At 63.9% G+C, this 49,220-nt stretch carries 46 protein-coding genes and 1 tRNA gene; 32 read left to right on the top strand and 15 right to left on the bottom strand.

The genetic code is table 11. The features are described 5' to 3' along the window. The coding region (gene purM, locus RT424_RS13265; RefSeq protein ID WP_313438883.1) for a phosphoribosylformylglycinamidine cyclo-ligase at nt 1–900 on the bottom strand (900 nt) is incomplete at its 3' end. A gap of 61 nt (nt 901–961) precedes the next feature. Between purM and RT424_RS13260 the strand changes: the two genes are divergently transcribed. Genes RT424_RS13260 through RT424_RS13240 form a run of 5 tightly spaced genes read left to right on the top strand, consistent with a single transcriptional unit; the run spans nt 962 to nt 4,152 of the window. Further along, nucleotides 962–1,102, top strand: coding sequence for a hypothetical protein (locus RT424_RS13260; protein ID WP_313438880.1), 141 nt, complete (start codon nt 962–964; stop codon nt 1,100–1,102). A 2-nt stretch (nt 1,103–1,104) separates the two neighbouring features. Beyond that, entirely contained in the window at nt 1,105–2,388 is a 1,284-nt protein-coding gene (locus RT424_RS13255; RefSeq protein WP_409521492.1) for a heavy-metal-associated domain-containing protein, read from the top strand. 12 nt (nt 2,389–2,400) lie between these two features. After that, on the top strand, nt 2,401–3,024 hold the full coding sequence (locus RT424_RS13250) for an ATPase (RefSeq protein WP_313438874.1): 624 nt from the start codon (nt 2,401–2,403) through the stop codon (nt 3,022–3,024). 44 nt (nt 3,025–3,068) lie between these two features. Continuing rightward, nucleotides 3,069–3,770 carry a serine O-acetyltransferase EpsC gene (gene epsC / locus RT424_RS13245; protein ID WP_313438871.1) on the top strand — a complete coding sequence of 234 codons (702 nt, stop codon included), beginning with the start codon at nt 3,069–3,071 and terminating at the stop codon, nt 3,768–3,770. 7 nt (nt 3,771–3,777) lie between these two features. Continuing rightward, nucleotides 3,778–4,152 carry a DUF2794 domain-containing protein gene (locus RT424_RS13240; protein ID WP_313438868.1) on the top strand — a complete coding sequence of 125 codons (375 nt, stop codon included), beginning with the start codon at nt 3,778–3,780 and terminating at the stop codon, nt 4,150–4,152. 40 nt (nt 4,153–4,192) lie between these two features. Here the strand turns inward: RT424_RS13240 and RT424_RS13235 are convergent, their stop codons facing one another. After that, a complete protein-coding gene (locus RT424_RS13235) occupies nt 4,193–5,104 on the bottom strand; it encodes an SDR family NAD(P)-dependent oxidoreductase (RefSeq protein WP_313438865.1) in 912 nt (303 codons plus the stop codon). A gap of 148 nt (nt 5,105–5,252) precedes the next feature. On the opposite strand from RT424_RS13235, the gene purS reads away from it, so the two are divergent. Both purS and purQ read left to right on the top strand, forming a co-directional pair. Then, the gene (gene purS / locus RT424_RS13230; RefSeq protein WP_021235007.1) at nt 5,253–5,486 is read left to right on the top strand and encodes a phosphoribosylformylglycinamidine synthase subunit PurS; all 234 of its coding nucleotides are present in this window, start codon (nt 5,253–5,255) and stop codon (nt 5,484–5,486) included. Continuing rightward, on the top strand, nt 5,486–6,163 hold the full coding sequence (gene purQ, locus RT424_RS13225) for a phosphoribosylformylglycinamidine synthase subunit PurQ (protein WP_313438857.1): 678 nt from the start codon (nt 5,486–5,488) through the stop codon (nt 6,161–6,163). The genes purS and purQ overlap by 1 nt, the downstream gene beginning before the upstream one ends. 54 nt (nt 6,164–6,217) lie before the next feature. Here purQ and RT424_RS13220 read toward each other — a convergent pair whose 3' ends face one another. After that, nucleotides 6,218–7,039, bottom strand: coding sequence for an enoyl-CoA hydratase/isomerase family protein (locus tag RT424_RS13220; protein WP_313438854.1), 822 nt, complete (start codon nt 7,037–7,039; stop codon nt 6,218–6,220). Nucleotides 7,040–7,050: 11 nt separating this feature from the next. After that, nucleotides 7,051–9,261, bottom strand: coding sequence for an acyl-CoA dehydrogenase (locus RT424_RS13215; protein ID WP_313438852.1), 2,211 nt, complete (start codon nt 9,259–9,261; stop codon nt 7,051–7,053). Nucleotides 9,262–9,522: 261 nt separating this feature from the next. Between RT424_RS13215 and RT424_RS13210 the strand changes: the two genes are divergently transcribed. Further along, complete coding sequence (locus tag RT424_RS13210) at nt 9,523–10,848, top strand: amidohydrolase family protein (RefSeq protein WP_313438849.1); 1,326 nt, start codon at nt 9,523–9,525, stop codon at nt 10,846–10,848. Nucleotides 10,849–10,903: 55 nt separating this feature from the next. Here the strand turns inward: RT424_RS13210 and RT424_RS13205 are convergent, their stop codons facing one another. Next, nucleotides 10,904–11,959 carry an AraC family transcriptional regulator ligand-binding domain-containing protein gene (locus RT424_RS13205; protein WP_313438846.1) on the bottom strand — a complete coding sequence of 352 codons (1,056 nt, stop codon included), beginning with the start codon at nt 11,957–11,959 and terminating at the stop codon, nt 10,904–10,906. A gap of 174 nt (nt 11,960–12,133) precedes the next feature. On the opposite strand from RT424_RS13205, the gene RT424_RS13200 reads away from it, so the two are divergent. The 3 genes from RT424_RS13200 to RT424_RS13190 all read left to right on the top strand — a co-directional run bounded on the left by RT424_RS13200 (nt 12,134) and on the right by RT424_RS13190 (nt 14,847). Next, on the top strand, nt 12,134–13,114 hold the full coding sequence (locus tag RT424_RS13200) for an enoyl-CoA hydratase/isomerase family protein (protein ID WP_313438843.1): 981 nt from the start codon (nt 12,134–12,136) through the stop codon (nt 13,112–13,114). A 197-nt stretch (nt 13,115–13,311) separates the two neighbouring features. Then, nucleotides 13,312–14,379, top strand: a complete 1,068-nt coding sequence (locus tag RT424_RS13195) for an AraC family transcriptional regulator (protein WP_313438841.1) — start codon at nt 13,312–13,314, stop codon at nt 14,377–14,379. Between the two features lie 129 nt (nt 14,380–14,508). Then, nucleotides 14,509–14,847 carry a DUF4286 family protein gene (locus tag RT424_RS13190; protein ID WP_313438839.1) on the top strand — a complete coding sequence of 113 codons (339 nt, stop codon included), beginning with the start codon at nt 14,509–14,511 and terminating at the stop codon, nt 14,845–14,847. Between the two features lie 27 nt (nt 14,848–14,874). Here RT424_RS13190 and RT424_RS13185 read toward each other — a convergent pair whose 3' ends face one another. Continuing rightward, the gene (locus RT424_RS13185) at nt 14,875–15,681 is read right to left on the bottom strand and encodes an enoyl-CoA hydratase-related protein (protein WP_313438836.1); all 807 of its coding nucleotides are present in this window, start codon (nt 15,679–15,681) and stop codon (nt 14,875–14,877) included. Nucleotides 15,682–15,960: 279 nt separating this feature from the next. On the opposite strand from RT424_RS13185, the gene RT424_RS13180 reads away from it, so the two are divergent. Continuing rightward, nucleotides 15,961–17,655 (top strand): FAD-binding protein, encoded by a 1,695-nt coding sequence (locus tag RT424_RS13180; protein ID WP_313438833.1) that lies wholly within the window; start codon nt 15,961–15,963, stop codon nt 17,653–17,655. A gap of 24 nt (nt 17,656–17,679) precedes the next feature. Here RT424_RS13180 and RT424_RS13175 read toward each other — a convergent pair whose 3' ends face one another. After that, nucleotides 17,680–18,684: an NAD(P)-dependent alcohol dehydrogenase gene (locus RT424_RS13175; protein WP_313438830.1), complete on the bottom strand. Its 1,005-nt coding sequence runs from the start codon at nt 18,682–18,684 to the stop codon at nt 17,680–17,682. Nucleotides 18,685–18,900: 216 nt separating this feature from the next. Here RT424_RS13175 and RT424_RS13170 point away from each other — a divergent pair, with 216 nt between their 5' ends. The 3 genes from RT424_RS13170 to RT424_RS13160 all read left to right on the top strand — a co-directional run bounded on the left by RT424_RS13170 (nt 18,901) and on the right by RT424_RS13160 (nt 22,742). Further along, nucleotides 18,901–20,631 (top strand): class I adenylate-forming enzyme family protein, encoded by a 1,731-nt coding sequence (locus tag RT424_RS13170; RefSeq protein ID WP_313438827.1) that lies wholly within the window; start codon nt 18,901–18,903, stop codon nt 20,629–20,631. A 78-nt stretch (nt 20,632–20,709) separates the two neighbouring features. Further along, nucleotides 20,710–21,723 (top strand): thiamine pyrophosphate-dependent dehydrogenase E1 component subunit alpha, encoded by a 1,014-nt coding sequence (locus RT424_RS13165; protein ID WP_313438824.1) that lies wholly within the window; start codon nt 20,710–20,712, stop codon nt 21,721–21,723. Beyond that, nucleotides 21,720–22,742, top strand: a complete 1,023-nt coding sequence (locus tag RT424_RS13160) for a transketolase C-terminal domain-containing protein (protein ID WP_313438821.1) — start codon at nt 21,720–21,722, stop codon at nt 22,740–22,742. Before RT424_RS13165 ends, RT424_RS13160 begins: the two co-directional genes overlap by 4 nt. A 79-nt stretch (nt 22,743–22,821) precedes the next feature. Here the strand turns inward: RT424_RS13160 and RT424_RS13155 are convergent, their stop codons facing one another. The 4 genes from RT424_RS13155 to RT424_RS13140 all read right to left on the bottom strand — a co-directional run bounded on the left by RT424_RS13155 (nt 22,822) and on the right by RT424_RS13140 (nt 26,544). Beyond that, entirely contained in the window at nt 22,822–23,766 is a 945-nt protein-coding gene (locus tag RT424_RS13155) for a cation diffusion facilitator family transporter (protein WP_313438819.1), read from the bottom strand. Between the two features lie 77 nt (nt 23,767–23,843). Continuing rightward, nucleotides 23,844–24,845: an acyl-CoA dehydrogenase family protein gene (locus RT424_RS13150; RefSeq protein WP_313438816.1), complete on the bottom strand. Its 1,002-nt coding sequence runs from the start codon at nt 24,843–24,845 to the stop codon at nt 23,844–23,846. Beyond that, nucleotides 24,842–26,023, bottom strand: coding sequence for an acyl-CoA dehydrogenase family protein (locus RT424_RS13145; RefSeq protein WP_313438813.1), 1,182 nt, complete (start codon nt 26,021–26,023; stop codon nt 24,842–24,844). The genes RT424_RS13150 and RT424_RS13145 overlap by 4 nt, the downstream gene beginning before the upstream one ends. A 206-nt stretch (nt 26,024–26,229) precedes the next feature. Then, complete coding sequence (locus RT424_RS13140; protein ID WP_313438886.1) at nt 26,230–26,544, bottom strand: Rieske 2Fe-2S domain-containing protein; 315 nt, start codon at nt 26,542–26,544, stop codon at nt 26,230–26,232. A 179-nt stretch (nt 26,545–26,723) separates the two neighbouring features. Between RT424_RS13140 and RT424_RS13135 the strand changes: the two genes are divergently transcribed. From RT424_RS13135 to RT424_RS13115, 5 genes are all read left to right on the top strand, one after another. Next, nucleotides 26,724–28,502, top strand: coding sequence for an FAD-dependent oxidoreductase (locus RT424_RS13135; protein WP_313438810.1), 1,779 nt, complete (start codon nt 26,724–26,726; stop codon nt 28,500–28,502). Next, nucleotides 28,487–29,260, top strand: a complete 774-nt coding sequence (locus RT424_RS13130; RefSeq protein WP_313438808.1) for an SDR family oxidoreductase — start codon at nt 28,487–28,489, stop codon at nt 29,258–29,260. The genes RT424_RS13135 and RT424_RS13130 overlap by 16 nt, the downstream gene beginning before the upstream one ends. Nucleotides 29,261–29,390: 130 nt before the next feature. Then, entirely contained in the window at nt 29,391–30,536 is a 1,146-nt protein-coding gene (locus tag RT424_RS13125) for an acyl-CoA dehydrogenase family protein (RefSeq protein WP_313438805.1), read from the top strand. Continuing rightward, the gene (locus tag RT424_RS13120) at nt 30,536–31,456 is read left to right on the top strand and encodes an acyl-CoA dehydrogenase family protein (RefSeq protein WP_313438802.1); all 921 of its coding nucleotides are present in this window, start codon (nt 30,536–30,538) and stop codon (nt 31,454–31,456) included. The genes RT424_RS13125 and RT424_RS13120 overlap by 1 nt, the downstream gene beginning before the upstream one ends. A 107-nt stretch (nt 31,457–31,563) precedes the next feature. Beyond that, nucleotides 31,564–32,367 carry an SDR family oxidoreductase gene (locus RT424_RS13115; protein ID WP_313438799.1) on the top strand — a complete coding sequence of 268 codons (804 nt, stop codon included), beginning with the start codon at nt 31,564–31,566 and terminating at the stop codon, nt 32,365–32,367. Nucleotides 32,368–32,449: 82 nt separating this feature from the next. On the opposite strand, the gene RT424_RS13110 is transcribed toward RT424_RS13115, so the two are convergent. Genes RT424_RS13110 through RT424_RS13100 form a run of 3 tightly spaced genes read right to left on the bottom strand, consistent with a single transcriptional unit; the run spans nt 32,450 to nt 34,344 of the window. Beyond that, nucleotides 32,450–32,974: a nuclear transport factor 2 family protein gene (locus RT424_RS13110; protein ID WP_313438796.1), complete on the bottom strand. Its 525-nt coding sequence runs from the start codon at nt 32,972–32,974 to the stop codon at nt 32,450–32,452. Nucleotides 32,975–33,006: 32 nt separating this feature from the next. Next, the gene (locus RT424_RS13105; protein ID WP_313438793.1) at nt 33,007–33,831 is read right to left on the bottom strand and encodes an SDR family NAD(P)-dependent oxidoreductase; all 825 of its coding nucleotides are present in this window, start codon (nt 33,829–33,831) and stop codon (nt 33,007–33,009) included. Between the two features lie 57 nt (nt 33,832–33,888). Then, entirely contained in the window at nt 33,889–34,344 is a 456-nt protein-coding gene (locus RT424_RS13100; RefSeq protein ID WP_313438791.1) for a hypothetical protein, read from the bottom strand. A 106-nt stretch (nt 34,345–34,450) separates the two neighbouring features. Here RT424_RS13100 and efp point away from each other — a divergent pair, with 106 nt between their 5' ends. The 9 genes from efp to prsR all read left to right on the top strand — a co-directional run bounded on the left by efp (nt 34,451) and on the right by prsR (nt 45,293). After that, nucleotides 34,451–35,014: an elongation factor P gene (gene efp / locus RT424_RS13095; RefSeq protein ID WP_313438788.1), complete on the top strand. Its 564-nt coding sequence runs from the start codon at nt 34,451–34,453 to the stop codon at nt 35,012–35,014. After that, entirely contained in the window at nt 35,014–35,472 is a 459-nt protein-coding gene (locus tag RT424_RS13090) for a hypothetical protein (RefSeq protein WP_313438785.1), read from the top strand. Before efp ends, RT424_RS13090 begins: the two co-directional genes overlap by 1 nt. Nucleotides 35,473–35,515: 43 nt before the next feature. Continuing rightward, the gene (locus tag RT424_RS13085) at nt 35,516–36,331 is read left to right on the top strand and encodes an inositol monophosphatase family protein (protein WP_313438782.1); all 816 of its coding nucleotides are present in this window, start codon (nt 35,516–35,518) and stop codon (nt 36,329–36,331) included. 94 nt (nt 36,332–36,425) lie between these two features. Further along, nucleotides 36,426–36,509, top strand: a tRNA-Leu gene (locus RT424_RS13080). A gap of 524 nt (nt 36,510–37,033) precedes the next feature. Continuing rightward, nucleotides 37,034–38,761 (top strand): tetratricopeptide repeat protein, encoded by a 1,728-nt coding sequence (locus RT424_RS13075; RefSeq protein WP_313438779.1) that lies wholly within the window; start codon nt 37,034–37,036, stop codon nt 38,759–38,761. A gap of 42 nt (nt 38,762–38,803) precedes the next feature. Next, a complete protein-coding gene (locus RT424_RS13070) occupies nt 38,804–40,153 on the top strand; it encodes an amidohydrolase (protein WP_313438776.1) in 1,350 nt (449 codons plus the stop codon). Between the two features lie 209 nt (nt 40,154–40,362). After that, nucleotides 40,363–41,748, top strand: a complete 1,386-nt coding sequence (locus RT424_RS13065) for a TIGR03013 family XrtA/PEP-CTERM system glycosyltransferase (protein ID WP_313438773.1) — start codon at nt 40,363–40,365, stop codon at nt 41,746–41,748. Between the two features lie 24 nt (nt 41,749–41,772). After that, on the top strand, nt 41,773–43,926 hold the full coding sequence (prsK, locus tag RT424_RS13060; RefSeq protein ID WP_313438770.1) for an XrtA/PEP-CTERM system histidine kinase PrsK: 2,154 nt from the start codon (nt 41,773–41,775) through the stop codon (nt 43,924–43,926). 2 nt (nt 43,927–43,928) lie between these two features. Continuing rightward, on the top strand, nt 43,929–45,293 hold the full coding sequence (prsR, locus tag RT424_RS13055) for a PEP-CTERM-box response regulator transcription factor (protein WP_313438767.1): 1,365 nt from the start codon (nt 43,929–43,931) through the stop codon (nt 45,291–45,293). Nucleotides 45,294–45,367: 74 nt separating this feature from the next. On the opposite strand, the gene panB is transcribed toward prsR, so the two are convergent. Then, nucleotides 45,368–46,237: a 3-methyl-2-oxobutanoate hydroxymethyltransferase gene (gene panB / locus RT424_RS13050; protein WP_313438764.1), complete on the bottom strand. Its 870-nt coding sequence runs from the start codon at nt 46,235–46,237 to the stop codon at nt 45,368–45,370. Nucleotides 46,238–46,453: 216 nt separating this feature from the next. On the opposite strand from panB, the gene RT424_RS13045 reads away from it, so the two are divergent. The 3 genes from RT424_RS13045 (at nt 46,454) to RT424_RS13035 (ending at nt 49,138) form a co-directional block, all read left to right on the top strand. Next, on the top strand, nt 46,454–47,971 hold the full coding sequence (locus tag RT424_RS13045; protein WP_313438761.1) for an amino acid permease: 1,518 nt from the start codon (nt 46,454–46,456) through the stop codon (nt 47,969–47,971). Between the two features lie 188 nt (nt 47,972–48,159). Further along, nucleotides 48,160–48,357, top strand: a complete 198-nt coding sequence (locus tag RT424_RS13040) for a hypothetical protein (RefSeq protein ID WP_313438759.1) — start codon at nt 48,160–48,162, stop codon at nt 48,355–48,357. Nucleotides 48,358–48,418: 61 nt separating this feature from the next. Beyond that, complete coding sequence (locus tag RT424_RS13035; RefSeq protein WP_313438757.1) at nt 48,419–49,138, top strand: extensin family protein; 720 nt, start codon at nt 48,419–48,421, stop codon at nt 49,136–49,138. The last annotated feature ends 82 nt before the right edge of the window (nt 49,139–49,220 follow it).

Genomic DNA, 49,220 nt, shown 5'->3' with positions numbered 1-49,220 from the left:
CATCTCGGCCGGCTCGATGTTGCCCTGCGCCTGGAGGAAAGCCATCAGGCGCGGCTGCTCCCAGGCACCGGCGTCGATGCGGGCGTGCAGGCCGTTGGGCAGGACGCGCGGGATGTTCTCCAGCAGACCGCCGCCGGTGATGTGGGCGAGGGCGTTGATGCGACCGGAGCGGATGAACGGCAGCAGGCTCTTCACATAGATGCGCGTGGGCGCGATCAGCGCGTCGATCAGCAGCGTGTCCGAATCGAACAGGGCCGGCCGATCCAGCTTCCAGCCCTTGTCCTCGGCCAGGCGGCGGACCAGCGAGTAACCGTTCGAGTGCACGCCCGAGGAGGCGAGGCCCAGCAGAACGTCGCCATCGGCAACCTTGTCACCGGTCAGTTGCTCGCCGCGCTCTACCGCGCCGACGCAGAAGCCTGCGAGGTCGTAATCGCCGGCAGCATACATGCCCGGCATCTCTGCCGTCTCGCCGCCGATGAGAGCGCAGCCGGAAATGCGGCAACCGTCGGCAATGCCGGCGACGACGCGCTCGGCAACGCCGTTCTCCAGCTTTCCGGTGGCGAAATAGTCGAGGAAGAAGAGGGGCTCCGCGCCCTGGACGATAAGGTCGTTCACGCACATAGCCACGAGGTCGATGCCGATATGGTCATGGCGGTCATGATCGATCGCCAGCTTCACCTTCGTGCCCACGCCGTCGTTGGCGGCCACCAGTAGCGGATCCTTGTAGCCAGCCGCGCGCGGGTCGAAGAAACCGCCGAAGCCTCCCAGTTCTGCATCGGCGCCGGGGCGCGCGGTGGATTTCGCGAGCGGTGCGATGGCCTTCACCAGCGCGTTGCCGGCGGCGATGGAGACGCCGGCCTGCTCGTAGGAATAGCTCTTCGGGGTGTTATCGTCGGACATTGCGCGCGCATAATGCGCAAACGCCCGGCTGTCACGCCCGAGCATTGCCGGCGGTGAATAAATGACGCGCGAATTCGCTCATCACGCGGCTCCTGCAAGGCATTTCTGCGGTTTTGCGATGCGGGCGAGCGGGCAATTCCATCGGCTGTCGGATTACAGCTTGGATTTCCAGATCGGTTTGGGCAAAAGGCCGGTCGATTGACGATGGCGATGACGTTCTCCCATAAATTCCGGCGCGTGGCCGACATGAGCTTGGGCTCGGCGCGGCGCGTCGTGCTTCTGGCTGGAGCGGCCGCGATTCTTGCGCTCGGCGCGGCGGGTGGCTACCGGCTCGTGGCGCAAGTGGAGGGCGATCGTGGCATCGCCCCGCTCGCCAATTCGGAAGACATCCAGGTCAACGGTATCAAGGTCGACGTGATCGCCAAGACCGGTGCCGAGGCGCGGCTGGAAGGCTGGAAGCAGGCCGAAAAGGAAGCCTGGAAGAAGCTTGGCGGACCGGACATGCCGGTCGAATCGATCGATGCCATGGTTTCGTCGGTGGTGATCGGCCAGGAACAGGTCGGGCCCCGCCGCTATATCGCGACGCTGGGCGTGATCTTCAACAAGGCGCGCGCCGGGCAATACGTGGGCGCTGGCGGCGCGACGATCCGTTCGGCGCCGATGCTGGTCCTGCCAGTGCTCTATTCGGGCGGCGTCCAGCAGGTTTTCGAAGTGCGTGGGCCCTGGCAGCGCGCCTGGGCGGAGTTCCAGGCGTCGCAGAGCCCGATCGACTACGTGCGGCCGGTAGGCGCGGGTGGCGAATCGCTGATCCTCACGGCCGGGCAGGCCTCGCGGCGCAGCCGGCTCTGGTGGCGCAACGTGCTGAACCAGTTCGATGCCGCCTCGGTTCTGATTCCCTATGCCCGCCTCGAACGGCAATGGCCCGGCGGGCCGGTCCACGGCACTTTCACCGCGCGCTACGGGCCGGACAACACGTTCCTCGGTACGTTCGAGATGGACGCCGGCAGTGAGCAGGAACTGCCCGCGATGCTGGAAAAAGCCGTGCAGCGCATGGACGGGCTCTATCGCGACGCCCTTTCCACCGGGGAATTGCGTCCGGATCCTACATTGACGACGAGCGGCCAGGTTCTGGACCGCGCATTTGCGGAACTTCGCACCAAATTGATGCCGAAGGGCGGCGCGCCGATCGTGGACCTGCCGCCTGAAACGGTGACGCCCAGCTCCGCGCCTCCTCCGGTTGCGCTGGCGCCGGTGGAAACGGTTTCCGTTCAGTTCGCGTCTCCCGATGCAGCGGCCGTGGATGCCGCTCTGGCTGCGGTACGCGGCGTTCCCGGCGTGCGCGGCGCGGCTACCATGAGCCTTGCCGTCGGCGGGACATCGGTGATGCGCGTAAGCGTCGAGGGGGGCAGCGAAAGGCTCGCCTCGGCACTGCGGGGGCAGGGCTGGAAAGTGACGACAGCGGGTGGCGCGCTGAGGATCACGCGCTAGGCTTTCCCGGTGATGAAGCAGATCGCCCTTCCGCTGTCCGCCGCGAGCGACAGCCCGCCGCGCATTGTCGTCGGCAATGCCAACGCGGCGGCGATCGATGCGCTGCTGGAGCCCGATGCATGGCCTTTCCACAGCGCCATTCTTTCCGGGCCGCCCCGTTCGGGAAAGTCGCTGCTGGCCCGTTGGTTCGTCGAGTCGGGGCGCGGCGATGCCCTGGACGATGCCGACCGCATGGACGAGGATGTCGTGTTCCATAGCTGGAACCGCGCGCAGGAAAGCGGCCGTCCCCTGCTGATCGTGGCAAGCCGTCGACGGGGCGAGGGTGAGGGACGCTGGCAAGTGATGTTGCCGGACCTCCGCTCCCGGCTTGGCGCTGCCCTTGAACTTGAGATCGGCGAGCCCGATGAGGAGATGCTGGGCGAACTCATCGACGTTCATGCCCAGATGCGTGGCCTGCCGCTGGACGTTTCGGCAACCGACTACCTTGTACAGCGTTGTGAACGTAGCCATGTGGGCGTCGAAAATCTGGTCGCCGCCATCGATCGACTCAGTCTGGAGCGCAAGCAACCTCCAACGCTGGCGATCTGGCGCGATGCGCTTGAGGAAGCCGGTCGCGGCCTTCCGAAGGCTTCATGACCTCTTGGCTTGCCAGTCGGGCCATTTGATGGGAGATTCGCGCGATGCTGGGTAATCTGGTTCGCTATCTGGATTCTGTGGTTGCGCGCGATCCCGCGCCGCGCTCGCGTTGGGAAGTTCTGCTCTATCCCGGCGTCTGGGCGCTGTTCTTCCACAAGATCGCGCACCGGCTGTTCCGTGCGGACTTCTTCTTTCTGGCCCGCGTCGTGAATCATGTGTCGCGGTTCCTCACCGCGATCGACATTCATCCCGGAGCCACGATCGGCCGCAATTTCTTCATCGATCACGGCTTCACCGTCATCGGGGAAACGGCGCATATCGGCGACAATGTCACGATCTATCAGTGCGTTACGCTCGGCGGTTCCAATCCCACCAATGGGAAAGGCGGCAAACGGCATCCGACGCTGCTGGACAATGTGATCGTGGGGTCGGGAGCGCAGATCATCGGTCCGGTGACGGTTGGCAAGCGTGCCCGCGTCGGTGCGAGCGCCGTCGTGACCGAAGACGTGCCGGAGGGGGCGACGATGATCGGCGTCAAGGCGCGATCGACGCTGGTCAAGGCTGAGACTTACGCCAAGGAATTCATGCCTTATGGCACGCCTTGCAAGGAGCCTTGCGAGCCGGTCGGCAGCCAGCGGGTGGATGAACTGGAAGAGCAGGTCGCGGCTCTGCGCGGTCAGGTCGATTCGCTGATGCGCAAGCTTGAGGAAGAAAAGCAGATCGAGCCGGTCGTGAAGGGCATCTGACAGGCGGATGTCCGCAGGATCCCATCCCCTTGCAGGCCCACTTGCCGGCAGTGTCGTCGCTTTCCCAGGGCGTACGCCGCTTCAGGTCGGCTTCGACAAGCTTGAACTCCAGCGTATCCTCGATCTCTATGGACGCATGGTGGCTGCCGGGATGTGGCGCGACTATGCCATGGATTTCGGCAAGGAAGCGGCCAATTTCTCGGCATTCCGCCGAGCCGCCGAACGCCCTCAGGCCCGGATCGAGAAGCGACCTTCCCTGCGCGGCAAACAGGGCATGTGGACCCTGTTCGGAGAAGTCGGCCAGGTGCTCAAGCGCGGCCACGAACTCGCCGGGGTGTTGAGCCCGCTCGAACGCAAGCTGCTCAAGATCGTCGAGAACTGAGAGCCCGGGGCGCCTTCACATCGGAGCGAAGTGGCTGTTCCTAGCCTTGGTTTTTCAGCAGCATCGACAAGGCGCGATGCGCCTGTTCCATGCCGGTTGCCAGGATACGATCGCTTTCCCGGCTGGAGATCTTGCTCCAGGCTCTCGCAAAGCCTTCCACGGTCAGGTCGTCTTCCTCCAGAAGTACGCCGTCGTTCATCGTGATGAAGGCGCTCTGGCAGACGCCGCCGCCCGCACCGACGATGGCATCGTTGGGCGAGTCCTTCGATACCAGGAACAAGGCAGCCGGGACGACGGCTTCGGGGCTGAACACGTTATAGGCTTCGTCCGGGAATATGTCGGCCGTCATGCGGGTGCCGGCGGTGGGCGCCAGGGAGTTGACGCGAATGCCGTATTTGGCCCCTTCCATGCGCAAGGTGCGGGCCAGACCGAGAACGCCCAGCTTGGCCGCGCCGTAATTGGCTTGCCCGAAGTTGCCGCCGAGGCCGCTGGAACTGGTGGTCATCAGCACCCGACCGTAGTTCTGTTCGCGCATCGTTTCCCACACGGCCTTCGTCGCGTAGGCGCTGCCGAGCAGGTTGACGCGCACGACTTGCTCGAAATCGGCCATGTCCATCTTCGCGAAAGTGCGATCGCGCAGGATTCCGGCATTGTTGATGAGGACGTGGATGCCGCCCCATGCCTCGCGCGCGCGGGCAGCCATGGCTTCCATCTGCGCGAAGTCGGAGACGTCGCCATTGTCGGACAGCGCCTCGCCGCCCGCCTTGCGGATTTCCTCGACGACGGAAAGCGCAGCGTCCGAATGTCCCGATCCGGCGCGATCGGTGCCGAGGTCGTTGACCAGGACTTTCGCCCCGCGCCGAGCCAGTTCGAGCGCGTAGGCACGGCCAAGGCCATGCCCGGCGCCGGTGACGATGGCAACCTGGCCGGCGAACGAGATCACATCCTGCATTTTCGAGGAAATGGCAGGTTGCGCCGGGCGCTTCAATCGCCAGTTTGAGGCAGGCCGTATTTGCGGACTCTCAAACCTTGCCCCCGGGCCTGTCCGGGGCCATAGGCGCTCTGAAACGAATCTGCGCCGTTAAGCGAAAGGCCCTGCGATGAAAGTCCGCGTCCACGTCAGCCTCAAGCCTGGTGTCCTCGACCCGCAGGGGCGGGCGATCCACCACTCGCTCGAAGGCCTGGGCTTCTCCGGCGTCAACGACGTGCGTGCCGGCCGTCTCTTCGAACTGGACGTTGCGGATTCGGTCAGCGACGAAGCGCTGGACGACATGTGCCGCAAGCTCCTCGCCAACATGGTGATCGAGAACTACCGTATCGAGAAGGTCGCCTGATGGCTTTTCGCTCCGCCGTCGTCACGTTCCCGGGCTCCAACTGCGACCGCGACCTGGCGGTGGCGCTGGAAAAGATTTCGGGCAACGAGTGCATCCGCGTCTGGCACGGTGATGCCGAGCTTCCGGACAATCTCGATTTCATCGGGCTGCCCGGCGGCTTCTCTTATGGGGACTACTTGCGCTGCGGCGCGATCGCCTCGCGTTCGCCGGTCATGCAGGCCGTGATCGCGGCGGCCGGGCGCGGTGTGCCGGTGTTCGGCGTGTGCAACGGCTTCCAGGTCCTGACCGAAAGCGGGTTGCTGCCCGGCGCGCTGCTGCGCAACTCGGGCATCCGCTTCGTGTGCCGCGACGTTTCGCTCAAGGTTGAGAACGCGCAGTCGCTGTTCACCTCGGGATACGAGACCGGCCAGCACATCCGCGTGCCGGTGGCGCATCACGACGGCAACTATCATGCCGACGAGGAAACGCTGGATCGTCTCGAAGGGGAAGGCCGCGTAGCCTTCCGCTATGCCGAGGACGTCAACGGCTCGGCCCGCCAGATCGCGGGCGTGCTGAACGCGGCGGGCAACGTGCTGGGCATGATGCCGCACCCCGAACGCGCGATCGAGAATACCCATGGCGGCACCGACGGCCGTGCGCTGTTCGAAAGCGCCATTCGCGGAATGGTCGGGGCCTGAAGCTCTGCTCTAAACGGGGCATGGAAATCCATGGCCCCGTTTACCTCTTCGGCGTCAGGCTTTGCCCTTGCCGCCGACGCCTTTCAGATATTCTTCCATACCCCGTATATAGTCGGGGTTGAGCATCAGCGCGCTGTTGGCCATCCGCTCGACATGGCGGGCGCTATCGCGGCCGACTTCGGCGCAGAGTTCGATGGCGACCTTGGCGGCGCCCATCTGCTCGGGGTTCTGCCGGGCCAGATGTCGGCAGAAGTCCATGACGTCCGTCTCGAAGGTTTCGTCTTCATAGACCTGATGGACCAGGCCCATGGTTAGCGCCATGTCCGCGGGCGCGGGCTTGTTCGCCATGATCAGCCAGCGCGCCCAGTGCGGACCGCAGATGCGGGTGAGCCGCGAGACACCACCTGAGGCGGGCAGCACGCCGAACAGCCCTTCCGGAAAGGCATAAGCGGCACTTTTCGCGGCCAGGCGGAAATCGCAGGAGAGGCTCATCTCCAGTCCTCCGCCCACGCACATGGCGTGGTGGGCGACGACGAAGGGCTTCTCGATATGCTCGATCTCGTCCCACAGCTGCTGCATGTTGTTGAGGTTGAGCCGGTGGTTCTCGCGAATGGCCCGCGCGCTGCCGCCGGTTGAAGTGGGCGAAACGATGTTCTGGTTGCCGCCGCGCAAGTCCGCGCCGGAACTGAAATAGCGGCCCGCCGAACGGATCAGCATTACCTTCAGTTCGGGCGTCTCACGAAAGTGGAGCACAGCCTCGGTGAGCAGGTCCATCATCTGGCGACTGATCGCGTTGAGCTTGTCGGGCCGGTTGAGCGTGGCGACAAGAATGCCGTCCACTTCTTCGGTCAGCAGCTGCGGGGCTTCTTCCGTCATCTTCATTCCCCTCAGTTGCGCGATCGCGGCAGGCCGAGGCCCTTTTCGGCGATCATCGAACGATGGACCTGGCTGGTGCCTCCGTAAATGGTCGTGCCGTGCGCATGGCGATAGGCGAGGTTGAGCGCATTGGCCGCGCCCTTGCGCTTGGACAGCGAATAGGGTGCGGTCAGGTCGAGCAGATCGCGCGAATCGGTAATGAACAGTTCGGACGAGAACATCTTGGCCATGGGGCCATAGGCGCCGTTCCCCTTGCCATGGACTTGCGTCCAGTTGGCGCGGTAGGCGATCAGTTCGGAAGCGAGCACATGGGCGTAAGTGCGCGCGAGCCGCGTCTGGGCCTTGGGGGTATCGATCAGCTTACCGCCCCCGGCCACCGGGATTTCCCCGCAGAGTTCGACGGCGTTCTCCAGCATCGCACGCTGCACTTTCGCGAAGCCGCCGCCGTGTTCCAGTTCGAGGCTCGCCGCCATCGTGCGGCCACCGGCATTGATCTCGCCCAGGCGCCAGGTGTCCGGGATATTTACATTGTCGTAAAAGGTGATGTTCGTGCGCTCGTCCATGAAGGTATGGACGGCCTGCACGGTAACGCCTTCGGCCTTCAGCGGCACGATGAACATCGTCAGCCCTTTGTGCTTCGGCGCATCGGGATCGGTACGGCAGAGCATCAGCACGTAATCGGTGAGATTCGCGCCGCTCGTCCACATCTTGGTGCCGTCGATCCGCCAGGAGCCGTCCTCGAGCTGCGTCGCCTTGCACTGCGCGGCGAAGACGTCGGAGCCGCAGCCCGGTTCCGAATAGCCCAGCGAACAGATCGCATCGCCGGCCATGACCTTGGACAGCACGTCGCGCTTCAGTTCCTCGGTACCGAAGCGGTACATGATGAGCGCCACCATCTGGGCGACGTTGGCGACCGGGTTGTTCCAGTGCTCTTCCTCGAAAGCGTCCCGCGCGCCGGTGACGGCGTAGGGGCTGAGGCCGCGCCCGCCGACATCCTTGGGAAGCTGGAGATAGGCGAGGTTTGCCTGGACCAGCTGCTTGTGGATCGTGGGATTGTGGCCTTCCCAGGAGAAGTGGAATTTCTCGCGCTGCTCGTCCGTTACGTTCGCGGCGAAGAAGTCGTGGATTTCCTGCTGGATCGCACGGGCATCCTCGCCCAGGTCGAACTCCACCGGAACCTCGCCCACATCGGGAAGGCTGGCTTTTTCGCCCGCGTAGAGCCGGCGACCGGCTTCGGCCAGCCAGTCCTCGGGATCGCCCGCTACCAGCGGCCAGGCCTTGGCGCGCAAGTTGTAGAGGTGGACGTCGTGCTCGGTGGTGAGGCCGATGCCGCCGAAGGTCTGCACCGCGTGACGCACCGTGCGGCCCGCTGCACTCGAAGCATACCAAGCCGCCAGCGACACTTGCGCCCCGGCCGCGGCCTCTGCATCGGCAATCGAGCGCATGGCCTTCCACGCCAGGAACTTGGCCGAATCGATCTCGCAGATCAGGTCCGCCATGGGATGCGACAGGGCCTGGAACGTGCCGATGAACACGCCGAAAGCCTTGCGTTCGCCCGCATAGTCCGCCGCCATCGTCAGCGCGGCGCGGGCGAGGCCGGACAGCGCCAGAGCCATCAGCAGCTTCCATTCCTCAAGCCCGGCCTCAAAGGCGGCCAGTGCCTCTTCTCCACTTCCGAGGACCGTGACGGGAAGCGCTGCCAGATCGAGCTCGGCGATCGCGGTCGTGGCCAGACTGGGCTCGGCGTGGCGGGCTTCGGCCGGAACGGCGACCAACACGATATCGGCGCCACGGCGCGCGATCACCGCGTCTGCGACCAGACCGCCAGCAACCCATTGCCGGGGGAATTCGGCAATATCGCGCATGGCGATCGTCACCACCGCTTCGCCGCCGATGGCGCCTGCAAGAAGCTCCTCGGCGCCGCCGAGAAGTCCCAGCAGACGTGTCGCCACGAGGGCTTCGGCCAGGGGACCGGAGGCAAGCGTGCGGCCGGCCTCCTCCATCAGCACGCCCGCATCGAACAGGCCCAGGCCCATGCCTTCGGCTTCTTCCGGAACGCGCATGGCAAAGGCGCCGAGTTCTGCCAGTCCCGACCAGAGCGCGGCATCGAAGCCGTTGGCGTCCAGGGCCTTCCTGACGCGCGCGGGGCTGGAATGCTCGTCGAGGAAGCGCGCGAAAGTGTCGCGCATCATCGACTGTTCGTCGGTAAGATCGAAGTTCATGGTTCAGGCTTCCCCGCGCGTCTTAATCTTTGCGTTTTCCGGTCCTGATCATACCTCGCGATGCCGTTCAATCGTGGCGGTCACGCAATCGCGGGCGCGATAGCTTGGTGTCGCTCTCCCGGTCGTCGCCTTCGTGCTGGCGGGGCGGGACGCGGAGGCATAGTCTTGTGCGACAGGGCATCGAATAAGATGCGCCGCCGGACCTCGTCCCGTCAGAGTGGGGCCGGCGCTCGTGGGAGAGTGGCTATGCAGATGAACGACATGGTTCTGATCAGCGTGGACGATCATATCAGCGAGCCGCCCGACCTGTTCGACAAGCATCTCTCGGGCGCGGCCCTGGAAAGCGCGCCGAAACTGATCCAGGACGCGAACGGCAAGGATCTGTGGGTCTACCAGGGCATGGAGTTCCCATCGGTGGGCCTCAATGCCGTGGTCGGCCGGCCCTTCGAGGAATATGGCATGGAGCCGACCTCGCTCGATCAGCTCCGCCCCGGTTGCTACGACGTACACGAGCGCGTGAAGGACATGGACGTCAACGGCGTCGCCGCCTCGCTGAACTTCGGCTCGGTGTTCGACTTTGCAGGCGGACGCCTTCATCGCGTGCCCGATCGCGATCTCGCGAAAGTCCACATGAGCGCTTATAACGACTGGCACATCGACGAATGGTGCGCCGCCTATCCGGGGCGCTTCATTTCCTGCGCGATCGTTCCCACCTGGGACATGGACGCGACCGTGAACGAACTGAAGCGCGTGTCCGAAAAGGGCTGCCACACAGTCTCGATCAGCGAGAATCCGACGTGCCAGGGGCTGCCTTCGATCCACAATTCCTATTGGGATCCGTTCTATAAGGCGATCAACGATCTCGACATGACGATCTGCCTGCACATCGGCGGCGGCAATCCGGCGCCGCATGCCTCGATGGAAACGCCGATCGAGGCCTGGATATCGACGATGCCGATGTCGATCGCCTATGCCGCTTCGGACTGGCTTCAGCTTGAGGCCCTGCATCGATACCCGGATATGCGCATTGCGCTTTCGGAAGGCTCGATCGGCTGGGTGCCCTATTTCACCGAGCGCGCGGACTTTTCGAACTGGCGGCACAAGGCCTGGACGAATTCGCGTTTCCAGAAGATGAAGCCGAGCGAAATGTTCAGACGGCACTTCCTCAACTGCTTCATCGATGATGCTTTCGGCCTACAGAACATCCGCTTCATCGGTGAAGACAATATCGCCTACGAATGCGATTATCCGCATTCCGATACCCTCTGGCCGGAAGTGCCGGAGCATCTCTGGCCCTCGATCAATCACCTGACCGAGGAACAGATCGACAAGATCACCCACGGTAACGCAATGCGCTGGTTCCGCTTCGACCCGTTCCGGCACTTCACGCGAGAGCAACTGACGGTGGGGGCCTTGCGCGAGAAGGCCAGGGCTGCCGGCGTCGATACCAGGCCGAAGTCCTCGGCGGGTGAGCGTCCGGTCGATCACGGAGAGACCCGGCCGGTGACCTCCGGAGACATCATGAAGATGTTCATGCGCCATGAAGACGGCGATCGCGCAGCGCGGATGCAGAAGCAGGGCGCCTGAGCAAACGGCGGGAGAGAACTGGCGCCGCCGGGAAAATTCCCGAAAAAGCGGGATATCAATGGTGGAAGCGGAACTGCTGCGGCGTCATTCCGGTCCAGCGCTTGAATGCGCGACCGAAGCTCGTCTGTTCGCCGTAGCCGAGCCGATCCGCGATTTCGTCGAGAGACAGGCGGCGGTCGGCCAGATGAGCGCGGGCCAGGGTTTCCCGTTGCTTCTCTACCATTTCCGAGAACCGCACGCTTTCGCCTGCAAGCCGGGACTGAAGTGTGCGCACGGACATCCCCGTCTTCTCGGCGCAGCGTTCGATCGAGCAGCCGCCGGAAGCCAGCGAACCGCGAATATAGCTCTCCACCCGTTCGACCAGCGAAGGGCTATGCGCCGATTTTACTCGCTGGAGATAGGAACCGAGCAACTTGTAGAGCAGCCGGTTGGCGCTCGGCACGGGCTGTTCCAACGCTCGGACCGGGAAGGCCACCGAATTGCGGCTGGCCTGGCGGATCACCTTGCAGCCCAGCATGTTCTCGATTTCCGGCAGGTCGCTCTTGCGGGGTTCGGCTGAAAGACTGATCCAGCTTGGCTTGAAGGCTGGTCCGCCGATCGACTGGAGCAGCTTGAGGTTGAGCATGGCGGCCTGGTAGTTCGCCTGATCGTTCACGCCCATGTCGGCATTGACCATCCAGGTCAGTTCGGCAGTGTCGCGTCCTTCGATCAGCAGCACCTCGCTGTCGGGCGCATGGACGACCGGCAGGAAATCTATCAGGCAGCGGATGCCGGCCCGAACCGTCGGCGCCGAGCGGCAAAGCGCGGTTACGCAGCCGAAAACCTCAGGATCCTGCATCGAGCCGAAGCGAAGACCGAACAGCGGGTCGTCGAAGATCGTGCTGCAATATTCGAACGTGTCGGCCACCTGCTGCGGGGCGACGAGGCTTTCGGGATCGACGAGGACATGGGCGTCCATTCCATGGCGTTCGACGATGCCGCGCGCATCGCGGCCATGGCTGCGCGCCATTTTCGCGAGACCGGCAAAGTTGGCGGCGCGCACTTGTCCGCCCACGGGCGCGACGTCGAGCGGGCCGTCGAGACTGAAGAAGCTGTCCTGGTGTGAGTCCATATCCGGTCCCGATCCTCTCCTCCGTGACGTTTTCGCCTCGGCGCCCGGCATCCAATATCGAGAGCGCCGCGCGTAATGCCAATACCCCTCCACTTGCCTGTGGCAGCACTCGGACGAGCCGGCGATCGCAGTGCGGCGAACGGAACGAAAAGCGCAAAAAGCGGGGAGAGCGTCATGAAGACGATGGCCGACCACAAGAAAGTGGCCGAGGAGCACGTCCTCTACGAGAAGGACAAGGCGACCAGGATTGCCACGATCACGCTCAGCCGGCCTGACAAGCACAACACCGCGACCATCGGCATGCGGGCACGCTTCGGCGAACTCGTATTCAAAGCCAACATCGACGACGACGTGAAAGTGCTTGTGATCCGCGGAGAGGGCGACAACCTGGGCAGCGGAGGCGACCTGGACGAGCATGGCGATCTCTACCTCAACCCCGCGCCGGGAGACGGTTTCCTTACAGACCTGGAAATCGACGATCCGGATGTGAAGTATCCTCCGCCGGGGTCTTTCCGCTATCTTCACGGACTGACGGACTATTATGCCAAGGCCCGATCGGGAAACCGGCCGCTTCAGGAATTCAAGAAGATCTCGATCGTCGAGGCCAAGGGCTATTGTTACGGCTGGCATTTCTACCAATGCGCCGATGCCGATATCATCGTCTCCTCCGACGACGCCTTGTTCGGGCATCCTTCGTTTCGCTATGCCGGCTGGGGGCCGCGCATGTGGCAGTGGCTGGAAATGGTGGGCCTGCGCCGCTTCTCCGAAATGCTCTTCACCGGGCGTCCGTTCACGGCTGAAGAGATGCAAGGCTGCAACTTCGTCAACTCGGTGGTCGCGCGCGACAAGCTGGAAGCGGAAACGGCCAAGTATGCCCATGCCTGCTCCATAACCCGCCCCACCGACGTCGTCGTGGCGCAGAAGACCTTCATCGAGGCCTACAAGCAGTATCGCGGCGAATACATGGGCAGCCTGCTCACCGGCTGGCTGGAAGGCATGCTGCCGCTGATGAAGGACGACGGTGCCTCGGATGTGAACCTCGGCAAGGATTCCACCTTCCGGCAAGGGATCAGCAACGTGGTGAAGGCGCACGATGCCAACTACCCGCCGGAGTGGCGCCTTTCGAAGAAAGGGAGAAGCGGCGCCGGCAACTGATCGAGCCCGCGCGGTGTCGTTCGCATCGGCTGTGATTTCGCGCCGGAGCGATATCTGCACGGAGTGCAGATCGCCGTGCACGATAAGCGGAAATGATCGCGCGGGTCGGTGGTAACTTGTTCGAGGCTCACAGACCGGTCGCAACCGGCGGGGCACGGGCCGGGCTCGACCCGGCGCTCATACCCGGGGAGAGGGTGATGGCAGAAACCTTGTTCGCGCTCGACAGGCGCAATTTCCGTGATTGCCAGCAGGTGTTCAGAGGCGATCGTCAGCAGGAATACTATCGCGGCGAGTTCTGGGTGGAAGATGCACCCAATGTCGATGTCCGGTCGGAGCGCAAGGCGGTTGGCGCCATGTCGATCATCCGGCAACGCTCGGCGAGCAATCTGTTCTTTCGCCGCTCTCGCCGGCATATTCGCGAGGACGCGACCGACCTTTCCATTATCTGGTTCGTACGGCGCGGCGTCCTTGCCTTTTCGAACCAGTTCGGCGGCAAGGTGGCGCGGCCGGGCGATCTCATGGTCACGCGCTCGATGTCGCCCTTCCTGATCGAGTGCAGGACCGACGGGGACGAGGTTCATGAAAGCCTTCACGTCACGGTCCCCACCCATGTGCTGCGCTCGCACATCGGGCAGGATATGGATGCGGGGCTGCACATGACGGGCGGGCGGCCCGAACTCGGCCCCGAACTCGGCATGGCCGAGCGCATGTTGAGCGAGGTCTTCTCGGACGACGGGCGATTGGGCGATCCCTCTGCGCGCTTGCTGGTGGATACGGCGATCGCCCTTATCGCCAATGCCCTGCGCTCGCTGGACGAACAGCGGCCTTGTCGCCAGTCGATCGCCGATCGCCGGCTGGAGGAAGTGCTTCGCTTTATCGAGGTGCACCTGTCGGATCCGCAACTCTCCACGGCGATGGTGGCCAGGGGCTGCGGCATTTCGCCGCGCTATCTCTCGTTTCTGCTGCGGCTTCGCGAAACGTCCTTCTCCGAGCTGGTATGGGATCAGCGTTTGGCGAAGGCGAGGGACTGGCTTGGCAGGACCGACCCGCGCGACATCTCGATCAGCGAGATCGCTTATGGCGTGGGCTTCAAGAGCCCCGCGCATTTCAGCCGCATGTTCAAGCGGGTGTTCGGGGCAAATCCCCGTGATTATAGGGGCGATTACCGGGGCGATTGTGGGGCGGAGCTTGCAGTGTGTGATGGGCAGGGCGCGGCGGACGAGGCTTTCGTGGAATTGTCCAGCGCGAGCCTGCTCCTTCAATAGAGCCGCCACCGGATCGTCACGACGCGGAGGCGATGTCTGCGCGGTGGCCTTGCGGCGGCCTTGCGCCGCGCTGCGTGACTGACCGAAGCTGCCACGAGGCCGGCGCAGTCGGCGGAACCGGAGAGAGACATGGGCAAGTTCAAGCTGATCGCCCTCACTACCCCCAAGCCGGGGCGGGAGGACGATTATCATCACTGGTACGACAACAATCATCTGCCGGAACTGGTGAACACCTTCGGCATGAACGGTGCCCAGCGCTATGAACTCGTGGCCCGGCTGGTGGGCGACGACAGCAATCCGTACCTGGCCATCTATGACATCGAGACGGAAGATCCGATGGCTCTGCTGGGGGCGATCGGCAAGGCGACGGCTGCGGGCGAACTGACGCCTAGCGATGCGCAGGACATGGCCACCTGCTACACTGCGCTTTTCACCGAGCGCGGCGATCGGGTAGTACCGGCCGGGTAGCACATAATCGGCCGGTGGGCCGCCGTCCTAGCGGCCGATGAAGCGGGGCGGCCGCTTCTCCCGGAGGGCGGCGATACCTTCCAGATGATCCGCGCTGCGGACGGAAACGCTTTCATAAGCGATGCCCGCGTCCATCAGGGCCGTGGCTAGGCGCTTCAGTTCGAGGTTGGTCAAGACCTTGGTGGCCCGGATCGCCGCCATCGCGCCGGAAAGCATTTTCTCGCAGAACGCATCCACGCGGGCATCGAGGTCTTCGGCCGGAACGCAATGGTTCACCAGTCCGATCTCGGCTGCCTTTTCGGTGGTCAGGAGTTCTCCCGTGAGCAAATATTCCTTCGCGCGGGTAAGGCCGATGCGTTGCGCCCAGATAACCGCTCCGCCATCTCCCGCGACGAGGCCCAGGCCGACGTGGGGATCGCCGATCTTCGCCCCCTTCGCGGCGAAGATCACGTCGCACAGCAGGGCCAGCGTTGCGCCCAGGCCGACCGCGTGCCCGTTCATGCGGCAGATCACCGGCTTGTCGATGTCCAGCAGGGTGGCGACGATCCGTTTGGCGATACGGGCTTCATGATCGAACAGATGCGGGTTGCGGGCATTGTGCTCTATGTGATCCAGATCGCCGCCCGCCGAAAACGCGCGACCTGCGCCGGTCAGCACGATCACGTCGGATTCCGGATCGCCTTGAGCGAACCATAGCGCCTCTACAAGGTCGTCATGAAGCTGGAGGTTTACGGCGTTCATCGCATCAGGACGGTTCAGAGTGATCCGCAGCAAGCGTCCTTCACGCGCCATGGCGATGGTGTTGAGGTTCGGCAGTGGCGGCGTATCGCTCATTTTCGGCAATCTCCCGGTAATTTCGCCAGTCGATGAATTCGGCAGTCATAGTCGGCGCGGGGCGCGGAGGGCAGGGGCCAATCGCCAAAGGGATAACCATTCGCCGGGGCGAAACCTTGTGTCCGGCGGGGGCGGTCCGGGCCGAACGCCTTGCCAACCTTGCGCAAGTCCGTTCTATCTCGCTGAACACCCGAATGGCGGGGTCATCGAAATCCGGGCGAAATCCGGGCGATCGGTTCCGCGCAAGCGGTTTCACGCGCGGGGGCAGGGAGAGATAACATGACAATGGCGCGGTTCGACGAGAGCTTCGACTGGGTGGTCGTTGGCAGCGGCGCGGGTTCGATGGCTTCGGCGCTGCTGATGAAGCAGGCGGGGAAGTCCGTGCTCATTCTGGAAAAGTCGCCCTGGGTCGGCGGCACCACGGCGAAGTCGGGCGGCGTCATGTGGATTCCCAACAACCGCTTCATGGACCCCGGCGAGGACAGTTTCGAGAAGGCTTGCGAATACCTTGACGCGGTGGTGCCCGATGGCGCGAACAGCCCCGGCACGAGTCCCGAACGGCGCCGGGCCTATGCCCGAGAGGCGCCGAAGATGCTGGACTTCATCGTTTCGCAAGGTGTGGAGATGGAGCGGGGCTCCCGGTTCTGGCCCGATTATTACGACGAACTTCCCGGCGGCGTGAAGACGAGCCGTACGGTGACGGCGGTACCGTTCGACAAGAACCTGCTGGGCAAGGCCTGGGCCGGCAAATTGCGGCAGGGCTTCGCGGAAGTCCCGGTGCGGTTGGACGACGGGATGAAGCTGCCCTTTGCCAAGCATTCCTGGGCGATCAAGAAGTTGCTGCTGAAGACGGCGGTGAAGATCGTCGCCGGCAAGCTGACCGGCAAACACTGGGTCACGGCCGGGGCGGCCCTCCAGGGGCGGATGCTGAAGGCCGTGATGGACCGACAGGCGGCGGAGATCCGGACGGACAGTCCGGTTACCGCCACCATCGTCGAGAACGGCCGCGCCATGGGCGTGGAAACCGTCAGGGACGGCAAGCCCTGGCGCGTCGAAGCGCGGCTGGGCGTGCTGATGAATGCTGGCGGCTTCTCGCAGAACCAGGCGATGCGTGACAGGTACATGCCCGGCACGCGTGCCGCATGGTCGAACGGGATCGAAAGCGATACCGGCGACATGCACGTGGAACTGGAACGCCACGGCGCGGTGCTGGCGCAGATGGACCAGATGGTCGGCTTCCAGATGTCCGAGGCGCCGGGTTGGGATACCGACTACGTCAAGCCGGGCACGCAGAGCACCACCGGCAAACCCCACGCGATCCAGGTCGACCAGACGGGCGTCCGCTACATGAACGAGGGGGGCTCCTATGAAGAGTTCTGCGAAAACATGCTGCAACGCAACCGCACGGTTCCCGCGATCCCGAGCTGGGCGATCATGGACCAGCAGTACATGGACGAATATGCCGTGGCCGGCAAAGGCATGGCGAAGAAGAACATGAGCCGCTGGCTGGCCTCGGGCTGGATGTACAAGGCTGACAGCGTGCAGGAGCTTGCAAGGCAGATTTCCGTTCCCGAAGCAGCGCTGGCGGCGACGATAGAACGCTGGAACGGGTTCGTGCAGGGCGGCCGAGACGAGGACTTCCATCGCGGGGAACGCGCTTATGACAACTGGCTGGGCGATCCTTTCTTCAAGGATGGTCCCAACGCCTGCATGGGAACGATCGAGAAGGGCCCGTTCTATGCGATCCCGATCGTGCCCGGCGATGTCGGCACATATGGCGGGGTGGTCTGCGACAGCGATTCCCGCGTCCTCAGGGCGGACGGTTCGCCGATCGAGGGGCTCTATGCCTGCGGCGTCAGCACGGCATCGCCGATGGGGCGGGTCTATCCGGGGGCAGGTGCCAGCGTGGGGCCGTCGATGACGTTCGGCTGGCTTGCCGCCAGGCATGCGGCCGGATTGGGCAATCAGGTCTGAGCTGCCAAAGACGCTGATCGCCGCTCAGCGCAGGTTGACGCCGATCTTGCCGAAGAAGCGACCGCTGGCGAGATGTCGATAGGCATCCGCCAGACGATCGAGATCGTAAACGACGTCCACCACCGGGCGGATGCTATGTCGCACGATGAACGCAGTCATCGCCTCGTGTTGCTCGCGATTTCCGACGCTTATCGGGGCCAGCTTCACGTCCGGTGAGCCGCGCGTCCAACTGAATTCGGAACCGAGCATGCCGATGCCGGACAATTGCCCGCCTTCCTTGATCAGCGCGGCATTGTCGTCGAACTGGCTCGCGCCGACAGTGTCGATCACGTTGGCGATCGGCCGATCGCCCAGGGCCTTGCGTAGTTCCCCAGCCCAGTCGGGCGTCGTGCGATAATTGATGCAGAGGTCGGCGCCCAGCGAGCGGGCCCGCGCCAGCTTGGCATCGGACGAGGATGTCACCGCCACTTTCGCGCCCATGGCCTTGGCCAGCTGAAGGGCCGCAATGGCCACGCCGCCGGTGCCGTGCGCCAGTATCCAGTCCTGGGCGCCGGTCGGCCGGAGGGCGGTGAGCGCCGACCATGCGGTGAGGGCCGCGCATGGCAGCGTCGCGCCTTCCAGGTCGCTCAGTTCATCCGGAAGCAGCGCCAGGCTTTCGGCATCGCAGACTACGAACTGGCGCGCCACGCCGTCAATCGGGCCGCCCAACATGCGCGGGTCGGGTTTCGAACCAGTCAGCCAGAATGGCGCGAAGATCGGCGTCACCCGTGCTCCCTTTGCCACGCGCACGACACCTGGCCCCACGGCCACGACTTCACCCGCCGCACAAGAGAGCGGCACGACGTCCGGCTCCTTTCCCAAGCCGGGAATGAGGCCGAGGGCGACGATGATGTCGCGATAATTGAGCGTTGCCGCCGTCAATTGCACGAGCGCCTCGCCGGGCCCGGGTTGGGGGACAGGGACTTTGCCGATGGCGATAGTGTCGATGCCGTGACCCGTGAGGATCGTCGCCTGCTTCATATAGCTCATGGCTGTCTCCTGTTTCGGAAAATTCTATCGCCTTGCCACGGGCTACGCAGCATGGCCCGGCTCGCCGGGGCGATGGCTTTGCCTCCAGAGGCGAGCGAGCGTGACTGTCGCGCCAAAGCGGCGAGCCGCCTGTTTCGGCGCGCAACCGGCGCTGCTAGGCCAGGGTCGAGAACAGCCGCGCAAGTCCGGGACCAGAACCATGGAGAAAAGCCGCCGATGACCGCCCCTTCGATCGTCTTCGGTCCCCGGCTTGACGAAGAGCCCGGGCAAGGCGCGCAGACCATCGCCGGCTATTTGCGCGAAGTCGTGGCACGATACGGCCCGCGCGAGGCGGTGGTGCTGCGGCAGGGCGCGTGCCGGATTTCCTGGAGCTACGACGATCTGATGGAACGCGCGATGGCTGTCGCCCGCGCGCTCGTGGGCTGTGGAACGGCCAAAGGCGAACGGGTCGGCATATTGATGACCAATCGGCCGGAGTTTCTTTCCAGCCTGTTCGGCACGGCTCTCGCAGGCGGCGTGCCCGTTGCGCTCAGCACTTTCTCGACGCCATCGGAGCTGGATCATCTGTTGGGCGCCTCCCAGGTTTCCACGCTGCTGTTCGAGCGCCAGGTACTCAAGAAGGATTTCGGCGCCATGCTCGCCGAAATCGATCCGGCGATCGTGCAAGGACGCCCCGGTTCCCTGGCCTCTATGCATTTTCCCTATCTCAGGAGACTGGTCTCGCTGGGCGATGTTCCCGACCGGGAAGGACAACCCGCAGGTGAGGTTAGCGGCGCGGTGGAGACATGGGAAAGGTTTCTCTCCCGCGGTGCGGCCATCCCACCGGAAGTCGTCCTGACGCGGAGCGAGGGCGTTCATCCTGCGGATACCGGTGGCATCTTCTTCTCGTCAGGCACCACCAGCCTGCCCAAGGGCATCGTCCATTCGCAGCGCGCCATCGCCGTGCAGTGGTGGCGCTGGCCGCGTCTTTTCGCGATGCATGAGCCGGTGCGCAGCTGGACCGGGAACGGGTTCTTCTGGTCGGGCAACGTTTCCATGGTCGTGGGCGCGGCTTTTTCGACGGGCGGGGCCGTGATCCTTCAACGCCTGTTCGATGCGGACGAGGCGTTGGACCTGATCGAACGGGAACGCGTCACTTTTCTTAATGGGCGGCCGCATCAATGGGCGCGGCTCCAGGGTTCCGCGCGTTGGCCGGGGGCCGACCTTTCCAGCGTGAGGTACGTGCCGCGCGGAGAACTGGTCCGGCAGCATCCCAGCGTTGCGACGGACTGGGAAGTACCGATGTCCTACGGTTGCACGGAAACCATGACGATCTGCACGTCGTTCGTCGCGGATGATCCACAAGGCGGGTTCGAAGGATCGTTCGGAGCGCCTTTGCCGGGGAACGTCCTAAAGATCGTCGAGCCGATATCGCGGCGCGTGGTGCCGGTCGGAACGGTCGGGGAGATGTGCATCAAGGGGCCGACGCTGATGTCGGGCTACCTGGGCAAGGCGCCGGAGGAATGCTTCGACGAGGAGGGTTTCTTCTGTACGGGCGATGCCGGACGGGTCGATGCGGCAGGGCGCTTCTTCTGGGAGGGGCGCATGACCGAGATGATCAAGACCGGTGGCGCCAATGTCGCTCCGGTCGAGGTGGATGAAGTCATCGCCCGAATTCCGGGGGTGAAGCGCACCCAGACGGTGGGTGTGCCGGACGATCTGCTGGGAGAGATGGTGGTCGCCTGCATCGTCCCGATCGATGGGGCGAAGCTTGACGAAGCTACCGTGGTCGCGCGCTGCAAGGCCGAAATCGCCAGTTTCAAGATCCCTCGCCGGGTGCTGTTCTTTCGGGAGGAGGACTATGCCGTAACCGGCAACGAAAAGGTGAAGTCAAGCGAAGTTCGCGCACTGGCAGTGGCCCGCCTGGCTGCGGATACCGCCGAGGCGGTCCGCCCTCCTCTTGCGTGAAGGTGGGCTTGGGGTACTGAACTTGAGTTCAGCCCGCACTGTTCGCATGCGCGGGAGAGGCTGTTCGAGAGAGGACACATGAGCCAGACACTGGAGAACCGAGCATCCCCGGATGCCAAGACGCAGCTCGACATCTATCGCCGGATGATCCGGATCGAACGGAATGACGACGCCACCCGCACGCAAATCCGCCGAGGCCGCATCACGGCGCCCTATTACTCGGCGCGGGGGCAGGAATGCATTCCCTCATCCATATCGGTGCTACTGAACGACGACGACAAGATTTGCACGATCTATCGCGGCATTCACGACATGGTGGCCAAGGACATGCCGCTGCGGCCGCTCTGGGCCGAAATCTGCGGCCGCGTGGACGGCACCTGCAAGGGCAAGGGTGGCCCGATGCATCTCACTCACCCGGAAACGGGCGTGATGGTCACCACGGGCATCGTCGGATCGTCGATGCCGATCGCGAACGGGTTCGGGTGGGCGGCCCTGCTCGATGGGACCAAGCAAGTGACGGTCGCCTATTTCGGCGACGGCGCCAGCAACATCGGCGCGTTCCACGAGGCGCTGAACCTGGCTTCGGTGTGGAAGCTGCCGGTGATCTTCGTATGCCAGAACAACGGTTTCGCCGAGCATACCCGCTACGAGAACGGCACTTCGGTGGACCAGATCTCCAAGCGCGCGATCGGCTACGGAATGCCGGGCTACACGGTGGACGGCAACGACCCGCTTGACGTCTACGCCCACGCCCATGCCGCCATCGAGCGCGCGCGGGCGGGCGAGGGGCCGACCCTGCTGGAATGCAAGACCTTCCGATTCATGGGCCATGTTTTCGGAGACAACGACGCCTACATGACCAAGGAAGAGAAAGCGGCAGCCATGGCGGACGATCCGCTGCCGAAGTTCCGCCAGAAGCTGATCGACGACGGGGTTGCCACCGCTGCGGAACTCGACGCGCTGACGGCAAGGATCGAGGAAGAGGTGAACGACGCCATCGAGTTCGCGATGGCCTGCGAATACCCGTCCGACGACGAACTGCGCCGAGACGTCTTTGCTGAAGAGATTCCGGCCAAGGAGATGTGGGCATGAGCACCGATACCCTTGATGCACCGGTCGTCGAGACCGTGAAGATGAACGGCCTTCAGGCCATCAACGCCGCGCTGATGGAAGCGATGGAGGCCGATCCCAAGGTTCTCGTCCTTGGCGAGGACATCGCGGACAACGAGGGCGGCGGCGTCGTCGGCGTCACGCGCGGGCTCTCGACCAAGTTCGGCACGATGCGCGTGCGCTCCACGCCGATCTCCGAACAGGCGATCATCGGCGCGGCCATCGGCGCGGCCATGGGTGGCTACAAGCCCGTGGCCGAGATCATGCTGATGAACTTCACGACCGTCGCCATGGACATGATCGTCAACCATGCGGCCAAGCTGCGTTTCATGTCGGGCGGCCAGAGCCAGGTACCTATGGTGATCCGCACCCTGACCGGCGCGGGCAATCAGACCGCCGGTCAGCACGCCGACTTCTATGAGGCATGGTTCTGCCATACCGCCGGCATCAAGGTGGTGATCCCCTGGACCCCGGCGGATTTCAAGGGCCTGTACCTTTCGGCTATCCAGGACCCGGATCCGGTGATCATCGTCGAAAGCGGCAAGACCCTGTTCGTGCCGATGGACGTGCCGGTCAACCAGGGACCGATCCCGCTCGGCAAGGCCAACATCGTGGCGCCGGGCAGTGACATCACCATCGTTTCCTATGGCCAGATGATGTTCACCGTCATGCAGGCCTATGAGGAACTCACCAAGGCGGGCGTTTCGGTGGAGGTCATCGATCTTCGTACGATCTCGCCGTGGGACAAGGAAACCGTGCTGACTTCGGCCGAGAAGACCGGGCGTCTGCTGGTGGTTCACGAGGCCGGCCGCAACTTCGGACCGGGTGCGGAAATCGCCGCTACCGCGCAGGAGCACCTGTTCGGCAAGCTGAAGGCCCCGGTAGGTCGCCTTGGCGCGCCTTACTGCTCGGTGCCCTTCGCGAAGAAGCTGGAAGATGCCTTCCTCGTGCAGCCGCCGGAGATCATTGCCGAAGCGCAGCGTCTCGTCGCGATGAGTTGAAGCCCGCACGTTCGGGATCAGCCCGAGCTATGCGGTTTTTAAGGGCCTCCGTAGCGATACGGAGGCCTTTTTGCGGCACTTACCAGACCATCGCATCGGCCCGCTTTTCGGGGCGAATGTAGATCGAGGTGATCCATGGGGAGAGGACCTTCATCCGGCCTTCCAGTTCCTCGATCAGCGTTTCGGCGTCGCCCATCCTGAGGTTGTCGTCGAAATCGGCGCTGATGGCGACGAAGATCGCCTGCGGGCTCGTGTGGATGGTGCGAATGTGGTTCACCGCATCGATGCGCGGGTGCCGGTCCAGCATATCGCGAATACGGGCGATGAGCACCGGGTCGGCCGCCTCGCCGATCAGGAGTTCCTTGGATTCCCGGGCCAGCAGCACGGCGACGCCTGCCAATACGCAGCCGATCAGCACCGACGCCACGCCGTCGATGCGCGGGTCCGCGAAGTGGATCGAGGCCCAGACGCCAACGGCGGCAATCACCAGACCGATCAGTGCGGCGCTGTCCTCGAACAGCACGATAAAGCCTGGCGGATCCTTGCTACGGTGGATCGCCTGCCACCATGTCTGTTCGCCGCGACTGCGATCGAATTCGCGCACGGCGATGGCCCATGAGGCGCCTTCCATCACGAATGCGACGCCCAGGACGATGTAGTTGAGCGTGGGGTCCGCGATCGCCTGCGGCTGTTGAATGTGGACGAAGCCTTCGTAGATCGACACGCCGGCCCCGATCGCGAAAATCAGGATGGCGACCACGAAAGCCCAGAAGTAAAGCTCGCGCCCATAGCCGAAGGGGTGCGTCGGGTCCGGCTTACGGCTGGCGCGTTTCTGGCCGTAGAGCAGCAGCACCTGATTGCCGCTGTCCACTAGCGAGTGGACGCCTTCGGTGAGCATCGAGGACGAGCCGCTGATCCCCGCTGCCACGAACTTGGCGACGGCAATGCCGAGATTGGCGGCGAGCGCGCCGTAGAGAACGATATTCGCTTTGACGTGGGCGGTTACGCTATTGGGCTCGCTCATCTCGGGACGGCTCCTCGGGGACTTCGAAGAACCCCAACTGTTGCCAGCCCTCCCAGGTTGCGCAAGCCCGGCGCGTTTCAGGCGAGAGCTTCGCGTCCCACGCGCTCGTTCCAGAGGTCGGCATTGCCGCAGAGTTGCTGGTTCAGCAGTGCCCGTTTCAGGAACCGATGGCACGGATGCTCGTCGGTCAAGCCGATGCCGCCGTGAAGCTGGACCATTTCCTCCGTCACGAAACGGAAGGCTTCCGCGGCGAGAACCTTGGCGGCGGCAAGCTCGGTCACGCTTGCATTTTCGTCCCGCACCCGTTTCCACAGGAGGGCCTCGGCCACGACGATGCGCGTCTTCATGTCGGCCGCGCGATGTTTCAGGGCCTGGAACAGCGCAATGGGACGGTCGAACTGACGGCGGACTTTCATGTATTCGATGGTCATGTCCAGTGCTGCACCGGCAGCTCCGATGCAGTCGGCGGCAAGGGCGAGTTGCGCCTCGCCGGAAAGCCGATCATGCAGGATCGCGGCGCCGGCTGCGTCGGTCAGCATCATGGAGGGCACGAAGCCGTCCAGTTCGACGTCGAAGAGGCGGCGACCGGGATCCCAGACAGGGCGTTCGACGAGCGAGACGCCGGGTGCGTCAAGCGGCACAAGCGCATAGCCGCCGGGAAGCTGCGCCACCACGGCCACTGCCATGTCCCCTTCGAACACCCCGGATATCGTGCCTGAAACGGCACTGTCAGAACTCTGCGTGACCCTGGAGGAGAGCATCGGCAGAGGCGCGTAATCGCCGCTCGCCAACCTCTCCAGCCAGACTGCGCGTTCGCTGAAGTGTTCGCTGGCGGCAATCGCCTGAAGGCCGAGTTGCGCGGGGATAAGCGGCATCGGTGAAAGCACGCGGCCCATTTCGAGATGCAGCGTGGTAGAAGCTTCCCGTGTGAGACCGAGCCCGCCGTCGTCTTCGGGCAGGCGCACCATCAGCCAGCCCATCTCGGCGGCGAGCAGCCAGCTCTCATCGCGCGCGGGCGAAAGCGTTTCGGCTGGAAAAGCCTTCTGCGCGGCGGCGGTGAGTTCGTTGAGTTCGATCACAGCACCCACCCCTTCGGCTCGCGCGGCATGTCCAGCATGCGTTCGGCGATGATGTTGCGCTGCACTTCCTCGCTGCCGCCGGCGATGGTCCAGGCATAGGAGTTCATGAAATCGGCCATCCAGTTACCGGTATTGAGGTCTCCGAAGGTGATCGGCGCCATGTATTGCTCTTCCATGTTGCCCAGTCGCAAACCGAACGCGGAATAGGCCCGCAGCGCGCGGCTATAGGCGTTCTTGACGATGGAGGCGTCTCCGATACGCTCGATGCCGTTGATGCGGTTGTCGAGGAACTGGTCGGCTATCGCGCAGACGGCGTCCACTTGCGTGACGAGCGTACCGAAATCGCGCAGGATTCCGCGATCGTCCTCATGACCATGATCGCGGATCTGCCTGGCAACGCGGTGCAGTGCTCCGCGCATCCGGTAGGACAGTTCCATAAGTGTCAGGCCGCGTTCGGAGGCGAGCGTAGCCTGCGCCACGGCCCATCCCTTGCCTTCCTCGCCCACGCGTTCGGAGACGGGGATCTCGACGTTATCGAGGAAGATTTCGGCGAATTCCTCATCGCCCTGGATCTGGTGGATCGGCCGGACGGTAACGCCGGGGGTCTTCATGTCCATCAGCAGGTAGGTGATGCCCGCCTGCTTCACGCCATCGGACGAAGTGCGTGCCAGCAGCAGGCACTTGTCCGCGAACTGGGCCATGGTCGACCACACTTTCTGGCCGTTGACCACATAGACGTCTCCCTTCCGTTCGGCCCGCGTCTTGATGGCGGCAAGATCCGATCCCGCTCCAGGCTCGGAGAAGCCTTGGCACCAGGTTTCGCCCTCAAGGATCTTGGGCAGGTAGCGCGCCTTCTGTTCGGCATTGCCGCATTCGTGAAGGGTGGCGAAGGCATGATAAGTGGAGACGAAGGAAAGCAGCAGGCGCGGGCAATCGGCGCGGGCCAATTCCTCGTAGATCACTTTCTGCTCGGCCAGGCTGCGGCCTCCACCCGGATAGTCGGCAGGCCAGTGCGGGATCGCATAGCCCGCGCGCACGAGCTTGCCGAACCAGTCCCGCTGGGTGCGGACGAAATCGTCCTGCGTGCGGCTGGCATCGCGCCAGCCCGAGGGCGCTTCGGCTTCGAGAAAGGCGCGAACTTCGCCTCGCAGGACTTCGAGATCGGCTTCGTTGGTCATGCCTAGTCCTTGCCGCCCGGCCGTGGGGGCGTCCAGACGGGGGTAGGTCGCCGCGGCGATATCGCAAGTCGAATCGACATTCAGCCCATGCGGGCCTGCGAAGTGCGATTTTCTGCGTTTCGGTGCTCACGGACCGAAAGTCCGCTGCGCTCCGATACTCGAAAATCACGCTTCTCGGCTCCACGAGAACTGAATGTCGATCCGACTTAGATGGCAACTTCTATCGTCTCTCCGCTGATCCGCACCTCGTAAGTGTCGATGGCCATCGTTGCGGGCGGATTGATCGGCGCGCCAGTTTCCAGGTCGAACCGGGCGCCGTGTACGGGACACGAAATCCAGCCGTTGCGCATCCGCCCGCATTCGAGCGTCTCGTAGGCATGACTGCACAAGTTGCGCACGGCGAAGATGCGATCGAGCGTGTTGCAAATTAGCATGCTGATCCCGCTCACTTCGACCACGATCTTGGTGCCGGGTGGCACGTCTTCGAGTTTGGCGGCGGCAACGAAGGTCTTTTCGGTCATCATCATCCCGGCTTTCTCTGGCGGTCCTGTTCGCGGGGCTGCGTGCCGCGCGCTCCGGACGCAAGGGCAGGCTGGTCGCGAGCAGGGCCAAGCAAGACGCTGTACCGTGGCGGTCATTTCGCGGGCAAGCCGCCGACGCGATAAGACGCATGAAAACCATGTGCTTCGGGAGACGGGGGTTGGCAGCCGGCAGCAGTGTCCAGGATGGCGGAAGCTTCGATGTGGTAGTGGTGGGATCGGGATCGGCCGGCGCGATGGCCGCGCTGCGCTGTGCCGATCTTGGCCTGAAGGTGCTGATCGTGGACAAGGCGCACAAGTTCGGCGGGACGTCGGCCACGTCGGGCGGGGTCATGTGGATACCCGATCACCGGCTGGAGGGGGATAGAGGTGACAGTCGGGAATCGGCCCTGGAATATCTCGATTCCGTGATTGGAGTGCCGGTGGATCGCCGGCGGCTGGAGGCATTCGTGGATGAGGCGCCGCGGATGTTGCGCTTTCTCCGGTCCACCGGGGTTCCGGTGATGGCGGCGGCCTGGCCGGACTACTTCCCCGATCGGCCAGGCGCCCGGGCCGATCGTTCGATCATCGTGCCGACTTTCGACGGGCGACGACTGGGCGATGGCCGCTATGCGCTGATGCGAGAGCAATACAACCGCTTCAAGCTGTTCGGCCGCTATGCGATGGACCTGACCGAGACTTTTGCGCTGATGATGCAGTCCCGAGGCTGGCGTGTGGTGGCGGGCAAGATGATCGGCCGATACTGGGCCGACCGTTCGACGCGCAAGGTATCGCATCGGGACAGGCGCTTTACCCAGGGCGCGGCCCTCATGGGTGCGATTTTCCAGCAACTGTTCTCACGACATGTCGAGCTGCGGCTGGAAACGAAGCTGGAACGGTTGCTGGTGGATGAGCGCGGAAGCATCACCGGAGTGGAACTTTCGAACTTCGGTCGCAGATACGCCGTCCAGGCAAGGCGGGGCGTTGTCCTGGCGGCGGGCGGTTTCGAGTGGAACCAGGCACTGCGGGACCGTTTCTACCCGGTGCCGGGACTGACGCGACACTCCTCCACGCCCGAGGATGGCAATCGCGGGGAGGCGCTGATCGCGGCCGAAGCGATCGGCGCCTCCACCGAACATACCGCGCAGGGCTGGTGGATCCCGACGATGACCTTGCCGATGAAAGGCGCATCGAACTTCCATGAGATCCACCAGGCTGCTTTCGACGTCGGCCGTCCGTGGAGCGTGGTGGTCAATCGCCTGGGGCGCCGGTTCGTGGACGAGGCCTGCGGGTACGACCAGTTCGGCCAGGCGATGGTCCGGGACCAGTTGACGAACGGCGCCAACTGTCCCTGCTGGCTGATCTTCGATGCGAAGTTTCGCAGGAAGTTCAGCGCGGGCGGCCTGATGCCCACGGTCCATACGCCCGAGCACAAAGTTCCGGCCGACTGGTGGGATCATTACGTGTTCCGGGCCGATACGATCGAGGAACTTTGTGCCAGAACGCATTTGCCGGCCGACGCGGTGCGCCAAACGATCGCCGCGATGAACGATTATGCCCGCAGTGGCATCGATCCGGAGTTCGGGCGCGGCATGAATGCTTACGACCGGACGTTCGGAGACCCGTCCTCGGCCCCCAACCCCAACCTTGGGCCGATCGACAAGCCTCCTTTCTATGCAATTCCCATCAATAACGGCGATCTTGGCACGAAAGGTGGGCTGAAGTGCGACGCGCGGGCCAGGGTGCTCGACGGCGCCGGGACGCCGATCGCGGGTCTCTACGCAGCCGGCAACAATGCGGCGACGCCGTTCGGAGACAGCTATCCCGGCGCAGGCGCCACCATCGGGCCGGCCATGACTTTTGGTTTCGTCGCGGCCAACGACATTGCCGAACGCGCCGCAAACGCGCGCATCGGTCTGGACCATGAAGAGGCAAGGGGCGCGGAATGCACGGCAAAGTAGCGATCGTTACCGGCGCGGCAGGCGGGATCGGCGAGGCTGTCGTACGTGCCCTGGGGGCGAGGGGCGTGAAAGTGCTCGGCACCGGCCGTAACGCGGACAAGCTCCAGGCGCTCGAAGAGCGATTGGCGGGGGCCATGGAGTTCACCTTCATCGCCATCGACGCCACCGCCGACACGGCGCCGAGCGCGATCGTGGAGGCCGCGATGGAGCGGTTCGGGCAGTTGGACGTATTGGTCAACAACGCGGGATCCTTCAACTTCGGCCCGGTGGACCAAACGACCGACCTCATGCTCGACGAAGTGCTGGATATTTCCCTCCGCGCGCCGTTCCGGCTCTGCCGAGAGGCTTTGGGACGTATGGGTGAGGGCGGATCGATCCTCTTCATCGGCTCGACCTGGGGGCTTTACGGCACACCGGGTGGAGGTGCCTATTCCGCCGTCAAGGCCGGGCAGATCGGTCTGATGCAGACGCTGGCCGCCGAATATGGCCCCCGCGGCATACGCTCGAACTACATTGCGCCGACGGTTGTGCGTACCGAGATGACGACCGCGTTCTGGGATCTGGATTTCTTCCGCCGCACCAATCACGAACTCACGCCCCTGCAACGCGACTGCACGGCGGCGGATATCGGCAACATGGTCGCTTTCCTCGCTTCCGAGGACGCGGGCTTCGTGAACGGCCAGACCATCGCGGTGGATGGCGGCATTTCGACCACGCGCTATGTTTCACCCGTGGCCGTAGGGGCGGTGCGGCAATAAGCCCTTCCTGACCATGAAATCTCTCGCCGTCACAAGGCCTCTGGGCGGTTTTCGCCCCGGCGTTGGTCCTCTGCTTGTGAGCGCCGATCCCGCTCGGTAACGCCGAAGTCAAGCAGCGACGAAGGATGCCATGCAGTTCGAATGGACCGAGGAACAGGATGCGTTCCGGCTCAAGATCCGGGATTTCCTCCATGCGAACCTGCCGCAGGACTGGGAGAAGTTCTCCGAACATGGGCCTGCCTCACCCGCGCTCACCGCCTTCGCGCGCACGTTCTGCGTGAAGCTGGCGGAAGCGGGCCTGCTGTTTCCGCACTGGCCTGCGGAAATGGGCGGCGAAGGGCTCGGCCCCTGGGAGCAGCAGATCCTGTCCGAAGAGATGTGGATCGCCGGAGAGCCGCGCGGCGGTCAGTACATGAACGTCAACTGGATCGGTCCGACGCTGGAAAAGTACGGCACGGACGAGCAGAAGGCCCGCTACCTGGAGCCGATCACGCGCGGTGAATCCCTCTGGTGCCAGGGCTTTTCCGAGCCCGACGCCGGATCGGACCTTGCCAGCCTTCGCACCCGCGCGGTGCTGAAGGATGGCCGATACGTCATCAATGGCCAGAAGATCTGGACGTCCTATGCGGGCCTTGCCGATACATGCTTTCTGCTCACCCGCACCAGCGACGATCGCAAGAAGGGCATTACGATCATCCTCGTGCCCATGGATACGCCGGGAATCACCGTTCGCCAGATACCCTCGCTCATCGGCGAGGGCGACATTCACGAGGTATTCTTCGACGATGTGACCGTGCCCGAAGCAGCGCGTTTCGGAGAGGAAGGTCAGGCCTGGGAAATCGTCGCTTACTCGCTGCGCAACGAACGGCTGGGCATTCCGCGCTTCACGCTTGCCCGAGCCGCGCTGGACCGGGCGGTGGCGATACTTCAGGATCGGGGCGATTTCGCCCGCGAGCATGTTCGCATCGAAGCGGGCCGCTGTGCAGCGCTTTGCGAGGCGGCGGGCACGGCCAACTATGCCGTTGTCCAGCGGCGAGCGGACGGGTTGGCTATCGGCGCGGAGTCCAGTTCCGCCCGCTATGCCACCGTCATGGCGGAACGCGCCGTCTGCGAGTTCGTGGTGGAGTTCCTGCCGGAAGCGCTTGCCGGCCGGTCGCCCTATCTCAAGATGCACCATCAACGCGGCATCGTTGCGGGAATCGCCGCCGGATCGGCCGAGATCCAGCTCAACATCATCGCCAGCGACGTGCTGGAACTGCCTCGGGAGCCGCGCTGATGCAGCTTGCCCTCAATGAAGACCAGACCCAGGTCCTGGATTTCGTCGAAGTCCTCGCGCGGCCTTTCGCTTCCGCGCCGCTGCACGACGCCGGGCTGTCTCTGGAGAGTGCGGAACTCGATGCGGCGCTGGTGGAAAACGGCTTCCTCGATGTCATGGCGGTGGAGGAACTCGGCCCGGTAACGGCGGCGCTGGTGGTGGAGAAACTCGCTCGCCTGCCTTTCGCGGTGGAGGCGGCGGCTTCCGCTATGGTGCGCCCGCTGGTCGATCCCGAACTGCCGCGCCCGCTTTGCCTGGTCGAGGAGGGGCGGACAGCCCCGCCGCTGCGCTTTCTGCGTCCGGGTGCAACGGTGGTCATGGTGGGAGCGTCGGGCGTGCGCAGCTTCACGGCAGGGAGCGACATGATCGCTCCTGCGCAGGATGATACGCTCTATGCCTATCCGGTGGCGTTCCTCACTGGCCTGCCGGAAGAGATGGTGCGGCACGATGTCGATCCCGGCGAAGTGCTTCGCGCATGGCGGGTGGCCGTGGCGGCCGAAGCGGCGGGACTGCTGGGTGCGGCGCTGGCGAGCGTCGTTACATATGTCTCGGAACGCAAGCAGTTCGGGCGCCCACTCGCCACGTTCCAGGCCATGCGCCACCGTCTTGCCGAAGCGCAGGTGGTGACGAATACCGCGTACTGGCTGGCGATGCGGGCGGCGGCGAGCGGCAATCATGCCGATGCGGCCATGGCGCTGCTTCACGCGCAGGAGGCGGCCAAGCGCGTCTGCTACGACTATCACCAGTTCCTGGGGGGCATGGGCATGACGCTGGAGCATCCGCTGCATCTGTGGACGTACCGCCTCAAGCTGCTGACATCGGAACTTGGCGGGCGAGGGGCCCAGGGCCTCGCTGTGGCCGAAGCGCTTTGGGGCGCGTAGCCAATTGGCGATGAGGGCACCGTCGTCGCGATATCGCACCTCTGCCCGTCGCGCCTCTGTAGTTGCGCGGTAGAGTTCTCCGGCAACGACAACGGGAAGAGGAAGCCATGGAAGCACGCGATTTCATCGATCTGGGCGGGCAAATCGCAATCGTGACCGGTGCCGGCCAAAATGCCGGACGCGCGACGGCGCTGGAACTGGCACGTCACAACGCGGGCGGCATCGCCGTCAACGACTTCGTTGCCGAACGCGCGGAGGCCGTGGCCGAGGAAGTGCGCGCCCTGGGGGTTCCCGCCATCGCGGTGCCCTTCGACGTGGGCGACCTGGATGCCATCCGCGCCGCCAATGCCGCCATAAGCGCGCAGTTGGGCCCCGCGACGATTCTGGTGAACAATGCGGGCATGGCCGGTCCGAATGCCGCGATCCGCCCCAGCCAGACCTTCTGGGAAGAAGACCCGGCGAACTGGGAGCGTTACCTGCGCACCAACCTCTACGGCGTCTACAACTGCTGTTACGCGTTCATTCCCAATATGGTCGAGGCACGCCGGGGGCGTATCGTCACCATCGTCTCCGATTCCGGCCGTATCGGCGAGCCGAAGCTGGCGGTCTACGCCTCGGCCAAGGCGGGAGCGCAAGGCTTCGTGCGCTCGATCGCGAAGGAACTCGGACGCTACAATGCCACCTGCAACGCCGTTTCGCTCTCGGCATTGATGCCGGACATGCCCGAAGAGCAACTCGCGGAGGTCATGCAGAGCGACCATGCCAAGGCCATGATGTCGCGCTACACTATTCGCCGCTACGGCAAGTCCAGCGATGTCGCCGCATTGGTGACATTTCTCTGCTCCAACGCGGCGGAATGGATCACGGGGCAGACCTATCCGCTTAATGGCGGTTACGCCCCTTCGATGTGAACCGCTCTTGCACGGGCTCTTAGCCGAGCCCATGCCGCCATAATAAGGCTGCGGAGCGGCGGGGAAAGAGCGAAATATCGGGTCAGGTGCGGCGACCTCGCGCGAACAGGGCGTTCGCATTGATGGCATAGCTAGGATCCATTGCACCCTGGCCTAGCAGTCCGCCGCCGTCGAAAGGCCGTCGCAGCTTGAAATCGTACGTGACAAGGCGCTTGGAAAAGCGCCACTTGCCGTCCGGGCAGCGGCGATAATTGTCGATGTAGCGCACCGCCATGAAATCTTCTTCCCGCCTTCCGTCACGGCCCGGAACAAGGTGCCAGGCCAGGGCATAGACTTCGCCGTCGGCCTCGTCCCCGTCCACCGCGATCAGGTGGTTGCAGACGTGGTGTCCGCTGTAGGGCATGTGGGGAAAGGCGCCCGCGATGAATTCGCAGTAATCCGCTGCACTGCCGTCGAAGCTGTCACCATGGGTGTCGGTCGCGTCGTCGGTATAGAGGTCACGCAGCAGTTCGATATCCTGCCGGTCTATCGCGCGTGAATAGAGCAGGACGAGATCGCGGATCGCATCCTTGTCCAGCAGGACTTGCATGGCGTTCTGGTCGACCATTGTGTTCTCCTGGGGCAGAGCGCCGCCGTCGATCAGAGCAGGGCTCCGCCGTCGATCGGATAGACCTGCCCGGTGATGAAGCTTGCTCGTCCGCTTGCAAGGAACGCGACCATTCCGGCCATTTCGTCCGGGACCGCGAACGGACGGCCCACGAATGTGCGGCGTTGGCGTAGCGAACGATCTTCATCGGACTGGCCCTGATTGAACAGGCCGGAATCGGGGTGGAAGCGGCTGCCCTTGCTGAAGGCGGCCGGATCGCGCGCAATCGTTGCATAAGGCGCTATGGCGTTGACACGAATGCCGTGCTGGCCAAGCTCCTTGGCGAGCACCACCGTAAAGCTATGGACCGCTCCCTTGGCGGCCGAATAGACCGGCAGCATGTAATCGCCGACCAGTGCCGCAGTTGAGCCTACGTTGACGATGGCTCCCGATCCGCGCGCGATCATCGCGGGCAATACGGCGTGGGTCATGCGCAGGACCGTGCCGAAGTTCAGGTCTATCTCGGCCATCCACTTGTCAGGATCGGAATTGGCGAAAAGCCCCTGGTCGACATTGCCGCCGACATTGTTGACGAGAACATCGATGCGGCCGATCTGCCCGGCGCGATCAAGTATTCTGGCGGGCGAAGCGGGATCGAGCATGTCGGCCGCCACGAACTCGACGCGGCCGGCCCCGCTCGAGAGAGATTCGTGCACGAGCGTTGCGCCCGCCTCTTCATCGCGCCCGACGAGGACCAGATCGGCGCCTTCCTTCGCAAATTCCAGAGCGATGGCGCGGCCGATGTTCGCCGTGGCACCGGTTATGACGACCAGTTTTCCGGAAAGGTCCAACTCCATCTCGCCGTTCTCCCCACCCAACCGCTATTCCCTTGGGGACTAGGACGGATCGGCGGAACGGGCAAACCGCCGCAGCGATCAGGTTTCCGGTTCGTTGACGTTGCCGTTGGGATCCAGCGGACCGCCTCCGGCGCGAGACAGCACGCAGCGTATGTCGTTATCCGCGCCTTGCGCGTCCTGGTGGCGCAGGAAGCCTTTCGAGGTGCGATGCATCTTCAGGCCCTTGAGCTTGCCGCCGGTCATGATCACCCGGTCGCCGGTCATCAGATAGCTGCCGCGCACGCCATCTGGCGTCTTATAGTTGGAGCCGGTGACAGCACGAAAATCGTACTGCGGCAGCCGGATGCCAACCGGACCGCCGGCGGTGCCGTCGCGCTCACATCTATATAGGCCTAGCTCCAGCGTGCCGATGGGCCCTCCCGGTACGGGCGGTGGCGCCGGACGGGCCGCCAGGCAAGGCGATCCGAGACAGGCGGCCGCAAGCACAGCGATCAACGGGGCGACGAACGGGGCTTTACGAGGGGCACGCATCATTTCTGACCGCTAGCATCGGCGCGAAGCAATTGCCACAGGCAGTCTCCTCGGCTAAGGGCCCATGCTTTCGGTAATACCGGCTCTTTCCCATCTTAAGGTTCAGTCCATGAAGATCAGCGGCGTCGACATTCGTCCCGGCAATATCCTTGAATACGAAAAGGGCATCTGGAAGGTTGCCAAGACGCAGCACACCCAGCCGGGCAAGGGCGGCGCCTTCATGCAGGTCGAGATGAAGAACCTCATCGACGGCCGCAAGACCAACGTCCGCTTCCGCAGCGCCGACACCGTTGAAAAGGTCCGCCTCGACACCAAGGACTTCCAGTTCCTTTACGTCGAGGGCGACCAGCTGGTGTTCATGGACATCGAGACTTACGAGCAGATCCAGCTTCCCGCCGACCTTCTCGGCGATGCCGCGGCCTTCCTTCAGGACGGCATGCAGGTTCTTCTGGAGCTCTGGGAAGAGCGTCCGATCTCGGTGCAGTTGCCGGAACAGGTCGAAGCCACGATCGTCGAAGCCGACGCGGTGGTGAAGGGCCAGACCGCTTCCTCCAGCTACAAGCCGGCCGTACTCGACAACGGCGTGCGCGTGATGGTGCCGCCGCATATCGAAAGCGGCACGCGTATCGTCGTGGACGTCTACGAGAAGTCCTACGTGAAGAAGGCCGACTGATGCGCGTTCTGGCGTCGTTCTTCGCTGCGGCTGCCCTGGTGGCAGGGCCCCTGGTATTGGGTTCGGCCGCTCCGGCTCAGGCCGCCGCGCCGAAGAAGGCGTCGGCAAAGGCCGCAGCTGCCCCGGCTAAAACGGGGTCTGCGGCTCCCGCAGATGCACATGCCCCTTCTCCGGAAGTGGAGCGGGCCATGCTCTACCTGAAGGTGCTGATCAGTGGCTTGCAGTCCGACAAGGTGGATCCTCCCGCGAAGGGGGCTCTGGTCGGCTGCATCTACAACAATTCGCTCGAGAAGATCAGCGAATCGATGGACAAGGTGATCGCCGAGAATCCCGGCAAGATCCATCGCGAGAACCCCAGCGAAATGCTGAGCGCGATGGTGGCGATCTGCGGCTACAAGCCCACTGCTGCCGCCCCCACTGGCGCAGCAACCCAACAACCCGCGCCGCAGGGCCGATAACCAGACCGGCCGAGGCCGGTACTTGAAGGACAAGGTAAGTTTTATGGCCATCTCCGGTCTCATTCGCGTCATGGAAAAGGCCGCCCGCAAGGCGGGCAGCCGCCTGCGCCGCGATTTCGGCGAAATCGAGCACCTCCAGGTCTCGCGCAAGGGCCCGGCGGATTTCGTCTCCAAGGCGGACCAGGCCTCGGAACGCACCATCTGGGACGAACTGCGCGCAGCCCGCCCTGAATGGGGCTACCTGTTCGAGGAGGCCGGCGAGATCGAAGGCGATCCCGACAAGCCGCGCTTCATCGTCGATCCGCTGGACGGCACGACCAACTTCCTCCACGGCATCCCGCACTTCGCGATCTCCATCGCCGTGCAGGAACCGCGTCTGGACGGGAAGGGCTGGGGCGAAATCACGGCCGGCTTGATCTACAATCCCGTCACCGACGAGAGCTATTGGGCCGAGAAGAGCCGCGGCGCCTGGTTGCAGGACAAGCGCCTGCGCGTGTCGTCGCGCCGTCATCTCGACGAAAGCGTTATCGCAACCGGGATTCCCTTCGCCGGTCACGGCGATGCGGGTGAATGGACCAAGATCTATCACGCGCTGGCCCCGCAGGTCGCCGGAATCCGTCGCTTCGGCTCGGCTGCCCTCGACCTCGCCTGGGTCGCTGCCGGTCGCTACGAAGGTTTCTGGGAAGCCGACCTCAAGCCATGGGACACGGCGGCGGGCTGCCTGCTGGTGCGCGAGGCCGGCGGTTTCGTATCGGACTGGAAGGGCCGCTCGCTGCCTTACCACGACGAGCAGATCCTTGCGGGCAACGACGCGCTGCACTCGCGTCTCCACAAGTTGTTGGCAAACGCGCTCAAGTGACTTGAGCCGAAGCCAAGGCGCGGCTAAAGCCAGCCGCGCCGATGCCGGTTGTCTCGCGATAGTCTTCGAGGGATCACCGGCAGCACGTGAGCGTGCCCCTGTGGCGGAATGGTAGACGCGAACGACTCAAAATCGTTTGTCGAAAGGCGTGCCCGTTCGAGTCGGGCCAGGGGCACCACACAGCAAAAAGCCGCGAACCCACCTAGGGTTCGCGGCTTTTTGCTGTGTGGCTCATCCATCGCGATGGCGGCAAGTAACCGGCTTACGTTGCGTTCAATAGTGAACAAAAGCATTCGGTCGTTTCGGCTTTTGGAGCTATCTCTTGGAAATGGACGGAATTTAACAGTTAAACACGGTGATTCCGCCGGTAATCTTTCTACACTGGTAACATCCTTGAAATTCCATCGCGGCAACGCGGTGGCATGTCTGTCGTCCCTTTGGGACGTGATCGACCTCGAGGTCTGCTGGAAGCCCGTTCCGAATCGAGGAGACGAGATTGCGGGGCATCGGTGGCCGATGGACCGCCGACGCGCTTCCAGCAGTTCCGGCCTGTCCCGCCTTCCGCTTCCTTGCGGCAGAACGAGGGCTCAGGAAGACAGCTGGAATTTGAACAGGTTTTAGGAGAGCCGCTTCGGGTCGCAACAAAGAAGCGCGTTTGCCAAATCGCCCCCTCCGGACTAACAAGGTTCGGAGGGGGACGACATGGAACCCACCGCCGACGAATATCGCGACGCACTATCGCGCGTCGTCGCCTCTTCTACTTTCCGGTCTTCGCCCAAGTTGGCGGAACTTCTGTCCTATCTCGTAGACCAAAAGCTATCCGGGCATGGCGACAGGCTGAAGGGCTATCCTATCGCGCTCGACGTCTTTGGGCGCGGCGATGACTTCGACGCTTCTTCCGATTCGATCGTGCGGGTGCAGATGACCCGCCTGCGCAAGGCGCTGATCGAATACTACGCAGGAGACGGTGCGGGCGATCCATGCCGCATCGTGGTGCCGCGCGGTTCCTATGCGCCGGTCCTGGAGAGTGTCGCGAAGTCGGCGCCGGTGACAGAGGGGGAAGCGCCCGACGCTCAGCCGGGCACGGTTGGACCGCCCGATGCTCCTCGTAACGAGGATATCGTCCAGTCCTCCAGCGCACTCAATCTGAGGCGCCGTTCGTGGGGCTTACTGGCGGCGCTGGCGCTCGCCGCTTCGCTCGTGATCATCTACTGGCCGGGAAGCGAGCGCGACGGCGTTCTGGTGCGCGCGGGAGAAATGCCGGAAGGACCGATCGTCTATGTCGCACCCTATGCATTGACGGGAAGCGATCCTTCGATAGCGCGCGTTCGTGACGGCTTGCAGTTCGACCTGATCAATTACCTCTCCCAATTGCCCAACCTTGCGGTGCTGGCGCTCCACGATCGACAGCCGGCGGCGAAAGCCGCGTCACTGCGCAAGGCGGCTTCGCCGATTTTCGTCCTTCAGGGCGCGATCGACGGTGCCGGGGGATCGCTTCGAATCAGCTCCAGCCTCGTGCGCATGCCCGGCGGGGTCGTCGTCTGGTCGGGCCGAAGCGATCCGATCGCCTACGATCCCGAGCAGATACTCAAGGCGCAGTCGAAGATCGCGCTCGGCGTCGCTTCGCGACTCGGTCAGCCATACGGCGTTATCCACGAGACCATGCGCCATGATCTCGAAAACCATCGCGGCCTCGGCATGGAGCGCTACTTCTGCGAGTTGGAGGCCTACGAATTCATGCGTTCGCGCGGCAAGGGTCAGCTCGGGAAAGTGAAGGATTGTCTCGAACGCGCGGTCTACGACAAGCCGAACTACTCCAACGCCTGGGCATTGCTGTCCTGGGTGCACGCCTACGAGGCCCAGGCGCAAGGCATCGGGGATTCGCCCGAGGCACTGGAAGCGGCCCGGCGCGCGGTAGCCGCCAATGCCACCAATGCCGTGGCCTACCAGTATCTCGCACTGGCACTTTACCGCCACGGAGAAGACGATGCCGCGCGAGAGGCCATCGGCCGGGCACTGGAAATCAGCCCGAACCATTCCGAGGTTCTGGCGAACGCCGGGCGCATTCTTGGAGCGCTTGGGGACCATGAAGTCGCGCCGACGCTGACACGCAAGGCGATCCGGCTCAATCCGGGGCACCCTGCGTGGTACTGGTCGGGACTGGCGCTGGATGCGCTATACCGCAAGGATGGGCCCGAAGCGCTTCGCTATGGACGGCTGGGCGTCGAGGACGGGGGGCTGATGTCCCGTTGTCTGCTGGCTTCGGCCTATGCGCTGGAGGGCCAGGTGAAAGAAGCACGCGAGGTGCTGGAAGCCGCAGCCAGAGCTTATCCGGGGGTGCCAAGGGATAGGCGACGTTTGCTGGAGGAACTGCGCTTTCCCGCCTTTGCGATCGAGCCGCTCGAAGCGCAGGGGCTGTTGGACAACTAGGGCCACTTGCCCGATGGCGAGAGCCTCCATAGTGTCGGCTTCATGAAAGCGCTTCTCGCCCGCTCCGCCTCGGCTGTCGCCACATCCGCTCTTGTCGTTCTCGGTTTCGCTGCGCTGCCTGTAGCGGCTCAGGCGGAGACTGTGACGGACAGTATCTCCCACGACCTTCCCGGGCTGATGGCGATCTACCAGGATCTCCACGCCAATCCGGAATTGAGCTACCAGGAAGTGCGCAGCGCCGGGATCATGGCCAAAGCCGCGCGCGAGGCAGGGTTCACGGTTACCGAAAAGGTCGGCCAGACCGGCGTCGTGGCGGTGTTGAGGAACGGCGCGGGGCCAACGGTGCTGATCCGCGCCGACATGGATGGACTTCCCGTGGTCGAGCAGACGGGCCTGGCCTTCGCCTCGAAGAAGCGCGGCGTTTCGACGGCCGGGGTCGAAAGCGGGATCATGCATGCCTGCGGCCACGATACCCACATGACGGCCTGGATCGAAACGGCGCGCCTCATGGCGAAGCGCAAGGCCGAATGGTCCGGTACGCTGGTGATGATCGGCCAGCCGGCGGAAGAAGTCGGCACCGGCGCGGTCTCCATGTTGAAGGACGGGCTCTACACGCGCTTCCCGAAGCCGGACTACACGCTGGCCTTCCACGATTCGGCCGATCTGCCCGCCGGTCAGGTGGGAGCGGCGGTGGGCTGGGCGCTTGCCAATGTCGATAGCGTGGACATTCTCGTGAAAGGCGTCGGCGGTCACGGCGCCTACCCGCAGGCGACCAAGGATCCGATCGTGCTCGCCAGCGCCATCGTCATGAAGCTCCAGACCCTGGTCAGCCGGGAGACCAGCCCGCTGGACCCGGCAGTCGTCACGGTGGGCTCGTTCCATGCGGGGGCAAAGCACAACATCATTTCCGACCAGGCCAAGCTGGAACTGACCGTTCGCAGCTATTCGGACGCAACGCGTGGGCACCTGCTGGATGGCATAAGACGCATCGCCCGTGGCGAGGCGATCGCCTCCGGCCTGCCGGACGGCCTGATGCCCGAAGTCTCGGTGAAGGATCCCTACACCCGCGCCACCTGGAACTCGCCCGAGTTCACCCAGGAGGCGGTGGCCGATCTCAAGACGAAGATGGGCGAGGCCAATGTCGTCATCACCCCCTCGGTCATGGGCGGCGAGGATTTCGGAGAATTCCGCCGTGCCGACGAAGACCATATCAAGTCGGTGATCTTCTGGATCGGCGGTGCCGACCCGCAGAAGATCACTGCCGCGAAAGCGGGCGGCCCGGCGCTGCCCTCGCTTCACAGCCCGTTCTGGGCACCGCAGGCGGACAAGGTGATCGCGTCGGGCAGCGAAGCTCTGACGCTGACCGCGATGCGGCTGATGGCTCGAAAATGATTGCGGGCCAGACGCGCGGAAATCCTCTGATGTCAGGTTCGGTCCACAATCTGTAAGGCGGTCCGACGCTTCGGGAAGCAAAAGGTGGCGCCTGGCGAGCTCTCGATCATGCGGGTTTTTCGGAGTCTGTCAGATTCACCGACAGTTTACGCCTTGATCCTAAAACGAAGGCATTGCCGGTTTCGGCTCGTAGAATGGCGGCCGCGACGATGATTCGTCTTTTCAAACACTATATTCCTCACGCCGTAGCCCTGCTGTGGCTGGTGGACATGCTTCTGCTGATCGGCGCGAACGAGCTTTCCTGGCGTCTGCGCGCCGGACAGATCGGAATGGTGCTGGGAGATATCGGTGCGCGCATCGGGCTTCATGCCGGTTTTGCGATCGTTCTCTCGCTCTCGATGGTTGCGGTCGGCGTCTACGGCGCGGAAGCGTTGCGCTCGATGCGGTTCGCGGCAGCCCGCCTTCTGGTTGCCATATCCCTGGGCGTGATCGCGCTCGCATTCTTCGATTTCGTGTTCGCGGCCCAGAACTTCTGGCGGTCCACTCTGGCCTATTCCATGGGCATTGCCATCGTTCTGCTGGTGGCGAATCGCCTCCTGCTCGGAGCCTTTCTGGGAACGTCGGCGTTCCGTCGCCGCGTTCTGGTGCTGGGCGCGGGCGGACGGGCACAGCGGCTGCGGGAACTGGCGGATCGACCGGAGAGCGGCTTCGTCATCGTCGGATACATCTGCATGAGCGAGGGCGCGCCGGCCATCGAGGAATCGATCCCCCGCGCGGCCATCAACAACCTCACCCGCTATGTGGACAATCTGGGCGTCACGGAAGTGGTGCTGGCATTGGAAGAACGCAGAAATGCGCTGCCGCTCAAGGACTTGCTCCGGATCAAGACCACGGGTGTTCACGTCAACGAATTCTCCAGCTTCCTGGAGCGGGAAACCGGGCGGGTCGATCTCGACACGGTCAATCCCAGCTGGCTGATCTTCTCCGACGGCTTTTCCTCGGGCCGGATGATTTCCAGCGTGGCGAAGCGACTGTTCGACATTCTCGCCAGCGCCGTGGTGCTTTGCCTGACGATGCCGATCATCCTGCTCTTCGCCCTGCTGGTGAAGATCGATAGCCGCGGTCCTGCCTTCTACCGGCAGCAGCGGGTGGGATTGTTCGGAGAGAACTTCGACGTCATCAAGCTGCGTTCGATGCGCACCGACGCGGAAGCGGCGGGGGCGCAGTGGGCGGCCAAGGACGATCCCCGCGTCACCCGTGTCGGGCGTTTCATCCGCAAGGTCCGCGTGGACGAACTGCCGCAGGCCTGGAGCGTGCTCAAGGGCGAGATGAGCTTCGTGGGCCCGCGTCCCGAACGCCCGCAGTTCGTGGCCGAACTGGAAGAGCAGCTGCGCTATTACGCCGAGAGGCACATGGTGAAGCCGGGCATAACCGGCTGGGCGCAGATCAACTATCCCTACGGCGCCTCGATAGAGGATTCCCGCCACAAGCTGGAATATGACCTCTATTACGCCAAGAACTATACGCCCTTCCTGGATCTGATCATCATTCTCCAGACCCTGCGCGTCGTGCTCTGGAGCGAGGGCGCCCGATGAGCCCCGCAGCTTGAGCCGTCTGCCGTGAGCATCGCACCCTCTCTGGACGCCTGGCGGACGATCGGCATCGTGCTCGACCTGGCCGGCGCGATAGCCGTCGCCAGCCTTGCCCTCTGGCTCTGGCCGAGGCGCGCGCGATTCGATGCGGCAGGTACCGGCGTGGTTGCGGCCCTGTTGTTCACCGCCGGATGGTGTGTGGCAGTGGCTGCGGCGATGACGGCAACGATGACTGGCCAGGCGCCGATCCTGGCTTCCTTTGCCGAAAGCCTTCGCAACCTTGCATGGCTGGCGGTGATCTATCGGTTGTTCGCCGGCGACGGCCGTCATTCCAGCCTTGCCCCGATTCGCCCCGTCATCCTGGCCCTTGCCTTCGTGGGTGTGCTGCATCTCGGCCTGGCACTGGCCTTGTCTTATATACCGGAGACGGGTGGACCGGCGATCCGCGGTTTCGAGATCGAGGTCATGCTGCGTCTGCTCGTGGCGGTGGGCGGGCTGGTGCTGGTCCACAACCTCTATGCCGGCGCGCCCCGCGAATTCCGCCCCGCGCTCCGCTGGCCGACGATCGGCCTAGCCATCCTGTGGTCGTTCGACCTCAATCTCTATACCGTCGCCTATCTCGCTCGAAGCTGGCCTGGCGAGATCGCCGCCTTGCGCGGCGCGGCGGCACTGGCGTTGGCCGCATGCCTGGCGATCGCCGCCTCGCGCAATCGCGATGAACTGCGCCTCAAACCATCGCGCGCGGTGACGTTCCAGACGTTCTCGCTATTGGTCATCGGCGTCTATCTCGTCGCCATGGTCGCCGTCGCACAGTGGCTTTCCTATGTCGGCGGCAACTTCGCGCGGCTCATAGAGATGGCTTTCCTGACTTTCGCCAGTGCCTTCGCGCTGGTGGTGCTGCCCTCGCGCCGGGTTCGCGGCTGGCTGAAGGTCATCCTTGCGAAGCACTTTTTCCAGCATCGCTACGATTATCGCGAGGAATGGCTGCGCTTCACACGCACGATCGGCAGGAACGACGACGCGACATCGCCTCTGGGAGAGCGCGTGATCCAGTCGGTGGCCGATATCACCGACAGTCCCGCCGGCCTCCTGCTGACGCCGGGCGAACAGGGCGACCTGACGCTTGCGGCGCGATGGAACTGGCCGGATGTGGAGGTGCCCGCCACGGCCTTTCCGGCCGCGATGCTCGGACTGTTCGAGCAGGCAAGCTATATCGCCGATTTCGACGATCTGCGCGACGGCGTTGCCGTGCATCCCATCGACCTGCAAGTGCCCGACTGGCTGCGGGACGAACGGCGCGCCTGGGCGCTGGTGCCGCTGGTTCACTACGAACGGCTGGTGGGACTTGTCGTGCTCGCCCGCCCGGCCATGGCACGCAAATTCGATTGGGAGGATTTCGACCTGCTGCGCGTGATCGGCCAGCAGCTCGCCAGCTATCTGGCCGAGAATGCCAGCCAGGAAGCCCTTGCGGAATCCAGCCGGTTCGAGGATTTCCATCGCCGCATGGCCTTCGTGATGCATGACATCAAGAATCTGGCCAGCCAGTTCAGCCTCCTTGCGCGCAATGCCGAGCTTCATGCCGACAAACCCGAATTCCGCGCCGACATGCTGATTACCCTGCGCAATTCCTCGGATAAGCTGAATGCCTTGTTATCGCGCCTGTCGCGCTATGGTGCCGGGGCGGTGGACCGGCTGGAAACGGTGCGGGCGGGCGACGTCATGCGAGGCGCCGTCGCCAGGTTCAACGGCAGTCCACAGGTCGTCCTCTCCGAAATACAGGATCTCCTCGCGACGGCGAACGGCCATTCGCTCGAACAGGTTCTGGTGCATCTCGTGCAGAACGCCCTCGATGCCAGCCGGGCCGACAGTCCGGTGCTGGTTTCCCTCCGTGTGGATGGGCTGTTCGCGCGGTTCGAAGTGGTCGATTCCGGCACGGGGATGTCGGCCGAATTCGTGCGTCACCGTCTGTTCAAGCCGTTCGTGTCCACCAAGAGCGGTGGCTTCGGGATCGGCGCGTTCGAGGCGCGCGAACTGGTGACGGCCATGAAAGGGCGGCTCGAGGTGGAATCCCGCGAAGGCTTGGGCTCCCGCTTCATCGTGCGCATCCCACTGGCTTTGTCGGGCGGCATCGGCGCCGGCGCGCCCTTCGACAGCACCTCCCAGGATCAGAAAGTAGCCTGACAATGACCGAGACCCGACCCAAGCTGCTCGTCATCGAGGACGATCCCGGCCTCCAGGCACAGCTCAAGTGGGCTTACGAGGATTTCGACGTCATCGTTGCCGGAGACAGGGCCTCGGCGCTGGCGCTGCTCCGCGCCGAAATGCCGGACGTTGTGACGCTCGATCTCGGCCTGCCGCCCGATCCCGATGGCACTACGGAGGGCTTCGCGGTGCTGGACGAGATCATGGCGCTGAAGCCGCGCACCAAGGTGATCGTCGCATCGGGCCACGGCGCGCAGGAATCGGCGCTTCAGGCAATCGCGCGCGGCGCCTACGACTTCTATCCGAAGCCGGTGGATATCGATGCGCTGGGGCTGATCGTGCGGCGGGCCTTGCAGTTGCACCGGCTCGAGGAGGAAAACCGCCGGCTGGCCTCGCGGGCCGAGAAGGACGAGAAAGTGCTCGGGCGGCTGATCACCGCCGCGCCGGAAATGGTTCGCGTGGCGCGCACCATCGAGCGTGTGGCGAATACCAATGTTTCCGTCATGCTGCTTGGCGCGAGCGGCACCGGCAAGGAGCTGCTGGCCCGGGGGCTTCACGAAGCAAGCGATCGGGCCAAGCGCGAATTCGTGGCGATCAATTGCGCGGCGATTCCGGAAAACCTGCTCGAAAGCGAATTGTTCGGGCACGAGAAGGGTGCCTTCACGGGAGCCGTCAAGACGACGCCGGGCAAGATCGAGCTGGCGGCCGGTGGCACGCTTTTCCTCGACGAGGTGGGTGACATTCCGCTTCAGCTCCAGGTCAAGCTCCTGCGATTCCTACAGGAGCGGGTGATCGAGCGGGTCGGATCGCGCGAATCGATACCGGTGGACACGCGCATCGTCTGCGCCACGCACCAGGATCTCGAAGCGATGATCGGGGAAGGGCGGTTTCGAGAGGATCTGTTCTATCGCCTGGCGGAAATCGTGGTGCGGATCCCCAGCCTTTCCGAACGTCCGGGCGACGCCGCTCTGCTGGCCAAGGCCTTCCTCCATCGCCATGCCAGAGACATGAACCCGAGCGTGCGCGGGTTCGCGGCCGACGCGCTGGCGGCGATCGATGCCTGGCACTGGCCGGGCAACGTTCGCGAGCTGGAGAACCGGGTGAAGCGCGCCGTGATCATGGCGGATGAGAAGCTGGTGGGGGCCGCCGACCTCGACCTTGCCGATCCCGACGAGCAAGTGATCAACGCACTGAACCTCAAGTCCGCGCGCGAACAGGCCGACCGCAAGGTCATCCGCCATGCCCTCGCGCGAAGCGAGGGAAATATTTCCAGCACTGCCAAGATGCTGGGGATCAGCCGCCCCACGCTCTACGACCTGCTCAAGCAGTACGACCTGCAGACCTGAGCCGTTGCGCGGGGAACCGAGCCGGTCCCCGCGCAACGCCTCACAGTTTATAACCGATTGTTTTTGTTGGACGATTACTTGGGCTGATAGGTCTGATCCGGTCCGGGGAAGTTGCGGGCGCGGACTTCCTCGGCGTACTTGGCCGCCGCGTCAGAGACCAGTCCCGCCATGTCGGCATAGCGTTTCACGAACCGGGGAACGCGGTCGAACATGCCGAGCATGTCTTCGGCAACGAGCACCTGACCATCGCACTGCGCCGAGGCGCCGATGCCGATCACCGGGATGTCGAGGCTGTGTGTGAGCGAAATGGCGATCGGTTCGAGCACCCCCTCGACGACCACCGAGAATGCTCCGGCATCGGCCACCGCCTTGCCGTCGGAAACGATCTTCGCATGTTCTTCCTGGCTGCGCCCGCGCGCTCCATAGCCGCCCAGCGCGTTGACCGCCTGCGGCGTGAGGCCGATATGCGCCATGACCGGGATGCCGCGCTGGGTGAGGAAGGCGATCGTTTCCGCCATGGCGATGCCGCCTTCGAGCTTGACGGCCGCGCAGCCGGTCTCGGCCATGATCCGCGCCGCGGATTCGAAGGCCTGCTGCGGGCTTCCCTCGTAGGAACCGAAAGGCATGTCTACCACGACCAGCGAGTGATAGCTGCCGCGCACCACCGCGGCTCCATGCGCAATCATCATGTCGAGCGTGACGGGCAGGGTGGAGGGCAGGCCGTAGATCACCTGGGCAAGCGAGTCTCCCACCAGCAGAATGTCGCAATGCTGGTCGAGAAGCTGCGCCTGTCGCGCCGTGTAGGCCGTCAGCATGACGAGCGGTTCGATGGTTTTCCCCTCCACCTTGCGGCGTTGAATGGCGGGAACCGTCAGGCGCTTCATCGGCGCAGGCGTGGGATTGGCGCGACTTGTCGCGGTATCGAGCTGAAAGGTCGTGGACATGCTGCGCTTCTAGCGCGGGGTTGGCTGATGCGCAAAAGTGCATTTTCAACGCCGATGAACGGAATAGGGCAACGTCGCCGTGCTTTCGGGCACATCGTAACGTCCGGTTCCCATGGGCCAATTTCAGCAAAGGCGGGGAGCCAGAAGCGTTAGGGCTTGCCAAGGCGCGGCAGCCCGCTAGCGTCACGCCATAAAAGGAATTCAGGGGTCCACCGCATGTTCGGACGCGTTAAGCCGCTCGACGCCATTCTGGCGACGGCGGAAAAGAAATCTCTTCACAGGTCGCTGGGTGCGTTTCAGCTGACAATGCTTGGCATCGGCGCCGTTATCGGCACGGGTATTTTCGTTCTCACTGCCGAGGCGGCGCAGAAAGCCGGGCCCGGCATGATGCTGTCCTTCGTGATCGCCGGCTTCGTCTGCGGGGTAGCAGCGCTGTGCTACGCCGAGATGGCAGCCATGGTGCCCGTCTCGGGCTCAGCCTATACCTACAGCTACGCCGTGATGGGCGAAACCGTCGCCTGGATGGTCGGTTGGGCGCTGATCCTCGAATATGCGATTGCCGCGGGCGCTGTGTCCGTCGGTTGGTCGGGCTACTTCGTGGGTTGGCTCAACAGCAGTTTCGGCATGAACATTCCGCTCGATTTCGTGCGTGGCCCGTTCGACGGAGGCGTGATCAACATACCCGCGATGCTGATCGCGGCTGCCGTCACCGCCCTCCTCATCAAGGGTACGAAGGAAAGCGCCACGGTCAATGCGGTGCTCGTGGGCATCAAGATCCTGGCGCTCGTCATGTTCGTGGTGCTGACGATCCCCGTCATCAGCAGCGGCCAGTTCAAGCCCTTCGCGCCGCTCGGCTTCGCCGGCATTTCCAGCGCCGCCGCTTCGATCTTCTTCGCCTATGTCGGCTTCGACGCCGTATCGACGGCGGCCGAGGAAACTCGGAACCCGCAGCGCAATATGCCCATCGGGCTGATCGGCAGCCTCGGCATCTGCACGATCTTCTACATGCTGGTCGCATCGGGCGTGATCGGCACCGTGGGCGCCCAGCCGGTGCTCGATGCCAATGGCGTTGCACTGTCGCCGGGTACACCGGAACTGTCGCAAGCCTGCGCCGCCATTCACGAGAATGCCGTGGTCTGCTCGAAGGAAGCGCTTGCCTGGACGTTGCGCCAGGTCGGCTATCCCATGGTGGGCTGGCTGGTCGGCGCCGCCGCGATCATCGCGCTGCCTTCCGTCATCCTGATGATGATGTTCGGCCAGACCCGCATCTTCTTCGTGATGAGCCGCGACGGCCTGCTGCCGGAGTTCTTCTCGAAAGTGCACCCGCGCTTTCACACGCCGCATGTCATAACCCTGCTCACCGGCCTGTTCGTGACACTGTTCGCGGCATTCTTCCCAGTCGGCTTGCTGGCCGACGTTTCGAACTCGGGCACGCTGTTCGCGTTCGCCGCAGTCTCGATCGCCGTGATGGTGCTGCGCAAGACGGACCCGACCCGCAAGCGTCCCTTCCGCACGCCGGGCGTGATGCTGACCGCGCCTTTGGCGATTGCCGGATGCATCTACCTGTTCTTCAGCCTCTCGTTCCAGACCATCTCGCTGTTCGTGGGTTGGGCAATCCTGGGGCTGCTGGTCTACTACACCTACAGCCGCTCGCGCAGCCATGTAGGCCGTGGACTGATCGAAACGCATGAAGTCGATGCCGATGCGCCGCCGCAGCCGGTTCCGCCCGTCTGACACGAAGCGAGAGCATCAAAGGGAAGGGGAGCCATCGCGCTCCCCTTTTTTTGTGCGCGCGTCTCATCCACAGTTCAGCCCCAGCTTGTGCCGGAGTTTTCCACAGGGCTGTCAAACGCGGGAGTAGGAGTAAATTTACCTCTCTCGAGCAAAATTCCCACAGGGCCATAGAAAACTCGAGCGTCACCATGTCAGCCATCAAGGCACTGATTCCCGGCTTCCTGCTTACCTGGATCGTTTCCCTGATCATCGGATCGCAGGGATCGCGCGGAGGTCTGCTCGACATTACCCATACGTACTATCAGGGCCACGAACTCTACTGGTCCTGGCCGCTGTTTTGCGGTGCCACAGGGCTGGCCTGGGCCCTGTTCGCGATGATGGAGTGAAGGCCTGACGGACTTGGCGGACTGACGGGAGCCAGCGACCTGCCGGAGCGTTGCTCCGGAGATGTCTCTCGCGTTTGATCGTTATGTCGTGGCCGCGCTTCTGCTTGCATGCCTGCTATTGGCCGGTAGGGGGTGGTTGCGCGAGCATCCGGGATACGATCCCTGGGCGCCGCTTACACTTGACGAGAAGCCGGGGTGGGCGACCCCGCGCAAGTTTCTGGCGGTGAGGACCGACCGCGCGACGTGCCGGGGCTTTCTGGAGCGTAGCGGAATCGATGTGACGGCGTTGCCGCCGACAGGCAGCGGAACGTGCCGTCGCGATGATCGTCAGCGCCTAGTGGCGCCTCAGGCCTTCGACGTCAGCCTTTCTCCGCCTTCGGCAGAGGCCACTTGCGCCGTGGATGCCGGAATGGCCTGGTGGCTGCGCAAGGGTATCCAGCGGCAAGCGGAGGCGATCCTGGGCGCCAAGGTCGTTCGGATCGAACAACTCGGCACCTATAATTGCCGTCGCATCGGCAACGGCGATAGCGGATCCTGGAGCGAGCATGCGACGGGCAATGCCATAGACGTGTCCGCCTTCATTCTCGCGAACGGCAGGCGCATCGGCGTTCGCCGGGGATGGAAGGGATCCGTCGAGGAAAGCGCCTTCCTTCACGCCGTGCGCGATTCGGCATGCACTGCCTTCGCTACCGTGCTTTCGCCAGACTACAATGCGGCCCATGCCGATCATCTGCACCTGGATCAGGCGATCAGGTCCGGCGGCTGGCGTGCTTGTCGCTAATGTGAGAGGAGGCTGTTGCCTGAGCTTCTGGTGACCCCTACGGGAATCGAACCCGTGTTTCAGCCGTGAGAGGGCCGCGTCC

Source organism: Novosphingobium sp., from assembly GCF_032093395.1.
Taxonomy (GTDB): Bacteria; Pseudomonadota; Alphaproteobacteria; order Sphingomonadales; family Sphingomonadaceae; genus Novosphingobium.
Note: the sequence above shows the minus strand (reverse complement) of the source record. Positions and strands in the feature narration are given on the sequence as shown.

What these genes read in the sequence shown, in the direction of transcription:
- RT424_RS13260 (WP_313438880.1), top strand. Translation starts at nt 962, where the DNA reads ATGACGCGCGAATTCGCTCATCACGCGGCTCCTGCAAGGCATTTCTGC.
- RT424_RS13255 (WP_409521492.1), top strand. Translation starts at nt 1,105, where the DNA reads ATGGCGATGACGTTCTCCCATAAATTCCGGCGCGTGGCCGACATGAGC.
- RT424_RS13250 (WP_313438874.1), top strand. Translation starts at nt 2,401, where the DNA reads ATGAAGCAGATCGCCCTTCCGCTGTCCGCCGCGAGCGACAGCCCGCCG.
- epsC (WP_313438871.1), top strand. Translation starts at nt 3,069, where the DNA reads ATGCTGGGTAATCTGGTTCGCTATCTGGATTCTGTGGTTGCGCGCGAT.
- RT424_RS13240 (WP_313438868.1), top strand. Translation starts at nt 3,778, where the DNA reads ATGTCCGCAGGATCCCATCCCCTTGCAGGCCCACTTGCCGGCAGTGTC.
- RT424_RS13235 (WP_313438865.1), bottom strand. Translation starts at nt 5,104, where the DNA reads ATGCAGGATGTGATCTCGTTCGCCGGCCAGGTTGCCATCGTCACCGGC.
- purS (WP_021235007.1), top strand. Translation starts at nt 5,253, where the DNA reads ATGAAAGTCCGCGTCCACGTCAGCCTCAAGCCTGGTGTCCTCGACCCG.
- purQ (WP_313438857.1), top strand. Translation starts at nt 5,486, where the DNA reads ATGGCTTTTCGCTCCGCCGTCGTCACGTTCCCGGGCTCCAACTGCGAC.
- RT424_RS13220 (WP_313438854.1), bottom strand. Translation starts at nt 7,039, where the DNA reads ATGACGGAAGAAGCCCCGCAGCTGCTGACCGAAGAAGTGGACGGCATT.
- RT424_RS13215 (WP_313438852.1), bottom strand. Translation starts at nt 9,261, where the DNA reads ATGAACTTCGATCTTACCGACGAACAGTCGATGATGCGCGACACTTTC.
- RT424_RS13210 (WP_313438849.1), top strand. Translation starts at nt 9,523, where the DNA reads ATGGTTCTGATCAGCGTGGACGATCATATCAGCGAGCCGCCCGACCTG.
- RT424_RS13205 (WP_313438846.1), bottom strand. Translation starts at nt 11,959, where the DNA reads ATGGACTCACACCAGGACAGCTTCTTCAGTCTCGACGGCCCGCTCGAC.
- RT424_RS13200 (WP_313438843.1), top strand. Translation starts at nt 12,134, where the DNA reads ATGAAGACGATGGCCGACCACAAGAAAGTGGCCGAGGAGCACGTCCTC.
- RT424_RS13195 (WP_313438841.1), top strand. Translation starts at nt 13,312, where the DNA reads ATGGCAGAAACCTTGTTCGCGCTCGACAGGCGCAATTTCCGTGATTGC.
- RT424_RS13190 (WP_313438839.1), top strand. Translation starts at nt 14,509, where the DNA reads ATGGGCAAGTTCAAGCTGATCGCCCTCACTACCCCCAAGCCGGGGCGG.
- RT424_RS13185 (WP_313438836.1), bottom strand. Translation starts at nt 15,681, where the DNA reads ATGAGCGATACGCCGCCACTGCCGAACCTCAACACCATCGCCATGGCG.
- RT424_RS13180 (WP_313438833.1), top strand. Translation starts at nt 15,961, where the DNA reads ATGACAATGGCGCGGTTCGACGAGAGCTTCGACTGGGTGGTCGTTGGC.
- RT424_RS13175 (WP_313438830.1), bottom strand. Translation starts at nt 18,684, where the DNA reads ATGAGCTATATGAAGCAGGCGACGATCCTCACGGGTCACGGCATCGAC.
- RT424_RS13170 (WP_313438827.1), top strand. Translation starts at nt 18,901, where the DNA reads ATGACCGCCCCTTCGATCGTCTTCGGTCCCCGGCTTGACGAAGAGCCC.
- RT424_RS13165 (WP_313438824.1), top strand. Translation starts at nt 20,710, where the DNA reads ATGAGCCAGACACTGGAGAACCGAGCATCCCCGGATGCCAAGACGCAG.
- RT424_RS13160 (WP_313438821.1), top strand. Translation starts at nt 21,720, where the DNA reads ATGAGCACCGATACCCTTGATGCACCGGTCGTCGAGACCGTGAAGATG.
- RT424_RS13155 (WP_313438819.1), bottom strand. Translation starts at nt 23,766, where the DNA reads ATGAGCGAGCCCAATAGCGTAACCGCCCACGTCAAAGCGAATATCGTT.
- RT424_RS13145 (WP_313438813.1), bottom strand. Translation starts at nt 26,023, where the DNA reads ATGACCAACGAAGCCGATCTCGAAGTCCTGCGAGGCGAAGTTCGCGCC.
- RT424_RS13140 (WP_313438886.1), bottom strand. Translation starts at nt 26,544, where the DNA reads ATGACCGAAAAGACCTTCGTTGCCGCCGCCAAACTCGAAGACGTGCCA.
- RT424_RS13130 (WP_313438808.1), top strand. Translation starts at nt 28,487, where the DNA reads ATGCACGGCAAAGTAGCGATCGTTACCGGCGCGGCAGGCGGGATCGGC.
- RT424_RS13125 (WP_313438805.1), top strand. Translation starts at nt 29,391, where the DNA reads ATGCAGTTCGAATGGACCGAGGAACAGGATGCGTTCCGGCTCAAGATC.
- RT424_RS13120 (WP_313438802.1), top strand. Translation starts at nt 30,536, where the DNA reads ATGCAGCTTGCCCTCAATGAAGACCAGACCCAGGTCCTGGATTTCGTC.
- RT424_RS13115 (WP_313438799.1), top strand. Translation starts at nt 31,564, where the DNA reads ATGGAAGCACGCGATTTCATCGATCTGGGCGGGCAAATCGCAATCGTG.
- RT424_RS13110 (WP_313438796.1), bottom strand. Translation starts at nt 32,974, where the DNA reads ATGGTCGACCAGAACGCCATGCAAGTCCTGCTGGACAAGGATGCGATC.
- RT424_RS13100 (WP_313438791.1), bottom strand. Translation starts at nt 34,344, where the DNA reads ATGATGCGTGCCCCTCGTAAAGCCCCGTTCGTCGCCCCGTTGATCGCT.
- efp (WP_313438788.1), top strand. Translation starts at nt 34,451, where the DNA reads ATGAAGATCAGCGGCGTCGACATTCGTCCCGGCAATATCCTTGAATAC.
- RT424_RS13090 (WP_313438785.1), top strand. Translation starts at nt 35,014, where the DNA reads ATGCGCGTTCTGGCGTCGTTCTTCGCTGCGGCTGCCCTGGTGGCAGGG.
- RT424_RS13085 (WP_313438782.1), top strand. Translation starts at nt 35,516, where the DNA reads ATGGCCATCTCCGGTCTCATTCGCGTCATGGAAAAGGCCGCCCGCAAG.
- RT424_RS13075 (WP_313438779.1), top strand. Translation starts at nt 37,034, where the DNA reads ATGGAACCCACCGCCGACGAATATCGCGACGCACTATCGCGCGTCGTC.
- RT424_RS13070 (WP_313438776.1), top strand. Translation starts at nt 38,804, where the DNA reads ATGAAAGCGCTTCTCGCCCGCTCCGCCTCGGCTGTCGCCACATCCGCT.
- RT424_RS13065 (WP_313438773.1), top strand. Translation starts at nt 40,363, where the DNA reads ATGATTCGTCTTTTCAAACACTATATTCCTCACGCCGTAGCCCTGCTG.
- prsR (WP_313438767.1), top strand. Translation starts at nt 43,929, where the DNA reads ATGACCGAGACCCGACCCAAGCTGCTCGTCATCGAGGACGATCCCGGC.
- panB (WP_313438764.1), bottom strand. Translation starts at nt 46,237, where the DNA reads ATGTCCACGACCTTTCAGCTCGATACCGCGACAAGTCGCGCCAATCCC.
- RT424_RS13045 (WP_313438761.1), top strand. Translation starts at nt 46,454, where the DNA reads ATGTTCGGACGCGTTAAGCCGCTCGACGCCATTCTGGCGACGGCGGAA.
- RT424_RS13040 (WP_313438759.1), top strand. Translation starts at nt 48,160, where the DNA reads ATGTCAGCCATCAAGGCACTGATTCCCGGCTTCCTGCTTACCTGGATC.
- RT424_RS13035 (WP_313438757.1), top strand. Translation starts at nt 48,419, where the DNA reads ATGTCTCTCGCGTTTGATCGTTATGTCGTGGCCGCGCTTCTGCTTGCA.